The organism is Ningiella ruwaisensis, from assembly GCF_004798935.1.
GTDB classification, from domain to species: Bacteria; Pseudomonadota; Gammaproteobacteria; order Enterobacterales; family Alteromonadaceae; genus Glaciecola; species Glaciecola ruwaisensis.
Genome location: NZ_RAHT01000003.1, coordinates 288,358 through 346,028, shown reverse-complemented (window position 1 = coordinate 346,028; position 57,671 = coordinate 288,358). Strand labels below are relative to the sequence as shown.

At 43.0% G+C, this 57,671-nt stretch carries 50 protein-coding genes and 1 pseudogene (1 of these 51 running past the window's edge); 32 read left to right on the top strand and 19 right to left on the bottom strand.

The window, feature by feature from the left end:
- Positions 1-49: 49 nt before the first annotated feature.
- The 4 genes from D6V41_RS07910 to D6V41_RS07895 form a co-directional block, all read right to left on the bottom strand.
- Positions 50-1,114, bottom strand: a complete 1,065-nt coding sequence (locus D6V41_RS07910) for a CobW family GTP-binding protein (RefSeq protein WP_136250933.1) — start codon at positions 1,112-1,114, stop codon at positions 50-52.
- A gap of 35 nt (positions 1,115-1,149) precedes the next feature.
- Positions 1,150-2,841: an HAD family acid phosphatase gene (locus D6V41_RS18155; protein ID WP_168710985.1), complete on the bottom strand. Its 1,692-nt coding sequence runs from the start codon at positions 2,839-2,841 to the stop codon at positions 1,150-1,152.
- A 127-nt stretch (positions 2,842-2,968) separates the two neighbouring features.
- Positions 2,969-4,354 carry a 5-methyltetrahydrofolate--homocysteine methyltransferase gene (locus tag D6V41_RS07900; protein ID WP_136250932.1) on the bottom strand — a complete coding sequence of 462 codons (1,386 nt, stop codon included), beginning with the start codon at positions 4,352-4,354 and terminating at the stop codon, positions 2,969-2,971.
- Between the two features lie 36 nt (positions 4,355-4,390).
- On the bottom strand, positions 4,391-7,021 hold the full coding sequence (locus tag D6V41_RS07895; protein WP_136250931.1) for a TonB-dependent receptor: 2,631 nt from the start codon (positions 7,019-7,021) through the stop codon (positions 4,391-4,393).
- A gap of 116 nt (positions 7,022-7,137) precedes the next feature.
- On the opposite strand from D6V41_RS07895, the gene D6V41_RS07890 reads away from it, so the two are divergent.
- The 6 genes from D6V41_RS07890 to D6V41_RS07865 all read left to right on the top strand — a co-directional run bounded on the left by D6V41_RS07890 (position 7,138) and on the right by D6V41_RS07865 (position 12,823).
- Complete coding sequence (locus D6V41_RS07890; protein ID WP_136250930.1) at positions 7,138-7,698, top strand: ZrgA family zinc uptake protein; 561 nt, start codon at positions 7,138-7,140, stop codon at positions 7,696-7,698.
- Positions 7,695-8,219, top strand: coding sequence for a Fur family transcriptional regulator (locus tag D6V41_RS07885; protein ID WP_136250929.1), 525 nt, complete (start codon positions 7,695-7,697; stop codon positions 8,217-8,219). The genes D6V41_RS07890 and D6V41_RS07885 overlap by 4 nt, the downstream gene beginning before the upstream one ends.
- Positions 8,194-8,607: a MerC domain-containing protein gene (locus tag D6V41_RS07880; protein ID WP_241664470.1), complete on the top strand. Its 414-nt coding sequence runs from the start codon at positions 8,194-8,196 to the stop codon at positions 8,605-8,607. The genes D6V41_RS07885 and D6V41_RS07880 overlap by 26 nt, the downstream gene beginning before the upstream one ends.
- A 39-nt stretch (positions 8,608-8,646) precedes the next feature.
- Positions 8,647-9,855, top strand: a complete 1,209-nt coding sequence (zigA, locus tag D6V41_RS07875; RefSeq protein ID WP_136250927.1) for a zinc metallochaperone GTPase ZigA — start codon at positions 8,647-8,649, stop codon at positions 9,853-9,855.
- Between the two features lies 1 nt (position 9,856).
- Positions 9,857-10,546 carry a DUF1826 domain-containing protein gene (locus D6V41_RS07870; protein WP_241664469.1) on the top strand — a complete coding sequence of 230 codons (690 nt, stop codon included), beginning with the start codon at positions 9,857-9,859 and terminating at the stop codon, positions 10,544-10,546.
- Positions 10,547-10,615: 69 nt separating this feature from the next.
- Entirely contained in the window at positions 10,616-12,823 is a 2,208-nt protein-coding gene (locus D6V41_RS07865) for a M3 family metallopeptidase (RefSeq protein WP_136250926.1), read from the top strand.
- Positions 12,824-12,912: 89 nt separating this feature from the next.
- Here the strand turns inward: D6V41_RS07865 and D6V41_RS07860 are convergent, their stop codons facing one another.
- From D6V41_RS07860 to D6V41_RS07850, 3 genes are read right to left on the bottom strand one after another with little or no spacing between them, the layout of a single operon-like run.
- Entirely contained in the window at positions 12,913-13,581 is a 669-nt protein-coding gene (locus D6V41_RS07860) for a DUF3299 domain-containing protein (RefSeq protein WP_136250925.1), read from the bottom strand.
- Positions 13,582-13,632: 51 nt separating this feature from the next.
- A complete protein-coding gene (locus D6V41_RS07855; RefSeq protein WP_136250924.1) occupies positions 13,633-14,121 on the bottom strand; it encodes a hypothetical protein in 489 nt (162 codons plus the stop codon).
- A 3-nt stretch (positions 14,122-14,124) separates the two neighbouring features.
- Positions 14,125-14,703 carry a DUF3299 domain-containing protein gene (locus tag D6V41_RS07850; RefSeq protein WP_338324241.1) on the bottom strand — a complete coding sequence of 193 codons (579 nt, stop codon included), beginning with the start codon at positions 14,701-14,703 and terminating at the stop codon, positions 14,125-14,127.
- 131 nt (positions 14,704-14,834) lie between these two features.
- Between D6V41_RS07850 and D6V41_RS07845 the strand changes: the two genes are divergently transcribed.
- The 4 genes from D6V41_RS07845 to D6V41_RS07835 all read left to right on the top strand — a co-directional run bounded on the left by D6V41_RS07845 (position 14,835) and on the right by D6V41_RS07835 (position 18,284).
- Complete coding sequence (locus D6V41_RS07845; protein ID WP_277750967.1) at positions 14,835-15,272, top strand: ATP-binding cassette domain-containing protein; 438 nt, start codon at positions 14,835-14,837, stop codon at positions 15,270-15,272.
- The gene (locus tag D6V41_RS18315) at positions 15,269-15,526 is read left to right on the top strand and encodes an ATP-binding cassette domain-containing protein (RefSeq protein ID WP_241664495.1); all 258 of its coding nucleotides are present in this window, start codon (positions 15,269-15,271) and stop codon (positions 15,524-15,526) included. Before D6V41_RS07845 ends, D6V41_RS18315 begins: the two co-directional genes overlap by 4 nt.
- 2 nt (positions 15,527-15,528) lie before the next feature.
- A complete protein-coding gene (locus D6V41_RS07840) occupies positions 15,529-16,764 on the top strand; it encodes an ABC transporter permease (protein WP_136251178.1) in 1,236 nt (411 codons plus the stop codon).
- A gap of 161 nt (positions 16,765-16,925) precedes the next feature.
- Positions 16,926-18,284 carry a Fic family protein gene (locus tag D6V41_RS07835; RefSeq protein ID WP_136250923.1) on the top strand — a complete coding sequence of 453 codons (1,359 nt, stop codon included), beginning with the start codon at positions 16,926-16,928 and terminating at the stop codon, positions 18,282-18,284.
- Between the two features lie 169 nt (positions 18,285-18,453).
- On the opposite strand, the gene glmS is transcribed toward D6V41_RS07835, so the two are convergent.
- The 5 genes from glmS to D6V41_RS07810 form a co-directional block, all read right to left on the bottom strand.
- Positions 18,454-20,289 carry a glutamine--fructose-6-phosphate transaminase (isomerizing) gene (gene glmS, locus D6V41_RS07830; RefSeq protein WP_136250922.1) on the bottom strand — a complete coding sequence of 612 codons (1,836 nt, stop codon included), beginning with the start codon at positions 20,287-20,289 and terminating at the stop codon, positions 18,454-18,456.
- 8 nt (positions 20,290-20,297) lie between these two features.
- A complete protein-coding gene (gene glmU / locus D6V41_RS07825) occupies positions 20,298-21,701 on the bottom strand; it encodes a bifunctional UDP-N-acetylglucosamine diphosphorylase/glucosamine-1-phosphate N-acetyltransferase GlmU (RefSeq protein ID WP_136250921.1) in 1,404 nt (467 codons plus the stop codon).
- Positions 21,702-21,845: 144 nt separating this feature from the next.
- Positions 21,846-22,742 carry a DMT family transporter gene (locus tag D6V41_RS07820; protein ID WP_241664468.1) on the bottom strand — a complete coding sequence of 299 codons (897 nt, stop codon included), beginning with the start codon at positions 22,740-22,742 and terminating at the stop codon, positions 21,846-21,848.
- Positions 22,743-22,815: 73 nt separating this feature from the next.
- Complete coding sequence (locus tag D6V41_RS07815; RefSeq protein ID WP_136250920.1) at positions 22,816-23,346, bottom strand: methylated-DNA--[protein]-cysteine S-methyltransferase; 531 nt, start codon at positions 23,344-23,346, stop codon at positions 22,816-22,818.
- Between the two features lie 65 nt (positions 23,347-23,411).
- Positions 23,412-24,788 carry a DNA-3-methyladenine glycosylase 2 family protein gene (locus D6V41_RS07810; RefSeq protein ID WP_168710984.1) on the bottom strand — a complete coding sequence of 459 codons (1,377 nt, stop codon included), beginning with the start codon at positions 24,786-24,788 and terminating at the stop codon, positions 23,412-23,414.
- 150 nt (positions 24,789-24,938) lie between these two features.
- Here D6V41_RS07810 and D6V41_RS07805 point away from each other — a divergent pair, with 150 nt between their 5' ends.
- Both D6V41_RS07805 and D6V41_RS07800 read left to right on the top strand, forming a co-directional pair.
- Entirely contained in the window at positions 24,939-26,078 is a 1,140-nt protein-coding gene (locus D6V41_RS07805; RefSeq protein ID WP_136250918.1) for a serine hydrolase domain-containing protein, read from the top strand.
- Positions 26,079-26,266: 188 nt separating this feature from the next.
- Positions 26,267-27,463: a GGDEF domain-containing protein gene (locus D6V41_RS07800; RefSeq protein ID WP_136250917.1), complete on the top strand. Its 1,197-nt coding sequence runs from the start codon at positions 26,267-26,269 to the stop codon at positions 27,461-27,463.
- 25 nt (positions 27,464-27,488) lie between these two features.
- Here the strand turns inward: D6V41_RS07800 and speA are convergent, their stop codons facing one another.
- Positions 27,489-29,432: a biosynthetic arginine decarboxylase gene (gene speA, locus D6V41_RS07795; RefSeq protein ID WP_136250916.1), complete on the bottom strand. Its 1,944-nt coding sequence runs from the start codon at positions 29,430-29,432 to the stop codon at positions 27,489-27,491.
- Between the two features lie 260 nt (positions 29,433-29,692).
- Between speA and D6V41_RS07790 the strand changes: the two genes are divergently transcribed.
- Together D6V41_RS07790 and D6V41_RS07785 are read left to right on the top strand one after the other, a co-directional pair.
- Complete coding sequence (locus D6V41_RS07790) at positions 29,693-30,664, top strand: diguanylate cyclase domain-containing protein (RefSeq protein WP_136250915.1); 972 nt, start codon at positions 29,693-29,695, stop codon at positions 30,662-30,664.
- 201 nt (positions 30,665-30,865) lie between these two features.
- Positions 30,866-33,454, top strand: a complete 2,589-nt coding sequence (locus tag D6V41_RS07785; RefSeq protein WP_136250914.1) for a TonB-dependent receptor plug domain-containing protein — start codon at positions 30,866-30,868, stop codon at positions 33,452-33,454.
- Positions 33,455-33,531: 77 nt separating this feature from the next.
- On the opposite strand, the gene D6V41_RS07780 is transcribed toward D6V41_RS07785, so the two are convergent.
- Positions 33,532-34,398: a hypothetical protein gene (locus D6V41_RS07780; RefSeq protein ID WP_206663246.1), complete on the bottom strand. Its 867-nt coding sequence runs from the start codon at positions 34,396-34,398 to the stop codon at positions 33,532-33,534.
- Between the two features lie 169 nt (positions 34,399-34,567).
- Entirely contained in the window at positions 34,568-35,440 is an 873-nt protein-coding gene (locus D6V41_RS07775) for a MipA/OmpV family protein (protein ID WP_241664466.1), read from the bottom strand.
- Between the two features lie 324 nt (positions 35,441-35,764).
- Between D6V41_RS07775 and D6V41_RS07770 the strand changes: the two genes are divergently transcribed.
- Entirely contained in the window at positions 35,765-37,924 is a 2,160-nt protein-coding gene (locus D6V41_RS07770; RefSeq protein WP_136250912.1) for a right-handed parallel beta-helix repeat-containing protein, read from the top strand.
- 55 nt (positions 37,925-37,979) lie between these two features.
- Here D6V41_RS07770 and D6V41_RS07765 read toward each other — a convergent pair whose 3' ends face one another.
- Entirely contained in the window at positions 37,980-38,552 is a 573-nt protein-coding gene (locus D6V41_RS07765; protein WP_136250911.1) for a GspH/FimT family pseudopilin, read from the bottom strand.
- Between the two features lie 170 nt (positions 38,553-38,722).
- Between D6V41_RS07765 and D6V41_RS07760 the strand changes: the two genes are divergently transcribed.
- From D6V41_RS07760 to D6V41_RS07710, 11 genes are all read left to right on the top strand, one after another.
- A complete protein-coding gene (locus tag D6V41_RS07760; RefSeq protein ID WP_136250910.1) occupies positions 38,723-39,472 on the top strand; it encodes a thermostable hemolysin in 750 nt (249 codons plus the stop codon).
- Complete coding sequence (locus tag D6V41_RS07755; RefSeq protein ID WP_136250909.1) at positions 39,460-40,917, top strand: AMP-binding protein; 1,458 nt, start codon at positions 39,460-39,462, stop codon at positions 40,915-40,917. Before D6V41_RS07760 ends, D6V41_RS07755 begins: the two co-directional genes overlap by 13 nt.
- 12 nt (positions 40,918-40,929) lie before the next feature.
- Positions 40,930-41,601 carry an iron-containing redox enzyme family protein gene (locus tag D6V41_RS07750; protein ID WP_136250908.1) on the top strand — a complete coding sequence of 224 codons (672 nt, stop codon included), beginning with the start codon at positions 40,930-40,932 and terminating at the stop codon, positions 41,599-41,601.
- Positions 41,602-41,612: 11 nt separating this feature from the next.
- The gene (locus D6V41_RS07745) at positions 41,613-42,398 is read left to right on the top strand and encodes an SDR family oxidoreductase (RefSeq protein WP_136250907.1); all 786 of its coding nucleotides are present in this window, start codon (positions 41,613-41,615) and stop codon (positions 42,396-42,398) included.
- An 86-nt stretch (positions 42,399-42,484) separates the two neighbouring features.
- Positions 42,485-43,138, top strand: coding sequence for a tetratricopeptide repeat protein (locus D6V41_RS07740; RefSeq protein WP_241664465.1), 654 nt, complete (start codon positions 42,485-42,487; stop codon positions 43,136-43,138).
- 9 nt (positions 43,139-43,147) lie between these two features.
- Complete coding sequence (locus D6V41_RS07735) at positions 43,148-43,807, top strand: response regulator (RefSeq protein ID WP_136250906.1); 660 nt, start codon at positions 43,148-43,150, stop codon at positions 43,805-43,807.
- The gene (locus D6V41_RS07730) at positions 43,807-45,138 is read left to right on the top strand and encodes a sensor histidine kinase (RefSeq protein WP_136250905.1); all 1,332 of its coding nucleotides are present in this window, start codon (positions 43,807-43,809) and stop codon (positions 45,136-45,138) included. Before D6V41_RS07735 ends, D6V41_RS07730 begins: the two co-directional genes overlap by 1 nt.
- Positions 45,122-45,475: a cupredoxin domain-containing protein gene (locus D6V41_RS07725; protein WP_136250904.1), complete on the top strand. Its 354-nt coding sequence runs from the start codon at positions 45,122-45,124 to the stop codon at positions 45,473-45,475. The genes D6V41_RS07730 and D6V41_RS07725 overlap by 17 nt, the downstream gene beginning before the upstream one ends.
- Positions 45,472-46,260 carry a hypothetical protein gene (locus D6V41_RS07720; protein WP_136250903.1) on the top strand — a complete coding sequence of 263 codons (789 nt, stop codon included), beginning with the start codon at positions 45,472-45,474 and terminating at the stop codon, positions 46,258-46,260. Before D6V41_RS07725 ends, D6V41_RS07720 begins: the two co-directional genes overlap by 4 nt.
- Positions 46,261-46,307: 47 nt before the next feature.
- On the top strand, positions 46,308-46,967 hold the full coding sequence (locus D6V41_RS07715) for a hypothetical protein (RefSeq protein ID WP_241664494.1): 660 nt from the start codon (positions 46,308-46,310) through the stop codon (positions 46,965-46,967).
- Positions 46,968-47,281: 314 nt separating this feature from the next.
- A complete protein-coding gene (locus D6V41_RS07710) occupies positions 47,282-48,121 on the top strand; it encodes a hypothetical protein (protein ID WP_136250901.1) in 840 nt (279 codons plus the stop codon).
- Between the two features lie 175 nt (positions 48,122-48,296).
- Here the strand turns inward: D6V41_RS07710 and groL are convergent, their stop codons facing one another.
- The 3 genes from groL to D6V41_RS07695 form a co-directional block, all read right to left on the bottom strand.
- Positions 48,297-49,934 (bottom strand): chaperonin GroEL, encoded by a 1,638-nt coding sequence (gene groL / locus D6V41_RS07705; protein WP_136250900.1) that lies wholly within the window; start codon positions 49,932-49,934, stop codon positions 48,297-48,299.
- A 60-nt stretch (positions 49,935-49,994) separates the two neighbouring features.
- Positions 49,995-50,288, bottom strand: a complete 294-nt coding sequence (locus tag D6V41_RS07700; RefSeq protein WP_136250899.1) for a co-chaperone GroES — start codon at positions 50,286-50,288, stop codon at positions 49,995-49,997.
- Positions 50,289-50,541: 253 nt separating this feature from the next.
- On the bottom strand, positions 50,542-51,123 hold the full coding sequence (locus tag D6V41_RS07695) for an FxsA family protein (protein WP_136250898.1): 582 nt from the start codon (positions 51,121-51,123) through the stop codon (positions 50,542-50,544).
- 414 nt (positions 51,124-51,537) lie between these two features.
- Here D6V41_RS07695 and D6V41_RS07690 point away from each other — a divergent pair, with 414 nt between their 5' ends.
- The 6 genes and pseudogenes from D6V41_RS07690 to D6V41_RS07665 form a co-directional block, all read left to right on the top strand.
- Positions 51,538-53,322: a protein-disulfide reductase DsbD gene (locus D6V41_RS07690; RefSeq protein ID WP_241664464.1), complete on the top strand. Its 1,785-nt coding sequence runs from the start codon at positions 51,538-51,540 to the stop codon at positions 53,320-53,322.
- A gap of 335 nt (positions 53,323-53,657) precedes the next feature.
- Positions 53,658-54,512: pseudogene (locus tag D6V41_RS18440) on the top strand (methyl-accepting chemotaxis protein); the annotation flags it as partial.
- Positions 54,513-54,867: 355 nt separating this feature from the next.
- Positions 54,868-55,149, top strand: coding sequence for an STAS domain-containing protein (locus D6V41_RS07680; RefSeq protein WP_136250896.1), 282 nt, complete (start codon positions 54,868-54,870; stop codon positions 55,147-55,149).
- 30 nt (positions 55,150-55,179) lie between these two features.
- The gene (locus tag D6V41_RS07675; RefSeq protein WP_136250895.1) at positions 55,180-56,850 is read left to right on the top strand and encodes a fused response regulator/phosphatase; all 1,671 of its coding nucleotides are present in this window, start codon (positions 55,180-55,182) and stop codon (positions 56,848-56,850) included.
- Positions 56,851-56,853: 3 nt separating this feature from the next.
- Positions 56,854-57,219, top strand: a complete 366-nt coding sequence (locus tag D6V41_RS07670) for a response regulator (RefSeq protein WP_136250894.1) — start codon at positions 56,854-56,856, stop codon at positions 57,217-57,219.
- Positions 57,220-57,231: 12 nt separating this feature from the next.
- A protein-coding gene (locus tag D6V41_RS07665; protein ID WP_136250893.1) for a chemotaxis protein CheA crosses the window boundary here: on the top strand, positions 57,232-57,671 show its 5' portion. It continues 1,606 nt past the right edge of the window; the window shows 440 of its 2,046 coding nt (coding positions 1-440); its start codon is at positions 57,232-57,234; its stop codon lies beyond the right edge, outside the window.

The following is a 57,671-nucleotide window of genomic DNA, read 5'->3' as shown; positions in this document are numbered from 1 at the left end:
CGTGGCTCGGCAGGCGCATTGCCTTAGTAGCCGTTTTCAGAGCTCAAATTTATAAGCTATTTTGCGTATTAATAATTGTTTCGATTTTGGATTTTGTTTGAGAGATGTCTGATTTTCTATTTAGAATAATTTCAAGACGAGAGTCCATAGCTTCATCGCATTCAAAGATGCAGGCTTCACTTCCTTGGCAGTTAAAGTTAAAGATCCCCTCATTTGTAATCATCACTGCTTTAACTCTAATTGCATTTATAGCGTTCAAAATGCGCGTTAAACTGCGGTATTCAAAGCAATAGCTAGCCGGCCAAATCCAGCCAATCGTATAAAAACCTTCACTCTCATTTTGTTTGTACACAACCTGGCTACTCGAGATAGGTTCATCTAATAAAGCTTCATCGCCTGAGAGTTGCTGCTTTGTAATTTGACCTTGATTTCGAGTTTGCGCCAGATGATGTGCATTTTTGCCTAAACGATAACGACTGTTTTGTGAGAGCAGTGCGCCAATGTCCGTATCAATGACACCATGGTTTGCAATACTAAGAGCTGTTTTTTCAAGGCCAATTTCGCTTAAATAGTTGCGCAAAACTACTTCGTCTTCAGAATTGTATAGGTCGGCTTTTGTCGCCATGATGTGATCTGCAATTTCAAACTGTTCTTTGAAAGTGGGGTGATTGCGCCATCTAGCGTCTTGTAATTTACGCGCATCGCTTAAACAAAAGGTTGTCTTAAGCGCAATCACATCTTGATAATATTTACTTGTAAATACGTCAATCACTTCTTTAGGGTGGCCCAGCCCTGTTGGCTCTACCAGTAACCTATGAGGTTTTGCCTGTGCAAGCAGTTGGTTTAAAGCTATTTGCATGGGCAGTCCTGAGGCGCAGCACATACAGCCTCCAGGAATTTCACGGATGAATATTGCTTGTTTATCTTCAGCGTCTTTGCTCACGCTAGCGTTTAATAAAGCACCATCTATCCCTATCTCACCAAACTCATTGACTAAAACTGCCCAGCGCTCATGCTTTGGCTTGGTGAGCAAAAGCGCTTTAATAAAGGTCGTTTTACCGGCACCTAATGCGCCAGTAATGATATTGGTTGGGACGGCCTTGATTATTTGCATCCGTAAACACTCACTGGCATTAAATCTTGCTAAACTTACCAAGAACCATACATTGGATTAGGCAGTAAAATTAATCGTTCTGGCCATTGCTTTGAAAGTGAGTACGCATCAGCCTCTTCTTGTGTTGTTTTGCTAAAGTCTTCAATATTGTCGCCTACCTCCATTACAATTTGTGAGGGTAAATCCCATTGGCTCATGCTTGCAGAAGCGGATGCGGGTCGATAACACTCTGCTGTTCCTGTTTGCACCTGCATGCGACGTAAGTCTTTATCGTTGAGGATTTCAACACTATCTATCGCCGCTGTGTCCTGCACTGAACGACCTATCAGACAGGTATTTTTAGGGGTAATAGGTAAATTCCGGGATAGAAGATTTTGCCAGGTATGCGCATCCAATGTTTTGTCACGATTCGTAATAAAGGCAAGTTTGCCGCCCTTGTTAAGTACTGTTTCAATAAAACCTTTAACCCCAGGCACTAACTCTGCTTCTTCTTGCTTTACCCATTGCGCCCAAGTCTCTGGTGAATATTGGCGACCTGTATTATCGAGGTTTACCTGATAAGGGCTATTGTCGAGGATGGTTTCATCTACATCCATAACCACTACCCAGTTTTCAGTGTTCAAATTTTTGCTATTGATTGCCTTAATTGCTTGCTGATAAATCGCCTGCGTTAAAAAGGCATATTCTTTGCTGCTGGTTTGCCATTTAACTGCGTTCGATAGTGCATACTCTTGCACCGTTTCTTGGCCAGTTATGCTGTCAAGGACAAGATCTACAGACACTGCACAATGGTCACTCAACATCGCTTCAACCCGCATATCATCAAAATTATGGGCTAGCATTTTGTGGTGCAAAATCGTATCTTGCATACCACCTAGAAAGATTAGGTCAATAGGTGCAGGATAATATGGATGACAACCGATAAGATCCGCAGTAGTGTTTTTTAAGCTGGAAGCCGAGCCATCGGTATTGGTAAATAGTTGTTGTGTTAAGTGATTATATGGCGCGCTCAAACGATGGTTAAAGTCACCTAAAACCATATAAGCTTGATCTTCGCGCTCTTTTTCTTCTATCCACTTATCTAAAATTGGCGCTTGCTGAGCAAACACCTTGCATGCGTCGGATTCTGCACGGCTATAGTTATCAACAAAGCAGCCGCTTTTCATATGCACGTTGAGTAAAGAAATATCGCCAAAATCAGTATTGATGTTTATTTCCAAACCATAACGTAGCCCAGGCATGTCCAAACCAAATTCAGGCAGGCTTTCAAGCTTATTTATCTTCAATCCTTTGCGCACAGCGTAAGCGACTTTTTGTTGCGTAGATGTTCGACCCGATTCGCGACAAATGTAGGGCTCGCTGTCCTCTCGCTCAGACATAAATACTTGCCATTGCTGCTCAGGAAATAACATGTGCACAGCTGCTTTTGATGCAACCTCCTGCAAGGCATAAATATCTGCATCGACTCGCTCCAAGTAAGAACGCATCGCATCAATCTCGCTTTGCGTTCTGGGCTTACAACCGCTATCAATTGGATACGCAAGATGCTCAATATTCCACGTTGCCACGCGCAGCTTTGCCTGTTCGTCTTGCTCAAGCGCCGATTCAAACGTATTGTCAGACACGTTGTCACTGCGCTGAACCACATCAGTGTTGGCACAAGCCAGCAGACTAAGACTGAAAAGACCGCACAAAAAAGGTTTAGAAAGGTTTAACTTACTCAACATGGTTTCTCTCAAAAATGTTCTACACACTGATATTGTGACATATCTACTAATAAAAAAATGCCTTGGCCTGTCGATTAAAACAATCTGTTTTAAGAGCAGTCGCCAAGGCATTCCGTGTTAAATGTTATTAGGGGTGATCGTGTGCTTCCTCAGCAATTCCTAACCAAGTTACGTTTGCAGGTATAAAATCAAGCTCAAAATCACCTTCCACTTCCATATCCTCAATATGTACCATTAATACGTGTTGAGCAATGGGGTCAGCAACAAAGGCATACCCACCATTTTGGGCAACCGTCATGCTAAAAGAAACGCCTTCAGGCATGCTGCTAAGATCTTCATCGCTTAGTTCTACTCTGCCTTCAAATTCAAACTCATTTACTCCGCTATGCAGGTGCGCTGATAAAATACTCAGATTCCCTAAACTATCCAATATTAAAGCATGTTCACCATCGTAGCTAAATGCATAGGCAATTGGGCTGGCACCTTCCTGCGCTTGCCAATCAATCACTTCCATTGTGCTTGCTTCAGGATCAATACTTAGCACAATAACTTCGCCAGTGGCGCGATTGCTGGCAATTCCAATAAAAGCTTCTGCATCATGATGCCCATAAATACTGCCGATACGTAAACCATCTATCGCATCAATATTAGCAATCTTGCTTGATTCAAATTCACCATCGTGCTCATGTGCAACTAAAACCCCGTCGCCACAGCCAAATAGCACAAAATCATGGTTTTGTGCAGCGCCATGTAAGTCTGGGCAAGCCATGTCAAACGTTTGCTCTAATTCATATTCACCATCGTGAAGATGATAAACACCTACCTGGTCAGGCAAGATTTTATTTCCTGAGGTACTTTCAGCATCATCTCTGCGAATGCTTGACAGTAAATATTCACCCCGTGGCTCGGCCGCTCCATGCATATTTATGGTATACATCAAACTTGCTGGGCTGTCGTTTTCATTCGTTATGTCCATATCAGAAATCACATGCACAGAAGCAGGCGTTCCGGCTGCAGAATCACCGTCATAGAAAATCGCTGACTGTCCGTCATGATTGACAAAGTGCGTGGGTTGAGAGCCGCTAAGCGTATAGTCACTCATTTGTGGTGCTTGCTCATAATCGTGTAAATGACCTACATGGTCTTCTCTCCATAAACCGCCATCGATAAACTCGACCATATCGGCGTTTCGCGCAACAACCACTGCGTAGCGGTAGGATGCCGAAGGATACACTCGGCTGCCATCATTACTTAAGGTAAAGGTATCTAGCAAAGCTCCGTCATCCAAGTCAATCATCGACACGCTGTTGCTTTGCGATGAGCTGACTGCAAGGCGCCCCATACTTTCAATCAAAAAGTCATTACCACCGCCGCCGTCTCCACCGCCATCGCTGGGCGGTTGCTCAATAATTGGCTCTCGTTCAATAATGGTTGTTTCCGCATCACCACAGCCCGTTAACAAGGTCGCGCTGACGGCCAATGTAAGTAAGCTAAGTGTTTTTAAATTATTCATTAATAGGTTCCTTTTATTTTAATTTGGTTAGCGCGATTAGAAATAGCCTCTAACGCCGATGCTTAGATTGCGTCCCGGACGCGGTGCAATGTCTTTTAAAAATGACGTGTGCACTCTCGCTTCAGTGTCGGTCAGGTTATTGCCTTTCAGATAGACCGTGATGTTGTCATTTAAAATAGGCAAGTCGTAAGCAATGCTTGCATCAACAAGGGTGTATCCGTCAGTTTCTGTTTCAAAATCAGCAATCCTGTCTTGGGTCTGATAGCGTGTAATATCTAGATGTGCACTTAAACTCTCGTTCTGATAGCTAAATTGAGTGCCAAATCTGAGTGGTGGTGTGCGCGGCAAGTCACGAGAACCGTTGTCAGAGTCTTTAAGTCTTGCTCTGACATAATCTGCAAATACATTCGCTTTAAAGGTATCCGTTACTTGCCAGGCAACCTGTGCTTCAAATCCGTGCAAAATCACATCATCGGTTCTGAATAAAAATACCGGCAACTCTCCCTCGTGCTCGTGAGCATCGCCTTCATCTTGAGAGTCATGGTCGTGTGAGCCGTGGTCATGACCACCGTGATCGTGGCTTCCGTGATCGTGTCCATCGTCAGCGAATAAACCCGTATTTACCTGGTAGTAGTAATTGTCTACGCTGTTGTAAAAGGCATTAAAAATAAAGCCGACATCGCCTTCGGTTTTACGAAAGGTCAAATCAATGTTATTAGCCGTTTCAAGGTCGATGACTTCTTGAGTCAAACCAATTGCCGGTCCTTCTCCTTCATAGCTGTGGTCGTGGTCATGATCATGGCCCTCATGTCCAGCGTCATCATGAGTAAGCGCAAACAAAGCACCTACTTCATAAGTACGTGTGCCAATATGCGGACCAAATGAAAGCAATTCGGAAGCAGATGGAGCACGCTCAGATCGGGAAACTGACAATCCAAGATTATAACCTGGAGCAAAATCCCAAACTGCACCTGCACTTAAAGTCACTGGGGTAAATTCATGATCGGCAGTAAATACACGCGTAATCTCAACTTCGCTGCCATGGTCATGGTCATGCTCGTGGTCGTGGTCATGTTCGTGATCGTGCTCATCATCATGAGAATGCGCATCAATCATGGGCAGTCTTACATTGCTCGCATCCATGGTAACGCGTTCAATACGTGCGCCTAATTGTACTAACACATCGCCAAAATGACGCTCTTCAATTAAAGCAACACCAAACATCTCTGTGCTGGATGGTGGCGTAAATGCCTCACTTCCTTGCGCTTCTATATCAGTGTTTTTGTAATGAAAGGATAGGCCACCGCGCCACTCATAAAAAGGTTGATGAAGGGCGTCGATGCGTAGTTCATAGGTTTCGTTAGCGAATACCGTTCCTACCATCCCGTGTTCTATTTCCGAATGTTCGTAATCTGTATAGCCTGCGCGTAAATTTATTTCGCTTAAAAATGCGTTGTCGAAGCTAAACTCACCGAGCATTTGCACGCGTGTCTGCTCCAAATCAGCAAAAACATCTTCTGAATGCTCTTCGCTGTGTTCATCTCCATGGTCGTGATCATCACCATGGTCGTGACTGTCTCCATGAGAATGATCACCATGGCCTTCATCACCATGGGAATGCCCGGGAATGCCGTACTCGCGATTAAACTGCTCTACCGAAACGCCGATAAAACCGTTGTCGAGCAAGTAACTACCACCTACCGTAAAGCCATAAGATTCTTCTGCGCTGTTCTCTACAACAAAATCGCCCGAATGCTCGTGTTCATGCTCGTGGTCTTCATCATGTTCATGGTCATGATCAGCGTCTTCTAACTCCGGCATAACCGGTACTTCATAATCGTCTGAATCGCGATAAAAGCCGTCTGCATAAAATGCAAAGTTGTCAAAGCCGGTGGTGACATTGAAAGACCCAAGCTTTTGATTGTCGACTGAACTGGTCTCAAGCAAAAACTCGCCGCGCGTTTCATTATCAGTAGGCACGCGATTGTCTACCACATTCACAACACCACCAATGGCACCGCTGCCGTAAAATAGGGTAGCTGGACCGCGCAGCACTTCAATTTGCGTTGCAGTAGAGGCTTCACTGGCAACAGCGTGATCTGGCCCCACTCGCGATACGTCACTTACGTCCATGCCGTTTTGCGCAATAAGCACGCGCGGGCCGCTCAACCCCCTGATTACGGGCGTGCTAGACACCTTGGCATGAAAGTTAGTGTGCACACCTGCTAACTTTTCAAGAGAATCGCCCAAAGTTGCGCTTTGCTGCCGGCGAAGCGCTTCACCACTTAGTACGCTAATTGGAATTGATGACTCCATCGACGACATATGAATGGGTGTTGAAACAATATCGATGACTTCAATCGGCGAGCGCTTAAGGGTAAAACTTAAGCCACTTAATCCTGATGATGGCACGCTCAAGTCTTCGTGAAGATGTGCAAAACCGGTAGCACTTATGTGCAATTCAGTCGCACCCTCGCTTATCTGTGAAAACTCAAATTGACCATTTTCGTCTGTGCGCGTTTTTAAGCCTAAACCATGAATTTCAACATTCGCTTTTGCCACAGGTTTGCCATCTGTGCCAATCACTACACCTTCTAGCGATTGTGCAATAGCACTTGTGGAGAGTACTGTGCACACCAGTGCAGCAACTTTAGATAGTTTTCTCATTTGCTCCCTCAATTTTGATTTACAATTTAACTTTCTGTCTCTATGATATGTTATAGTATATCATTTCATCAAGTGATGAATTTAAAAACGCAAAATAAAGTGTTGAAGAGGGTGTAATGTTTAAACTCGTTTTACTGATCGCGCTTTCTGTATTTAGTCTTAAGCTTTTAGCAACAAACCAACATGTGCATGGTCAAGGGAAGTTGCTCATTGCTCAGGATGGTCAGGATTGGCAGTTGGAATTTGTAATTCCTATGGCTGATCTCCTTGGTTTTGAACATGTCGCCGAAACAGCACAACAGAAAAACAGCATAGATGCACTTATTAAAAAAATTGAGAATGTAAGTGAAGTTCTTTCTTTGTCTGAGACTTGTTCGCTGATATCGGTGCAACATTCACTTGACGATATGCACCCTTCTCATGAGCATGCCAGCCACGATAGTTACATGCATGAGCACAAGCATGATCACGACCACAAGCATGAAGATGAGCACGCTCACAAAGACGTAAGCATCACCTATGTTTATGCATGTGAAAGCGAAGTTGAATTAATCAATATTAAAGTATTCGAGTGGGCCAAGTCTCTTGAAAAACTGAACGCGCAGTGGATAACGAATCAGGGCCAGGGTTCAACGATGCTGACTGCATCATCAACTACCTTGAGACTAGGGTCATGACACGTTCATTTAACGCAGAAGCGCTAACCTATCTTAAAAACAGGTGTAATACCAATAAAGTGCGGCTTACTCAACAACGCAGGAAAGTGTATGACGTATTACTGAGTGCGGAGCGTGCCTTATCTGCATATGAATTGACAAAATTGTACAACTCGCGTTTTTCAAGAAAGATTATCGCAACCTCCGTTTATCGCATTCTCGACTTTTTGATTGAAATGGAATTGGCTTATCGTCTCGAAACGATCAACAAATTTATCGCATCTGCTCAAAGCGATAAACGAGTTGCCAATTCAGCGAGTTACTACTTTCCCATTTTTGTTATTTGTGTGAATTGCGAAGATGTAAGTGAACTATCTGTTCCTTATAGCCTCATGCATCAGATGAAAAAAATCGCTGACTCACCTCAGTTCAAGGTAATTGATTCAAAAATTGAATTAAAAGGCTTGTGCACTAATTGTGAGCCTACTTTTAATGCTAACCAAAAAGGAGTGCAAGTTGAAAAAACTATTAGATTCGAGTGATAAAACAGCGGTAGCCCTTTCATTTGTCTGTGTTTTACATTGCATTGCGCTTCCCCTTGTTTTGCTAGCCTTACCCTCTATTTCGGGTCTACTTGTCCTTGATGATGAGCGCTTTCATCTATGGTTAGTGTTCATAGTCATTCCTATCAGTATTTTTGCCTTGATTTCCGGCTTTCTTCACCATAAACGCACGAGTGTTTTCTTTGTTAGCGCACTGGGCATGCTGATGCTCATCGCAGCGGCTCTTTTCGGGCACGATTATTTGGGAGAAAAAGGTGAAGTTGGACTGACGCTTTTTGGCTCGATTCTTATTGCAGTTGGTCATCTTCGTAATCTTCGCTTAAGACGCGTCAGAGTATGTCGCAATTTGTCAGAACCCAGTTTGTAATTTGTCATTATTTAGAGCTTATCAAAGGTAAATTTCCGCATGACCACTAGTTGCGCAAAAAAACTTCCTGTTACTGTTTTATCGGGCTTCTTGGGCGCAGGAAAAACAACTGTACTTAGCCATGTATTAAACAATCGTCAAGGTAAAAAAGTTGCAGTTATCGTTAACGACATGAGCGACATTAATATTGATGCGGCTTTGATTAAAAGTGATGTGTCACTTAATCATAGCGAAGAAAAGCTCGTTGAAATGAGTAACGGATGTATCTGCTGTACTTTGCGAGAGGATTTGCTAAATGAAGTAAGAAAGCTCGCAAACACTGGTACATTTGATTATTGTCTCATTGAATCGACGGGAATTTCTGAACCTTTACCGGTTGCTGAAACCTTCACGTTTGCTGATGAAGACGGTGTTTCACTAAGTGACGTCGCTCAATTGGATACCATGGTCACCGTAGTTGATGCGGTAAATTTTGCCAAAGATTATGAACAGGCAAAATATTTGTCTGAAACAGGTGAATCTTTGCGGGAAGACGATGAGCGCACAGTCGCAGACTTACTCATAGATCAAGTCGAGTTTGCAGATGTAATATTAATTAGCAAAACAGACTTGATAAGCAACACGCAGTTAGCGAGTTTACAGGCAATACTGCGATCACTAAATACAAGCGCCAAAATTGTGCCTATTCAGCATGGGCACGTTGATACAAGTCTTATTTTAGGTACAGGACTATTCGACTTTCAAAAGGCGCAGCTTGCCCCAGGATGGTTGAAAGAAATGCGCGGCGAACACGTACCAGAAACACAAGAATATGGTATCGCTAGCTTCTCATACGCGGCAAGGCGCCCTTTCTACCCCGAAAAAATCTATCAGTTTTTTCATAATACTGCTAAGTACGGAAAATTGTTAAGGTCAAAGGGTTACTTTTGGTTGGCCAGTCGGCCTCAGTTTGCGGGACAGTGGAGTCAGGCTGGAGGTATTGCGCATTATGGCTATGCAGGTATGTTCTGGCTGGCCGTCCCCAAATCTGAATGGCCATGCGACCCTGAATACCTTAAATCAATAGAAAAGCAATGGAAAGAGCCTTTCGGTGATATGCACCAGGAGCTCGTTTTCATTGGTCAGAATCTTGATGAACAAGCCATTCGGAATGCATTAGATGAATGCTTGTTAAGCGAACAAGATCTTATGAAAGGGCAAACTCACTGGAAAACCTTTACAGACCCTTTTCCATTATGGGAACAGTAAAATGAATGTGGCAAGGGCAATAGACACTATTCAAAGTTCGGCAGATGTTCGAATTCCGCTAGAGCGAATGGTTAGCTTTGGAAACGATCTAAATGTGCTAACCGAAATTTATAAAGACAATTGTAATATGACGGTATGGCAACGAAAGCTCTGTAAATCGCTCGTTCAATCTATAAAAAAAGATATTATTGAGCATAATTTTTTAGATAGTGTTTTACTGGTAGGCGCAAATAATATTGAGAACGATATTTCACACATTGCCAGGAACAAAAACTATGGAGAAGCGCTTCGCCAACATATTCATGAAGTCATTGATATGTTTTGCGTTCTCTTTGATTTAAAAAAGGCAGGTTTACGACTTGGCGTTCAAAAAAAAGCAATGTGCCCGCGTTTTCATATTGATCGCGTTCCCTGCCGACTAATTACCACATTTTGCGGAAAAGGCACGCAATGGCTCGCCCATGATAAAGTAAATCGGGTAAAACTTGGCGCCGGAAGTGCCGGTTTACCGGATGAAATATCGGGTTTGTATAATAAGCAAAGCGATATTCAACAACTAAGTACCGGTGATGTCGCCTTGTTAAAAGGTGAATTATGGGAAGGAAATGAAGGTGGTGCTTTAGTGCATCGCTCGCCTCCGCTTGAGGCTGAAGAGCGACGATTAGTTATGACTCTCGATATCATCAATTGACGCAAACTAAACTGACACGATTTAATTTAAAAAAACTAAAAATAAATAATCACTAATTAAGGTCTTTCAATGACGAATAAACATGCAAAGCAATTTTTTGGTCTTGTTGCGATAGGTTTTTTATTAACGCTGGCGGGATGTTCACAACCTGAGCAAAGCGAAAATGAGAAAAGTCTGACAGGCCAGACCTCAGTTACAGCCGAAACTGATAAAAGCAATCAGGGTGAAAACCCTTTTTTCATGACGTGGGATACTCCGTTTAACACGCCTCCATTTTCAAAAATAAGTACAGAACATTTTTTACCAGCGTTTGAACGTGCCATCGAAATGCACAAGCGTGAAGTCAACAATATTACGACTATCGATAGTATTGCCTCATTTGACAATACGATTGCGCAAATGGAACGTTCTGGTAGCCATTTGGATAGAGTAAGCCGCGTTTTTTTCAATTTGGCAAACACTGAATCTGACGAACAAATGCAAAGCATTCAGCGCTCAGTTTCTCCAATGCTCGCCCGCCATGGCAATGAAATTTTATTAAATGAGCAACTGTTTGCACGGATTAAAAAAATCTACGACGAACGCTTAGAATCGGGACTTAACTCTGAACAAATCAGATTGACGGAGCGAATATACAATGATTTTGTGCGCGCTGGTGCTAATTTGTCAGCTGAAGATAAATCGAAACTAGCAACGATTAATGAGGAGTTATCTCGCTTAAGTACAGAGTTTGGCCAGAATGTTTTAAATGATACCCGCGAATTTACGCTGATATTAGAAGAAAAAGATTTGGCCGGTTTGCCACAAACTCTGATTGATGCAGCTTCTGCTCAGGCATCTTCCAGAGGACTTGATGATAAATACGTGATCACTTTACAACGTTCCAGTGTCGAACCGTTTCTGCAGTTTTCTGAGCGTCGTGACCTACGAGAACAGGCGTTTAAAGCTTGGGCTAATAGAGGTGACAACGACAATGAGTTTGATAATAAAGCAATAATACAACAGATAGTCGCCTTAAGAGCAGAACGTGCTCAATTACTGGGGTTTGAGCATCATTCCGATTATGTGTTATCCAACGCTATGGCAAGTAGCCCCGAGGCTGCTATGAATTTGCTATTAAAAGTATGGGAGCCAGCAAAGGTGAAAGCTGAACAGGAAAAATCATGGATACAAGCGCTCATGAAAGAAGAAGGTGCTGGTTATGATCTTGCTCCATGGGATTGGCGCTTTTATGCTGAGAAAGTACGCAAGTCCAGATATAATTTAGATGAGGCCGAAATCAGTCAGTATTTTGAATTAAATAACATGATTGACGCGCAGTTTTTCGTAGCAAATAAATTATTTGGCCTGAGTTTTAAAGAACGTTTTGATATTCCAGTTTACAATCCTGTTGTTCGAGTGTGGGAAGTGAATAACGCGGAAGGGCAAACCATCGGTTTGTTCTTTGGAGATTATTACGCGCGCGACACCAAGCGCTCTGGCGCCTGGATGAGCGCATTTAGAGTACAGCAAAAGCTCGATGGCAGTAATATCCCTCTTATTCTTAATAACATGAATTTGAACCAGCCGGCAGAAGGCCAGCCAACATTAATGAGCTTTAGTGACGCAGTGACGCTGTTTCATGAGTTTGGGCATGCGTTGCATGGATTGTTATCTGATGTCACTTATCCTACGCTCTCCGGGACAAACGTTCCTCGGGACTGGGTAGAATTTCCCGCACAAATTTACGAGCATTTTATTGCGCAACCTGAAATGCTGCAGCGTTTTGCTCGTCATTATCAAACTAACGAAGCCATGCCAGAATCACTCATACAACGCATACAGGAAGCAAGCACCTTCAATCAGGGTTTTGCAACAATCGAGTTTACTGCATCAGCGCTCGTTGATATGGCATATCACCAGCTGACCTCGGTCGAGAACCTGGATGTGCGTGCATTTGAAGATAAAGTCTTGAGTGAGTACGGCAAACCTGAAGAAATTATCATGCGTCACAGAAGTACCCATTTCGGACATATTTTTGCGGGCGGATATTCATCTGCCTATTACGCTTACATGTGGTCCGAAATATTAGATGCGGACGGATTTGACGCTTTTCTTGAAGCCGACAACATTTTCGATGAAGAGACTGCGCGACGTTTGCATGAGTTTGTATTCAGCACTGGCGATACAATGAATTATCTTGATGCCTACATCGGCTTTAGAGGACGAGAACCCTCTACTGACGCATTACTTAGAAACAGAGGGCTTAGAAACAGAGGGCTAGAAATAGAGGATTAAGAAACAGAGGGCTGCTGTATTAAAATCAAAATAGCCCGAAAAAACCAAGCCTGCAAAAAATTTGCAGGCTTTTTTATTAATTTATTTCGTTAATGCTGCCTGAAATCATCAGGATTTTCATAATACGGCTCTATAGAAACGACATCCAAAATATAGGCAGATGTGCCCAATGGGTCCTCAAACAAGCCTCTTCGCAACACGCCGCGCAGACGATAAGCCTGGGTTAATTCGAAATCGGTAAACCCCGCGCCTAATTGCGCAAAGATAATTTGATTAGGCGGCGGTGGCGGAAAATGCAGGCAGGCTCCAAAGTAAGGCACAATAAAAATGTTGCTCAAACTTTTATCTTCAGCATAATCAATGGGTACAATAAAACCAGCTATAGATACAGGTTTGTTATCGAAAGTATCAACACTGTTTGTTGATATCATAGCTGAACTGTAATCTTCGTCAGTGCTGGCCTGTAAAGACAAGAGTAGGTTGTCAGCGAACTCTTTTGGCGTGCCTGCTTGATTTTGCTGATACTTTTTCAAAATCGATTTTTCTTCTTGAGGTAAAAGCTGTGACCACTCAAGCTGGATCATTGAAGAGGATTCAAAGCGCTTTACCAAAGCATCGTTTTGCGTTTCATACAAAGTGGGTTTGAACATGAACCATTGCAGAAGTACACCTTTGTTATTGAAAATTGCAAATCCGATACCAATACCAAGGGCTATGCACGCGATCAATAACAGTATGGCCTTGATAGCTGCCTTCATAAAAATGCCTTACTCATTCAGGAATTTATCTTCAAAGCATTCAAATAATTATCAATTTTCAATGGCGAGATCGATGCGATAAACTCTGGAGTAAGGCAGTTTGTCTTTCATTGCATCTATCAATACAAGAACGTGCCTTTTTCCCTCTTCCTTCGCAAGATATTCAAGCGCATATTCTCCGGTAAGACTATCAATCGAAATGCTTTCCTGGGCATTAACTTCTATACCTTCTCCCGCTGTAAATCGAAGATAGGCGTCTTCAAATTCGGGGGGCAAATGATAATTGATTATAATGCTTTGGTCCTGTCCGGCGCGGCCCCGTACCGGTTTGTCATACTCTATGGTGACTTGCGGCGTTTTTCGAGCTGGTAAGTTATTTTGCGCCAATGGATGAGAGGACCTAAAGCCCATACCATGATTAAACGCGCCAAAACCCATTGTGTCGTGGTACTCACACGCACTGACTAAAGCTGAGAAGCCTATCAGGCAAAATGCAGAGAAAAACGTCGTTAATGAGCGGCATCGAAGTAATAATTTCATCACTTAACCCCCGTAAATGTATGCTTTATCTAAACGCATTGTATATGCAGACTGACCAAGTTCATTTTCAGTATTGTCAATCAGGATAGTTCCTTCAAACCAAAATGCATCTTGCAAAGAATTAAGTTCAATACCGGTTTGATGCTCTGCATAAATAATTTGATTGGGAGGAGGTGGTGGCAAATGCAAACAGGCACCAAAGTAAGGGACAATAAAAAACGCGGTAACTCGCTGCGCTTCATTGGATGCCAAGGGTACAATAAAGCCAGGGATACGAATGCGCGCTTGATCAAAGGCTTCTATCACGCGAGTGGAGGTAAGCGCTTCTTCAAAGCGTTTTGCGGCTTCATTGGTCTTGCCTAGTTCGCTTAAAGTTTCCAAATTGTCGTCACTTGCGCCATCTTCTATGCCAGATAAAAACTCAGGCGGATTCATAAGTGCCTCTAAATCATCAGCAGGCATTAATTGGATCCACTCAATTTCAGCATATTCTGTATCGCTTGCAACAGCATGCATAGCTAAAGAACTTATCAGAAAAAAGCACACCGATGCTAACGAGCGAATAAAGAATATTGATTTCACTTCTAATCTACCTTTGCCACTTACTTGTCACTCACTTGTCACTTACTTGTCACAGAAGAATCTCGATGATATAACATTACGGTGAATTTTAATAGAATCCTCTTTACGTCCAAATTTTAGGAGCCCATTCTTTGACAACGACTGTCCTCAGTATTAAAAGCATGGATTACGCATTTTCAAAAAGTAGTAGCCCCATTTTATCGATCCCTGAGTGGCAACTTGAATCTGGTGAACGCGTTTTTCTTCACGGAGACTCCGGCTCGGGCAAAACCACTTTACTGAACCTGCTATGTGGTATTTTACTCCCACAAAAAGGAAGTATTACTGTATTAGATAGTAATTTGACTACTATGAAACAACGCGATCGCGATAGATTCAGGGCGCAGAATATTGGCGTTGTGTTTCAAAGATTTAATCTTATACCTTATTTATCTGTGGCTAAAAATATAGAACTGGCAGCCTATTTTGCTGGAAAATCACAACAGTTGAATAATAGTACGTTAATAGAACGAGCCCAGTCCCTTTGTGGCTCTCTTAAACTCCCTAAGGATACGTTTTCAAGCATTTGAGCACTGGACAACAGCAGCGCGTTGCTATAGCCCGGGCGTTTATCAATCGACCAAAACTTTTACTGGTTGACGAGCCCACGTCCGCTCTTGACGCTTCTGCTAGAGATGCCTTTATGGAAGTTTTGATGCAATTGTGCGATGAAACACAAACCAGCCTTATTTTTGTCAGTCATGACTCTGAACTAAGTCGCTATTTTTCCAAAAAAATCAATTTAACATCACTTAATGTGGCGACAGGAACAAGCGAAAAATGAAGATGCTCACTTCTATTGCCTGGCATAGTTTAGTCAGTCGTAAAAAAACCGTTATTCTCACCTTTCTTTCTTTGTGGATAAGCATAATGGTGTTGCTTAGCGTCGAGCATATTCGTCTGCAGGCCAAAGAAAGTTTCAATCGCACTATTTCCGGAGTCGATTTAATTGTTGGAGCACCTAGTGGGCAACTCAACTTGTTGTTGTATTCCGTGTTCCGGATGGGAAGCCCAACTAACAATATTCAGTTTGACAGCTTAACGATGCTGCAAAATCATGCATTAGTAGAATGGGCTATTCCCATATCACTTGGGGACTCGCATCGCGGTTTTCGCGTCATGGGAACCAACGAATCCTACTTTCAACATTTTAAATATGGCAACAAACAAGCGCTTACGTTTAGTCAGGGTGAGGCGTTTGAGAACATGTTTGACGCAGTGCTCGGTGCTGATGTAGCAGAACAGCTAGGCTACAAGCTAAACGATAAGATTGTGATTGCACACGGGATTGGTCACACAAGTTTTACCAACCATGACCAAGCCCCCTTTGTTATCAAAGGGATACTAAGCCGAACCGGCACGCCAGTTGATAAGACAGTGCATGTGAGCCTAAATGCAATTGAAGCAATACATTTACCACCAAATGCTTTACAAGCTCTTTTAGAGCAACCAGAGTCGTACAATGTTAAACCTGAAAGCATTACCGCAATTATGCTTGGTTTAAAAAATAAATTTGCCACCTTCACCGTTCAACGAGAACTCAACAACTACCAACAAGACCGATTGATGGCAGTGCTTCCGGGCGTTGCTATGGCTGAATTATGGACCCTAATGGGCTCAGTAGAAAATTTGTTGCGTGCCATCGCCGCTTTGGTGCTGATTGCTTCTTTATTTGGTCTGGCAACCATGCTTTTGGCATCGATGAACGAAAGACAAAAAGAAATTGCCGTGTTACGCGTTTTAGGAGCAGGCCCCGCCACCATCTTATCTTTAATTTTGCTTGAATCGTTTATTTTGGTCTTGCTTTCGCTAGTGGCAGCCGTAGGAGGAGTGAGTTTGATCCTATTCGGATTACAAGGATGGTTGGCAGCCGAATTCGGATTATTTTTAACGCCGCATTTATTGTCTATCGATACATTACTGGTAAGTGGATTAATTGTTATTGTTGCTTTAATTGTATCGTTTTACCCCGGCATAGAAGCCTACAAAAGTGCTTTGCACTCGCAGTTGAATGATGGATAGCGGTATTTGATTTGGTAGAGCTTAAATAGGCTTGGTTTGAGCGATTAGGTGATATTAAATATTTAATTTCCTATCAAAAGTTTCGTCTCAATTTTAAATAATATTGAGACATTAATAAATGTGTATGCTATTTTTATCTCAATGTTGCAGGATTTTGAGATATGAATATTAAAAAGCCACCTGAGGTAATTGAAAATGTCTTCTCTAAAATTGCCTCTGAAGCGTTTGAAAATATGGATGCCTACTTAGACTTTTTCAGTCCAACTGATAAAAAAGGAAGGTACCTGCCATACGACGAACTGCGTCACAGAATTGATGATGGACTTAATCATAGCTATGTTTGGTCACTTACAAAAGCTGCCAGGAATAGACAACAATGTAAACTCTTTACTTTGGGTGAGCCATCCCAACGGTGCAGCTTTGTTTTAACCCCTCTTATACAAAAAGCAATCTCTGAAGTAGATAGAAATACAACCAGCGCATCATTGGAATGGATCAGCAGCCAGATTGGCGAAAAATCACAAGTAGATTATTTATTAAATGATTTGATTGAAGATGAGTCCATCAGCAGCAGCCAGCTCGAAGGGGCAGCAACGACTACTCAAGTCGCCAAAGATATGCTTAAGAAAGGTCGCAAGCCCAGATCAGAGGATGAAAAAATGATTTTGGGTAACTACAAACTGATGCTCTTCGCGTGGGAAAATAGAAACCAAGCTCTATCGGTAGAACTAATAAGTGATATGCATCGAATTGGTGTTGAAGGTATTGATGATGATAATTACACGCCAGGTATTTTTAGAAAATCTGATGATGTTCATGTAGTGGATGCTGACGGCAATATAGTGCACACACCACCAAACGCTAAAAACTTAAAATCTCGGTTAAAGAAAACGCTTGAATGGTTCAACAAAAAACAAGAAGACAGTGACGATTCATCCTATTTACATCCACTGATAAAAGCGATAGCCCTTCATTTTGTCATCGGTTATGAACATCCATTTAGAGACGGAAACGGTAGAGTCGCAAGAGCGCTATTTTACTGGTACATGTTTAAAAGAGATTTTGCAGCGTTTCGTTATATAGCTATTAGCGTTTTATTAAAAAAAGCACCTATTAAATATGGAAAAAGCTACCTTTACACCGAAACAGACAGCATGGATTTCACTTATTTTTTTGAATATCAGTGTAGTACGATAATTAGAGCGATAAAGAAGTTTAAAGAATCTTATAAAAACACTGCGTTAGAAATCGAGAAATTTAATCAATGGTTATGGGACGCTGGTTTATTTAAACAGCTTTCTGAAAAACAACGAACTGTTTTTCAAGTTGCAAAAAACGGAATAGCGACTGGTTTTACTATCCGAAATGTAGAAAGCAACCTGGCTTGTTCATACAACACTGCGGCAAGCACACTAAATGGCTTAGTAGACTTAAAATTATTCAAGAAAGTAAAGAATGGCCGTGAATGGCTGTATTTTATGGACAGTAAAGAATCAATTATGGAAAATTGGGGAAAATGACAGAGCGCTGTTGATCTTCCCTTTAATCATTAGCATTAAACACGGGGCTACTTAGCGGAGAAAATATTTTTTAGCAGCGGACTTATAAGTTTCGTACTATTAAATTTGTTGCGCACATTAAACACTGTTTCGATCATTGTTTAACGTGCACACTAGGCTAGGGTAAAAATTACTCAACCGTAACACTCTTCGCCAAATTCCTAGGCTGATCCACATCCGTACCTTTAATAAGCGCTACATAATACGAGAGCAACTGTAAGGGAATGGTGTAAACAATTGGGGCTATGGATTCCAAGCAGTGCGGCACATTCACCACTCGCATTGTTTCGTCTGATTCAAAATGGGCGTCTTTATCGGCAAACACATACATAATGCCACCGCGTGCGCGGACTTCTTCCACATTTGATTTAAGCTTTTCGAGCAATTCGTTGTTTGGCGCAACCACAATTACCGGCATTTCTGCATCAATAAGTGCTAATGGACCGTGCTTTAACTCACCCGATGCGTAAGCTTCAGCATGAATGTAAGATATTTCTTTAAGCTTGAGCGCTCCTTCCATTGCGATAGGATATTGATCGCCTCGCCCTAAAAATAAACTATGGTGCTTGTCTGAGAACTCTTCCGCCAAATGGTCAATTTCATCGGCCAAGGTAAGTGTTTCTTCAAGCTTGGCCGGTAATTCAGTTAAGGCACTTAAAATGTGTTGCTGAATATCCTTAGGCATGTTTTTCTGTTTGCCAATGGCTAGTACCAACATTAAAAAGCCGGCAAGTTGAGTGGTAAAAGCTTTGGTTGACGCTACGCCAATCTCTGCACCAGCTCTGGTCATAAACGATAGTGAAGACTCACGAACTAATGAAGAGCCATCAACGTTACAAATCGCTAAACTCGACATGTAGCCGCTTTCTTTTGCTAATTTGAGCGCTGCAAGGGTATCGGCAGTTTCACCGGATTGGGAAATAGTCACGATCAAGCTATTGGGTTTAACCACTGATTTGCGATAGCGGAATTCGGAAGCAATTTCTACATCGCACGATACGCCTGCGTATGCTTCCAGCCAGTATTTTGCAGTCATTCCTGCATGGTAACTGGTACCGCACGCAATAATTTTGATGTGCTCGGTTTTCGCAAATATAGCGTCAGAGCCTTCGCCAAATACATCATTGCCTATACCGTCAGGACTTACTCTGCCTTGCAAGGTGTTGCGCACAACAGCGGGCTGCTCATAAATTTCTTTAAGCATGTAGTGACGATAACCGCCTTTATCGCCAGCGTCGTGCTCTACGGTAGATTCAACAATTTCACGCTCTACTTCATTGCCGCTTTCATCAATGATGCGCACGCTTGTGCGGGTGATTTCGGCAACATCTCCCTCTTCCAAAAAGATAAAGCGTCGCGTGACGGGCAATAGCGCCATTTGGTCAGAGGCAATAAAGTTTTCACCAATACCCAAACCAATTACGAGCGGAGAGCCTGAGCGAGCAACCACCATAGTTGAGGCATCGTCTTTATCAATGATGACTGTACCGTATGCGCCTTCAAAGCGCTTAACCGATTCAAGCACAGCATCAAGCAGAGTAGGCGTGCTTTTTCGAAGCTCTGCTACGGTGTGAGCAATCGTTTCAGTGTCGGTATCTGAAGTAAAGCGATAGCCTAAAGCGCTTAACTCGTCGCGAAGGGATTTGTGATTTTCAATAATGCCATTGTGCACCACGGCAAAACGGGATTGACTGACATGAGGATGGGCGTTTGATTCTGTTACGCCGCCGTGTGTTGCCCAGCGCGTATGCGCAATGCCGGTAGCGCCTGTTCCCTGGTCGTCTAGCGCCTCAATTGCATCGCTTAGCGCCTTTACCTTACCAACTCGGCGAGTAATGCTGAGCGCGTTGTCGTGAATAAGCGCGACCCCTGAGGAATCGTATCCTCGATACTCCAGGCGGCGTAAACCTTCTAATAATATTTGAACAACATTCCGCTCGGCGACTGCGCCTACAATTCCACACATACTGTATCCTACTTGTTTTTGTTTCTTTCTGGGGTTTTTTCTGGTGTTTTTTTCTGGGGCTTTTGCCAGCCAGCAATATTACGTTGTTTGCCACGCGCAATGGCCAAGTGTTCTGCATCAACACTTTTAGTGATGGTGCTACCTGCACCGATTGTGGCACCCTTTTCAATCGTGACCGGGGCAACTAGCGATGAATTAGAGCCAACGAATACACCATCGTGTATTTGCGTTTTAAACTTATTCACACCGTCATAGTTGCAGGTGATGGTGCCTGCACCAATGTTTACACCTTCACCTACCTCAGCATCACCGATGTAGCTTAAGTGATTTACTTTCGAGCCTTTGCCAATAGTGGCCTTTTTCACTTCGACAAAGTTGCCTATTTTCGCTCCCTCGCTTAAATCGCTGCCGGGACGCAGTCTGGCATAAGGACCAATGTTACATTGACTGGCCAATTTTGCCTGTTCAATATGAGAAAAGGCTTCAATCTTGCACTCGTCGCCAATCACACAGTTTTTTAATACACAGTTAGGGCCAATGGTCACCTTATTACCTAAAATAACGTCACCCTCAAACACTGCATTTACATCAATACTTACGTCTTTACCTACCTTCAAGCTTCCGCGCACGTCAATACGGGCAGGGTCTGCAATATGCACTCCCTCGTGCATAAGCGTTTGCGCCTGGCGAAGTTGATAGGCTCTTTCTAATGACGCCAGTTGCGCTCGATTATTAATGCCTTCAACTTCTCTTGCCCAGTCGGGTTGTGCGGCTTGAATGCTTTTGCCTTCTGCGGCTGCCATGGCAATGAGATCTGTTAGATAGTACTCATTTTGCGCATTGTCGCTTGACAGATTGCCCAGCCAGCGTTTTAGGTCTGCGCCGCCCATTACCATCATCCCGGTATTAATCTCCTTAATTTCGCGCTGCGCTTGAGTGGCGTCTTTGTGCTCAACAATGGCTTTGATGTTATAGCCTTCGTTTGCATCTCTTACAATACGGCCCATTCCGTTTGGGTCATCTAAATCGACGGTTAGTAGAGCCAGGTCGCACTCTTGTTTAACGGTGGCAAGCTTTTTGAGGGTTTCAGCTGATATTAAGGGTGCGTCGCCAACAAGTATCATTACATCGTCTTCGTCGTTGATATGCTCCTGCGCCTGCATTACTGCATGGCCGGTTCCCAATTGTTCAGCTTGCAAACACCAGTTAAGTTCATGGTGTGATAAGGCCTGTTTCAGCAAATCCGCGCCATGGCCATAAACTAAATTGATACTTTGAGCATCAATCGCTTTCACCGTATCAATAATATGTTCAACAATCGGTTTGTTGGCAAGCGGATGCAATACTTTGGGTAAGTCAGATTTCATTCTGGTGCCTTTCCCTGCTGCCAGAATGATCACGGATAAGGCCATTTATCATCCTCTAAATGTTATGCCACACAAGGGTGGATACTGATATAAATTAGGGGCCAAAGTGTAGCGAAGGCGCACCGATTTGTCAGTATTTTTTCCACAAGTTGAGACAAAAGCCATCACGGTGTAACCACAAAATCTCAACTATTTAGCTTTTGTGTAAAGCATCCTTCTAAAAAGTGCAAATGCATTGGTGGCTAGCATAACGCCAACAATAATACAGACCCCGCCAATTAGTGCGCTAGGGGAGAGCACCTCATCTAAAATTACAATGCCCCAAAAAATACCGAACAAAGGCACTAAATACCCCACTGTAATCGCTCGCGAGGCACCAATTTTGGCAATCAGGTCAAAATACATAACATAAGCCACTCCTGTGCACATAAACGCTAAAATTAGCGCAGACGCCCACGCACTGGCGCTTGGCATGGTGCTTGGTAAATTAAATAGTGCAATGGGTAGCAAAATGATCGCGGTAAAAATTTGGCTCCCGGCGGCAACAGCAAAGGGCTTGGCTTGAGATAAATGCCGTTTCAGATAGCTGGCAGTCAAGGCGTAACATAAAGTCGCACCAAGCGCAGCAAATACGGCAAGTAAGGATTCAAATCCATGATTATTGACGCTCTGACCAACAGAAATGAGCACCACCCCTGCAAATCCTATAGCGATACCAAATACGCCCCACCAGCCTATGGATTCTTTTAAATACAAATAGGCAACCAGCACACCGAACATGGGAGCAGTGGCATTTAAAATTGCGGCAAGGCCAGCATCAAGATGTAAAAGTGCATAATTGAACAGGCAAAAAGGAATAGCCGTATTGACCAGCCCTACAAGCAATAGTTTTGGCCAATAACGCAGCAAATCAGCACCTTGATTTTTAGCATAAACCAGAGGCAAAAGGCACAACGTTGCACCGAGTGCTCTCAATTCCACCAAAGCAAACACCCCAAAGGCTGGCACGGCTTCTTTCATCAACATAAAAGACGCGCCCCAAATCGCGCCTAGTAGTAGCAATTCGGCAAATTCCGATGCTTTCAATCTCGTTCCTTTAAGTTATTTATAATTCTGTAGTCAGTATGATTTGACCGTAGTGAATACTTACTCTGTAAAACTATAGCGTCTCTAATTTAAGTAAATAGGCTTTGCGGGCTAAGCCACCGGCGTAGCCAGTGAGCATGCCACTTGCGCCGATTATTCTATGGCATGGCACTATAATAGCAATGGGATTTTTTCCGTTCGCTGCTCCAACTGCACGGCAAGCTTTAGGTTTGTTAATTGCTTTAGCAACATCTAAATAACTCGCGGTTGTGCCGTATTCCACCTTAAGCAAGTGTTTCCACACATTTTGCTGAAATTCTGTACCTAATGGGGAAAGTGGCAGGTCAAAATGCTTGCGCTTTTTATCAAAATATTCTTTCAACTGTTGCTTCGCGCAGATGCTAAGCGCATTTTCTTTAGTTGCGCCATTATCAATACTGCTATTGTCAGCTTCCTCATCAATAAAACGAACCGTTGTGACAGCGCTTTCAGTTGCGACAATTTCAAGCGGGCCAAGCGGTGTTTTTAATCTACTTGTAAAAATTGTAGCGATAAAATCATCATGAATTGATGAGCTATCCTTAAACGATAAATTGGCATGCATGGTGCGATGCTCCTTATAAATATCCTCATAATAGCCCTTAACAAAGGCGCATTTTTCAACACTGCTTACAAGGCTTTTGGCAGATTCCACAGGCTAAGTGTGAGATAGCTGCGCCATGGCGCAGCCGCTTTGTGGTCTAAATTTCTACCCGCGCTTTCAAACGCGGCAATACGCTGTTTTATAATTAAATCGCTATCTAAAAAGACATCGGTTTCGCGATTGGCGCGTAGTCGCACATAATTGACTGTCCACGGACCAATTCCTTTGATATCGAGCCACTTTTCAAAATTTGCATTCGGGTCTTCACTCATCATCTGCGCAAAGTTCTTCAAAGCCTCTTTTCTTGCATTCGGCATCTTCAAAAAGGCCAGGTCGCTCTTGAGCACCTGCTCTGGTCTAACAAACGCGCCGCTATCATTTGTAAGTGCATCCTGAAACTGGTTGAGCTTATTAATGGCTGCGGCCACAGACACTTGCTGCCCTAAAATGGCTCGCACGCCTGCTTCAAACTTGTCGTTGATACCCGGAATACGAATACCTGAATTAATCTCAGCCGCCTGTAATCCAGCAGATAGTAATGCATCTGATATCACATAAGAATTTGCAGATAAATCCAGCATAGTATTTGCGTGGTCAATAATAGCCTGTGTATGCAATAAATGTTTGCAATCAAAGCTTATTTCAAAGCCTTTTTCATCGGCGCAGTACTCCATCTCAACGGCTATGGGTGTATTTTCTATCCAAAACACTTTTTTAATGCTTGACTGAAGAACGCGTTCATTTTGATGCACCGCACGTTTTGCAAAAAAGTCTCGAATTAATGGCCAGTCATATTCACCAATGTACGAAAGAAAGAGCCGAGTCTCAGGCGTGGTAACAGGATGCTCATTTTTACCAGCCTGTCTGATTTGTGAACAACTTAAACCCATCTCTTTTTTAATATGCGTTTGTAACTGGCGAGCACTGCTAAAACCAGCACCCTGTGCAACTTGTTCAACACTCATGTTTGAGCCCTGTAAAAGACGTTTAGCTAATAAAATTTGATGTAAGAGTCTAAAGCGTTTAGGCGCAATTTGAAGGTTCTCTTGCATTAACTTATGCAGGTATCGAGAACTAATTCCCATGCGCGCAGCGATGGTCGAGACATCCTGCTGTAAACATGTGGTCAACAAATGCACTGCGCGCTGTACGCTCGTGCTAACCCCTTTCCAGGCAAACGAATGCGGTGCTGCGTCGGGCCTACAACGTAAGCAAGGTCGATAGCCCCTCTGCATGGCGTCGATGGCGCTAGGCGAATATTCAACGTTTTTTTCAAGAGGAGCTTTAACTTTGCACACCGGGCGACAAAATATTCCGGTGCTTTTTACCAAAATAAAGAATTTTCCATCAAATCTAGGGTCTCTACTAAGTCTCGCTTTTTGACATTCTTGAATCGTTAACATCGTCATCACTTTAATGTTATGATTTTGTTCATTAGAGGAAGTCTACGCTAATCAATTTGAAAAACACGTTGTTTTCGGAACTCACTCTTTACATTCAATTCATGCAATAAAGCATTACCGTATTTCTTAAATGAGCATTGACGTAACTGAATGAACAATATTTTAAAAAGGTTTTTAAGGACGAAAAGACTCCGTGTCGCCTTGTTCTTAGTATCATATAGCATATGTTGCTCCTTAGCTCTCGCAGATACAAGTTGGACGCACGACTTTGCTAATGAAGTACGGCAGGAGGCGAAGAAACGCAATATCCCCGGTTTTGTATTTGTTGTGGTCGAAAAGGGTAAACCGGCGAAATTCTATACCTACGGAAAAACCGAAAGCCGCGGTGAAGCCATTACTAACGAAACCGTATTTCGCCTTGCGTCAGTTTCAAAAACGTTTACCGCCGCGCTAATTGCTGCAGAAAATCCGCTGGCAACCACACTGGCTTGGCAAACCCCCTTAAGTGAAATCACGCCTGAGTATAATTTTGATAAATATCCCGAAAAACCGCTGCTTTTGCGTCATGTAATTGGGCAATCCACCGGCTTTATGCCAAATGCTTACGACAATTTGATTGAAGCCAATTATCAGCGAAAGCGCGTATTGGATGAGTTTCAGGAACTGGAGCCGTTGTGTCAGCCCGGGTATTGCTATACCTATCAAAATGCTTTATTCGGGGTGATTGAAGAACATTATGAAAATCGCGATTCTTCATATGCAAAGCAAATTCAAGCCAAACTTTTTGAGCCATTGGGTATTAATGCGAGCGTGGGTCGAAAGGCGCTTGAGTCCTCTCAAAGCTGGGCAAAGCCGCATGCCGCAATAGCCAGAAACAAATGGGCAAAAGTGCGAGTAAAAGACGATTACTACCGATTTTCACCCGCAGCAGGTATAAACGCCAGCGCAAAGGATATGGAAATTTGGATCCGGGCCATGTTGCTTGAATATCCAGATGTGATCCGAGAAGAAATGGTGATGGAGATGACGCTTCCCCGGGTACAAACCAAAAACGAATTACGGCGTCGCTTTTGGCGAGATCATCTCCGTTCTGCCCATTACGGTCTTGGATGGCGAATTTACGATTTTAAAGGAAAACGTGTTAATTATCATGGCGGCTGGGTACAAGGCTATAGAGCTGATGTATCATTTTCGCCGGAGCTTGGAATAGGCTTTGCGTTTTTGATGAATGCAGAAAGTAATTTAATCAATGAAGTTACTGCAAATTTTTGGGATCAGGCCATCCAGTAAGCATGCCTTTTACCAAGAGCTGCACATAGGTCGAATAATTAAACAAATTTGTTTTTATGCCGATGCATTAGCTATGCTTACTGATGTCGCAGCTGAGTAAATAGGTCTGTTTAAAGGCCGATAAAGATACAAGGCAGGGTTTACCCGTATTTTATAATTGAAACACTTAAACCGAGACAATTTTCATTTTGAGTTCACTAGCTAAGCCTTCTTGTCAAAGCATTACTGAACGCGCGCGTGCAGACATTTACGACATGCTGTTCGCCCAGTCTGTGCATGTGCTTGTTGCAAATGTACTCACTGTCTTAATTTACGCCATATGGCTCTATGGCGAAGCCGACGAGACGCTACTTCTTAGCTGGTTTGCAGGCTCGCTTTTTATTGCCTTCATTCGCTTTGCTGTATCAATTTGTTATAAAAAATTTAAACGCAAAGTAAACAATCCCCGAATGTGGCTCAGGCTATGGACGGTTTGCACAGTACTTGCGTCTTTAGCGTACGTTTATGCATGCTTGGTAGTCACGCCTCTGGAAAATCCTGAATACCTTGTTGGCACCCTTGCTTTAGTTGCGATCATAACAGGCGCCACATCAGTCAGTTATGCATCAAACATGTATGCAGTGTACTGCATGGTTTTACCGCTGAACTTAGTAACTTCAGCCTATTTCCTTATCTATGGCAATACAGACGCTAAATTAATCGCGGTAGCAATGCTGGCATTTTGCGCCATCATTGCAATGTTAATAAGAAACGTAAATCGAGCTTTTATTAAGTCTATTGAGCTCAATTATATTAATCAGCAAGAAATCGAAAAGCGTAAGCAGGTAGAGCAGCAGTTATATGAAATATCCAGGCGGGATTCACTAACCGGTTTATTTAATCGCCGTTATTTTGATGAGATGCTGGAAGTTGAACTAGGCAGAGCTTATCGAAACCATACATCGCTATCTCTCATTTTGTTGGATGTGGATCATTTTAAAGAATATAACGACCATTATGGACACGTGGCGGGTGATAACTGTCTGATTGATGTTGCTCACATGATTGAGCGGCAGGCAAATCGAAAAGGGGATTTAGTGGCGCGCTACGGTGGTGAAGAATTTGCTATTATTTTACCTGGCATTGATGCGAAAGGTGCCCACGCTTTTGCAACTAGATTACAAACATTTATCCAAAATCAGCGGCTCGAGCACGCAACTACAAAACTCACCAGTTTGCGTAGCCTTACGGTGAGTATTGGCGTAACAAGCGTTATCCCGCTGATGAAAATCACACCAAGCAAATTAATTGACCAAGCAGATAAAGCGCTTTACGACGCAAAAAAAGACGGGCGAAATCGTGTAAAATCGTTTTCGCCCTTTGGTACCGGTCAGGATTTGGTATAACTGATTTTTAGCGTGCGCTGCAGTTTTACTTTTTGTCGGTATTCAGGTAGGTGTAGCCTGCCAAACAATGCTCGTAAAAGTCTGTCCATTTTACGCCTTCGCGCGGCTTGATATTGCCTATCGACACTTCTTTATCTATTTGACGTTTGATATCGATAGCCATCGAGCTTGGATGGTACTGCATTACTGACAATACATGCTCCACGCTCGAACCTTTCACAAATTCTTCGATATAAAAGTCTTGTGGGTCATCATCATAACTAAATATATGTACTTCATTTAAACGACCAAACAGGTTGTGCATATCTCCCATTACGTCCTGATATGCCCCTGTTAAGAAAAGCCCAAGATAAAAAGGCTCATCTGAAGAATAGGCTGGCATCGGAAGTACATGATCAATCGCATGTTCAATAACAAACTTATCGATTTTACCGTCGCTGTCGCAGGTTATATCAACCAAAGAGCCGTCATTCACCGGAGGGGTGTGCAAACCGGTAATTGGCACCACAGGCAGTATCTGGTCAATCGCCCAGCTATCCACTGCTGATTGAAAAATGGAAAAATTACACAGGTACTGAGATGAAAGTGAAAAATCTAAAGACTGCACTTCTTCGGGCACAAACTCTGCACCACGATAAAACTGCTTCACTTTGCGCATGATGCTCCAATATAAAGTTTCAATTTTGCCGAGTTCTTCTAAAGAGATCACTCGCAGCTTAAAGGCATCTGAGGCTTGCTCTTTATATTGCGTCGCATCGTTGTACACTTCTTGGTAATTGATCTCATCGTCTAAATGATCAGCCAGATCGCGCATATTTTTCAGTAAGAAATGATCCGTGTCGGCCGCGCTGGTGTCAATGTGAGCGCCATCGGGTTTGATTTCCCCCACCACTTCTGTAATGACGCAGCTGTGGTGAGCGGTTATCGCTCGCCCGCTCTCAGTTACAATATTAGGATGCTCAACGCCCTCAAGGTCGCACATTTCGCGCATACCGTAGATCACATCGGCAACATATTCGCGCACGCTGTAATTTCTGGATGAATCAGCGGTAGATTTGCTTCCATCATAGTCAATGCCCAAACCCCCTCCTACATCTACATATTCCAGGGCAAAGCCCATCTTCACAAGTTCGGCATAAATACGCGCGCCTTCATTAACCGCATCCTTGATCGCGCGAATTTCTGGTAACTGTGAACCAATATGAAAATGAAGCAGTTTAAGGCACTCGCCCATACCCTCCTTTTCAAGCAAGCGGGCTGCTTTTATAATTTCAGAGATATTTAAGCCAAATTTTGCTCGCTCACCGCTTGAGCCCTGCCAACGCCCCTGTCCCTTGGATTGCATTTTAGCGCGCAAGCCCACGATGGGAGATATATCCAGTTGCTTGGCGACCTTAATAAGCAAGGTCAGTTCGCTGAATTTTTCAATAACAACCACAACTTTGCGACCGAGCTTGCGACCAAGCAAAGCCAGCTTGATAAATTCTTCATCTTTGTAGCCATTTAAAATCGTCAAGGCATTGGGATTGTTGTTGTAGGCAAGCACCGCTAAAAGCTCAGGCTTTGAACCTGCTTCTAAACCATAATCGTAAGGCTGGCCTGCATCAACTATCTCCTCAACCACTTCTCGCATTTGATTGACTTTAATAGGGTATACACCGCGATATTTTCCGCGATAACCGGCTTCGCTAATGACTTCTCTAAACGTTTCGTTTAAATTTACTACCTGTGAGCGCAGCACGTCATGAAAGCGAACCACCACAGGAAATTGAATATTTTCTTCACGTATTTCGTCTATAACCGCTTTCATGTCGATGCGAACATCGTTTAGACGGGGATCGGGGATCACATGGATATTTCCATTTTTACCGATTTCAAAATAGCCGCCGCCCCAACTTGACACACCATAGGTGCGCTCTGCGTCTTCGATTGACCAGGCTGTTTGGGCTTGATTTTCCTGCTGATTCATGTGCTACCTCTACTCAAGTTGCTGAGGCGTGAAAAGATAAGTGGCGTATTATAGCGTTATGTTGTTAACTTACTAGTTGGAATGTGGTCATAATCAAAATAGTGACAAATTTAATCCGTATGAAAAACAAGTTAGTATCCATTTAGTATCGAATATAAATTGTGCACTTATCGTGGCTGGTGTAACGTAGGTCGTAAGTATCGATAAAGTGTTTTGATACCAGGTGAGTTTGAATGGTCGCACCGAAGAAGGAATTTGACATGGAATTAGTGGCAGACAAAATTGAACAACAACATTATCGCGTACTTGTTGTTGATGATAATGAGCTTGATTTAAAGCTTTATGCCAACGGCTTATCTAAGCATTTTACCATGAGTTTCGCTTCTTCAACTGATAAAGCCTGGGAATTGCTGAATCGCGCTCCTCTACCTGACGCGATCATCCTGGATGTAATGATGTCTAACGAAGACGGCATCGATTTTTGTATCCGACTTAAAGAACAGCGCTATTTAAGCGACATTCCCGTTATTTTTCTATCCTCGCTCTCTGGCCCCTCAGTTCGCTCTCAGGCATTTGACAGTGGCGGTGCTGACTTTATGGCAAAACCTCCGGTGATGGCGGAATTAGTCGCAAGGCTGAATCGACACATTGAGCAATACCACAAAACCAAACGTTTAGAATCACTCATCTATATTGATCCCTTAACTCATTTGCCAAATGAAGCCAAGTTTAAAGAAGTGCTTAATCAGGAGTGGTCGCGCTGCGCGAGATATTGGCACCACCTTTCACTGATTTACATACATGTTGAAAATTTAAATGAGGTGAAAAAAAACTACGGAAATGATGAGTATTTTGCGGTGTCTGCAAGCCTTGCGGATGACTTATGCAGCGTTGGTGCGCGCCCGGGTGACTTGTTTGCATCGGTTGGCGAAGACACCTTTGCCCTGTTGTTGTCTGACTGCAGTATTCCTGGAGCGGCGCTAAAAGCCAGACAAATTCAGCAAAAATTCGCTCATCCTCATTTTATGGCAAGACATCCACATGCAGCAGAGCATCTGACCTGCACAGTCGCATTTTCAGTCGCGGCGCCTGCGGGTGGTTCAAGTGCGAATGAACTTCAACAAGTGACTGAATCGCTTTTACTAAATTCTTTAAACGTAAAAGCCGGTGAAATTTACAGTACATCGACTATACTTGGTATTGATGGCATATTAAATAATATAAAATTATAATCTTTATCAAGGCCTTAGTCGTTTCAATTTGCACGCATTCGACAATAATACTTAATTTAAATAAGACGAATTTCATTTATACTCGCGCAAAAAATTACAAGGCAAGTAGTCGCATACCACCTAAAGTGATGCCATTCACTTGTCCATTTATTTAATAAATCTACTTATTAAAAATAAGCACTTACAAAAAAGGGAAGCCACATGTTGAAAAATCAATCAAGATCATTGCCTTTTAGAAAAAGCAAAATTGCCACTTTCGTGGCATTAGGTGCCTTATCTTTTGCCATACCGCAGGCACTTGCCCAGCAAAGTGATGACGAACTAGCAGCTAGCGCAAGTTTGGAAGACAGCGTTGAAAATATTTCCGTCATTGGTTCACGCCGAGCCGGTCGGACGGTGGAAAATAGCGCAGTACCTATTGATATTATCGATGCTGATGCTATTGCTGCAACGGGTCTGACCGAAACAAACATGATTTTAAATACCTTGTTGCCCAGCTTCAACTTTCCGCAGCCGTCCATTACGGATGGAACTGACCATATCCGTCCAGCCTCTTTGCGCGGACTGGCACCAGATCACACCCTCGTTTTGGTTAACGGAAAAAGACGCCATACAAGCGCACTTTTAAACCTTAATGGTTCAGCGGGGAGAGGTTCCTCTGCAGTAGATTTAAATGCGATACCGGCAAATGCAATTAAACGTATCGAAGTACTGCGCGATGGCGCGGCAGCTCAGTATGGCTCCGATGCAATTGCGGGCGTTATTAATATTGTGCTTAAAGATCAGAGCGAAGGGGGTGAATTCTCTGTCATCTATGGCGCGAACGTGTCAACCATGGAAGGCGTACCGAATTTAGAAGGCGTTGCTATTGGGCCTGATGGAAATTTAGCGTTTACAGAAGGTGACGAGCGAGAGGTGAGAGACGGACACACCACCACATTACGCGGCAATATTGGCTTTGAGTGGGGCGACGACGGATTTGTGCATCTTGCTGCCGAATACCGTGACAGAGCAGAAGCCAATCGCTCTGATTACGACCAGCGAGAAAACTATGCTCGTTTACCCGACGGCAGCCTGGACCCGCGTGAGCTTAGCTTTAATCGCTACAACCATAACTTTGGCAATGGTGCGGTTGAAGATATGGCCCTGTTCATTAACGCCGGAAAAAGCTTGTCTAATAATTTGGAGTTTTATGCATTTGGTGCCACCAGCAAGCGTAACTCAAAAGCAGGCGGCTTTTATCGTCGCGCGCAAGATAGCCGAAACGTCACACAAATTTATCAAAGCGGATTTTTGCCTAACATAAAAACAGATATTAGCGACTTTTCACTAGTGGGTGGGGTTAAAGGCGAATCAGAAAACTGGTTGTACGATGTGTCGCTAAATCACGGATACAATGAACTTGATTACAGTGTTGTAAATTCGCTAAACACATCGCTTGGCCCAACAAGTCCCACCGATTTTGATGCAGGTGGCTTAACCTATGATCAAACCTTATTTAATGTTGATGCGTCAAGACTTGTCGCGTTCGACAGTTTGTACAGCGATTTGAACGTTGCGCTTGGTCTTGAATACCGTCGCGAAGGTTACGAAATTCGCGCAGGTGAACCGGCTTCCTATGAGCAAGGCACTTTTGGACCAGGCGGTACTCGCACAGATCCGGTAAATGGTCCTTTTGGTGCCAGCGGTTCGCAGGTCTTCCCCGGCTTTACACCTGAGTCGGCAGGTGATAACTCGCGCGATAGCTACAGCGTTTATATCGACCTTGAGGCCGATGTGCTTGAAAACTGGAACGTATCGCTTGCTGCCAGATTTGAAGACTATTCTGATTTTGGCAGTACAACCAATTGGAAAATGGCGCATCGCGTGCAGCTCACTGAGTCTTTTGCTTTAAGAGCCTCTGTTTCAACAGGGTTTAGAGCGCCATCACTGCAGCAGCAATACTTTACCTCTGTAGCAACAGTGTTTGTTGACGCTGTGCCAACTGAAACAGGAACCTTTGCGCCATCTAGCGATGTAGCGCTTGCACTCGGCAGTCCCGGGCTGGATGCGGAAGATTCCACTAACTACAGCGCTGGTTTTACCTACTCACCTACTGCAGACTTCAATTTGACGGTAGACTTTTATCAAATCGAAATCGATGATCGTATTGTGTTGTCGAATAACTTGTCGGGCCCCAACATCGAAGCATTACTCGAAGGCACAGGGGCAAGCCGAGCGCGCTTTTTCTTAAATGCTATCAATACTGAAACCAAAGGTGTGGATATTGTCAGTAGTTATACCTTAAATACAGATAGCGCAGGAAGCTGGTTATTTAATGCGGGTATCAATATTAACGACAATGAAGTGACAGATGTACTTGCGCCACCCGATGTCCTTCAAGGTGCGGGATTTGATCAAGATAATCTTTTTTCAGGTGTTGAATTACGTCGCTTTGAAGTAGGCGCACCTGAAAATAAAGTGAATCTGAGCGCTTCTTGGACCTATGAAGATTTTGAAACAACATTGCGCACAACGCGATATGGTGAAGTGCAGGATGTTTCTGACATACCCGCCAGAAATGAAGTACTTGAAGAGAAATGGGTAACAGACATTGACGCAACCTACCACTTTACAGAGAGCCTGGCCTTTACTGTAGGTGCAAATAACGTCTTTGATGTTTATCCTGATCCAACGCGCGAGAACGTCGAAGATGTAACTACTTTCTCTCGTCTATTCGCATATAGTGGATTTTCACCTTTCGGCTTTACCGGACGCTTTGTTTACGGACGAGTAAGCTTATCGTTCTAGGCAAAATCATATAGCTTGTTTGGATTAAAGCGACGAGTTTATCGTCGCTTTTTTTGTTTGGGATTTTTTGCGTGAAGCTATTTATTTAAAAGCTGCGAAACAGGTATCAAGTCGACCTGGGCAGTAAACAATGGCGTTTGCTGATTTGCATAAGCCAAACATTCAAAACGTTGTTCACCTGTTGCTTTAATAAGCGGCTCGCGCACCAAAATATGCAAAGGGTCGTTACTGCGCAACGATTTTAACTGCACCTTGTCTACACTCAGATGCTGGGAGGTATAAATCAGCGGATTTTGCACAAGATCATAATCGGCCGCCTGTGCTCGCTCTAACAAGGCTGATGATAATAGCGCAAGGGGGTACATTTGCGGAAAGCTGACCTTATTGGCAAATTCATCGATAAATACCGTTTGATCAGCAAACGCACTCAACAAGAAGTTTTTTGCGTTTCCAACAATCATCCACTTGCGTTTTAAAAAGTATTCACCGCCTAAAATAAAGTGCCGGTCTGGTGCTGTTTTGATATCCGATAATAATATTTCGGGGAGTTCCAGGTTAAGCGTGGGAAACTCGCCGTCTCTTTTAAAACCTATAATTGCTGCTTTGCCATTTGCTTTTAAACATACCCGAGAGGAATATTGCTTGCCATGCTCAGAGTCAGTGAGCCGACCCTTTTTAATGGCTACATCAAGACTGTCCCCAACCTTTACAGCATTGGCAAAGTTAAATTCAAAGGTACTAAAACGCAGCATATCTACTGTAATGTGTGGAGAGTTTTGAGGAATGTGAGTCTCAATAAAACAGCCTAATTGGAAACCTAAGGCGATAGGCCCTTTAAAGGGATTTTGCTTGACCCAACTCCAGCGAAACTGGTCATGGAATAAATTAAAATCGTCAGTTGAATTGCGAGCCATATCAATATGCACTTGCGATAATGTATACACCTTGCCTCCATTTAACGATTTTCAGAATTTATAACTTAGCTTTATAACTTTGCTTTGTTACTTAAACTTGATTGCTTAACAAGGTTATCGTGCATAAAGGCGCTAAGCTTGAGCAAATTCGCTTATATCGCATTTCGTGTATTGTTTTTTACTCCTTTAATTGTTTACATTACCAACTCGCTCTTGACTCACTTTCATATAAGCGCCAGACAAATCCCAGGCCAATGCTATAGGTGATGTCTTTTTCAAATAAGGGGGAATCTTCGTTGGCAGCGCCTGCATGATAACGCACACTGCCGCCAATAAAGCCTCGGCTATTCTCGGTGAGAGGGAATGAAAAACCCAAAGAAGCCTCAGCACCTAAAAAGCCGCCCGAGGCATCAAATGCTGGTCTGTCTGGCGTGACAAATTCTTCATCAACCTGATAAAAATAATCGTGAAGTTTTTCAGTGGCAAATACTAATCCTAGCGATGCATTAAGTGCAGTATCTTCAAATAAGCGTCCGCGTTGCTGATAAGATAATTCAGGCTCAAATACAAAACCACGATCATCAATGCGTTCAAAATCGGTAGAAAATACGGCTCTTGCCTGAACCCGCAGATTCAAGCGCCCGTTGCCACCGTCTGCAAATTCAAAATCTTTTACTTTGTAAATCAATTGAGGGCCAATTTCGAATAAAAAATCTAGCTCAGGCATACCCTCCCGTGCAGTCTTATCATCGCTATCGGCCGCAAATGCACCACCAAGCGAGAAGTCTATCTCAAAATCACTTTCATCCACTACCACCGCGCGCGCGCCGCCGCCCCCGCCAATTCTAAAAACATCACCTCGATAAATGACATACGGCAAAGCCAAAGCGACAAAGTTTCGCTCGCTGGAGGCCGGATAATTAGGCACCTCTATGGCTCCCCCACCTACACCAAACTCCCAAAGCGGCTGGGCCTCATCCGCTGCTTCAAAGCCGGTTAGATCACGCTCAGGGGGTGCGCTATCTGCCGCTCTGGCATCAGAAGCTGCCCCACATATTAATATTAAAGACAAAGTAAAAGTTACTGAAAAAACCAGAGGATTTAAGCACCACTTAAGCACACGCACGACACCTGTATTTACTATTGTTACAGCTAATACGCTTGTGTGTAAGAACGGCTCAAAAAATCGTCACCCAGTATTGATGCCAGGTTGCCTTGTTATAAATTAACCCAGTTTTGCTTTTCAATTTTATCCTTCGAATTCAGTCCCTTTACAGCTAATGAGTATTTGTTTTTATACCTACTTGTCTGAACTGTTGATTACACCTCAAGAGTGAGTTTGTTGTAATGGCTTTCAAATCAAACCTTCTGGAAAAGTTCGAGCCAATTGATACGTATGTCTTATTATTCCAAATTTATCATTATCTGTTTCAGTCTTACTGTTTTTATTTGTTCAACTGTTTATTCGAGCCCCGTCCATTCAGTCACGACAGCGCTTGTTTCTCAAGGTACAACCATTGATGCAGACCGCTATACAATTACGCCGCTTATTCATTCAGCGAGTCTGACATTTTTTGAGTACAACGAAAGCGATGTTCTACGAATAGAATACAAGGCATCAACCGAGACACATTGGCGGCCAGCACACGAGTTTATCTGGGATTCAGTGAATTTTGCATTTACCACCAGCATGGTTCATTTGCAGGCATCAACGGATTACGATGTGCGACTGACTGTGGATTCAGCTGATTCAACTGAGGTCCATTATTTACATTTTTTGACGCGAGTTGATTATCCGGCGCTTGCTCCCACCGTTCTATATTTGGAAGATTTTTACACGGGAGGTTCAATCGATCTTGAGCAGTTTGTAAGTTCTGGCACGCCAGAAGCTTACACCGTTATTGACGGTCGTAACGTGGTAATTGAGGGCGACGAAGATTCAACATTTGCTGTTTCCATTGGTGCTTTGGAATATGTCCTCCTTAAAAACATTACCATCGAACACGCGGCCCGATTTGGCATTTTCGCTTCAAACGCCAGCAATATTTGGATTGATAATTGTCGTATTAGTGGCTTTGGTCGAAGCCCAACAGTCTATAGAGACGGACTGGGATATGAAGATGAAACAAGTACAAACCCAATTAATTACGATGCCGGGATCTACCTGCAGCGCTCAGGCGTGGTAACCGTAGAGAATTGCGAAATATTTTCTCCAAATATGGGAGCTAACAACTGGAGTTATGGGCACCCTAATGGTTCCTCAGCCCTATTAGTAAACGCAAAGCACAACAATCCGTCACTGCAAGGACAATATATTATTCGCAACAACCGCTTTTACGGCAGTGAGGACAAACGTTTCAACGATGTCATTGAGAGTCGGTCAAATGTCAGCAGAACCGGCGGGTTTATTAGAGATTCTGCCATTTACGGAAACTATTTGGCGTATGCAAACGATGATATTCTAGAGCTCGATGGGGGGCAGCACAATGTCCTGGTTTACGACAATGAAATAACACAAGGTTATTGCGGCATCAGCCTTGCACCCAATATGCATGGTCCTAGCTTCATTTTCAACAATACGATCCATGATTTAGGTGATGATAGAGATTCAAAATGGGCCGCGTTTAAAATGGGTGGCCTGTTTGCTGCGCCAGAAGGACAGAGCTTTTTGTATCATAATTTAGTCTACACAGGCGGCAACGGCATTGCGCCAGGGCGCATAAGAGGAGATTCAACATTCTGGGTCAACTCACAAAACAATATTTATGCAATTTCAGGGTTTAATGGAAGCAACAGGGGCTATCCGTCTTATGACAGAGAAGCCTACACTGGCAATCACTACAGTAATGATGCCGTGATTAATCTTACTACTGGAAATATAGAGCTGTACTTGGACGATATGTATGAAAAGCTTCATCCACTTAGTGGTAATTTAGAGGCCATAAACAGGCTTATTGAGCAGGATAATGTCATTTTAGATATAGAAGGTAACGATGTCATTCCTAACTTCAGTCGATTACAGTCCGATGACTCGAATATTGAATTGTCGGTGATTCAAGGAGCTGAACAACTTATTTCTTATGGCAGCCAGGATGAAGATAACGATCACTTTGTAAGCGATTCATCGCTGTTTTTACGAGGCAATACCTGGTTAGAATTTCCGCTGCCTTCTGAGGTTTCATCAAATGATTCTCTCAGCCTTAGCTATGAAATTAGTGTGCTAGGCGAAATGCCAGAAATTGTAGGTTTTGCGTTTGAGAACGATACCGACCCAAGCAGAAGCAGAACAATACAGCTTGCCGGAACCCAAAACTACGGTGACAGAAGCTTATATTCAAATAGCACAAGCTTAAGAGGAACAATCGATGTATCAAACTTTATCGACAACGCATTCACTTCGCTTGTCCTAATTTTAGACAACGATAGAAACCTTGAGTCGACTCTAAAAATAGAAAAGTTAAGCTTAGCGTTTGAGGCCGACTCAATATCACCAAACCCTGATGATTCTCATAAGAAAGTCCTGATTGGAAGTAATTTAGCCACTTCACACCTTTAAGGCATGTGCCCGTTGCGAGGCGGGCGCATAAGATTCACGCAGAATGGTCACAGCGTCAAGAAGAACAGATAATTGGTCGTCCTGCGCTTCTTTCATGGATACCGTCCTTGTTTTCGTCTCTACTCAAGCGAACTCGGCCTTGTAAACTAATAAATAAGCCTCTGTTAAACTGCGTGCGGTCATCTTTACTGCAAATTAGAAGACTGGCCGGGCTTCCCAATATACCTTCTTCATAAAAACGAATCACACGCCTCGGACCTTCTATTTTAAAGCCCTTGTTGACAGGCTCGATAACGCGAAAAAGCGTTTCATCCTCATCGCGTTTATCATTGAAATTATCATCTGCAAATACAATTTTTGTTTGATTCCAATCAGATACATCACAGGTTTTTAAATCTTCGGCGGGACAAACGGTCGCCCATGCGTGAGTGTCAATTGCCTGAAATCGCGCATAACGCAGCGCTGCATTTAAATCGTTAAGTTCAGCCACCATTTGACTGCGCTTTAAAATATCACCGGCTCCCGGTATCACAAACATAAATACAATGCTGGCAATCGCAAGGGTAATAAGTAGCTCTAGTATGGTCAGCCCTTGGTAATTAATTGCTCGCTTATTAATCGCAGGCACAGTTTACGTCCTCTTCTGTCGTCCTTGAAAGAAAAGTTTATGTCTTTTGCACCGCATAGATAACTGGCTTATAGATGCGTTTTAAATCATTTCATTTATTTTTATTGTCTTAAGCTTTTCCTAAGGTTCATCCTCTAAAGTGACTGGCATGATGTCCATGGGAGCGAAAAATGCAGTCTTCGTTTGAAATCAAACATAATGGAATGCCCTCACAATTGCAGCAGAACAATATTGTGCTGACAGACAGCAAGTGTGCAAAGGCAACTAAATATGCTTTCGAGATTTCAGCCTATCAAAAGAAAACGAGCGATCGCGCTAACGTAGAGCGCTTCATCAAAAATGGATTTTTAAGGGTATATGGTGCGAATATTAAAATCTCAATGCCTATACTTATCGCGATAAGACGCGGAGAATATAAAGCCGCACTTGGTATTCGAAGTGCAAACGACCGGCTTTTCATTGAACAATATCTGAAGCGACCAATCGAAGCAGAGCTTGCAGGCATCAATCGCTTAGTTCAACGATCTCAGATTGCCGAAGTTGGACACCTGTTTAGTAATACGAATAGGTTTGCATTGCCTCTTTTGCTTACAAGCGGCGTCTCGCTCTTTATGAACGAATACCGTTATTTAACATTTTGTGCAACTCAGCGGGTTCAAGATATTATCAAGGGCGCAGGTATACCCTTGCATGAACTGGCAGAAGCGAAAGCAGAAAAGCTGGCTGGCAACATTAATAACTGGGGCAGTTATTACTTAACACAACCTCGGGTAGTGGCTATTTCAACGAAAGAAATTATCCACGCTATTAATCGAACAAAAGCCTACCACGACATGTTCAATGCACTTATCCCCCGAATAAAACGCGTTGCCAAACAAATTGAAACATACTATGGCACATCAGAGGGATGCAGAAATTGAACCCATTGATGCTGGCAATTAATTCGCAACCACCTGAGTCAATTGCTGTTTGTGATGATAGCTCTACGCTGACCTATGAAGCGCTCATCAAGCAAGTAGAAGCCCTTGCTCAAAGCTTGACCGGGCAATCAGTGCAAAGCGTTGTGATATACGCTGAGAACTCTATCGATTGGCTCTTGCTGGATTTAGCATGCCAGAAAGCTGACATTCTGTTTACGCCCATTCCTTTATTTTTTAGTGACGAACAATTTGCGCAAGTACTTTCAGCCGTTCACGCTGATGTAATTTTCAGCTCAGTTTATCTGGGGCTTGGCAAAGCCATTCCATTTTGCACGCTACAACTTAAAGCAGAGCGACTTGATGCTGCTACCCGCCCAAATGTACCCAAAGATACCAGTAAAATCACTTTTACGTCTGGCTCAACCGGCCAACCAAAAGGCGTCTGTTTGAGCCTCTCTAACCAATACACCGTTGCAAAATCTCTGGTAGAAGTTATCGCGATAAGCAAGCCAAAACATCTTTGCCTGCTACCATTGCCCACTTTGCTCGAAAACATTGCTGGAATTTACGCACCCTTGCTTGCCGGTGGAACAGTCATATTAGCCAGTGACAAAGAACGAGGATTTTCAGGCAGTCGGGTTAATAACATAGAAAAACTGCTTGAATGCATTACTTTCCATCAGCCAAATAGCCTCATTTTGGTTCCTGAATTGCTACAACTTTTGATCAATGCATGTGCAAAAGGATTTAAAGCACCCTCTTCCCTTAAATTTATTGCGGTAGGTGGTGCAAAAGTATCGAATGCGCAAATTCAGCGAGCCAGAGCGTTTGGCTTACCCGTATGTCAGGGCTACGGACTTTCAGAATGTGCCTCTGTAGTTAGTTTAAGTCATTTGAACGATGACAGTGGAAGCTGCGGTAAATGCTTACCTCATCTGAAGTTGCGTCAAGAAAAAGGAGAATTAATTGTCACTGGTAACGCTTTTTTAGGTTACTTGAACGCGCCTCAGTCGTGGGGACAAAGCAGTGTCTATACTGGTGATCTTGTAGCACTTCGAGACAACAATTTATTTATTCAAGGGCGTATCAAGAATATCTTGGTCAACTCATACGGACGCAATATCTCTCCAGAGTGGATTGAGTCTGAGTTGCTCGCAACCGGCCTGTTTTTTCAGGCTGTAGTGATTGGCGATGCCAAACCTTTTCTAAGCGCGCTACTCGTTCCTTTAGACAAAGCGATAAAACAAAACCTTCTTGATTCTGCAATTGCGCAAGTCAATCACAGCTTACCCGATTACGCACAAATTCAGGCCATAATTTATTTAAAGTCACCTATGACTGTTGCTAAAGGCCTTTATACCGAAAACATGCGACCAAAGCGGGATGCTATTTACACCTATTACCAATCTCAAATTGAGCAGGTCTACCGCCAGACTTGCGTCTAGGAGTTATTTCATATGAGCCTTTATCAAAGATTAATAAACGAAACACAAGAGCAACGAGATTATCTGCTTTCATCCCCTATCATTCAACGGTGTTTTAAAGGAGATATTCAAGTTAGTGATTACGCTGCTTTTTTAACGCAGGCATATCATCATGTAAAACATACGGTTCCATTGCTCATGGCCGTCGGCGCAAAACTGCCTGATAACAAAGAATGGTTGCGTGAAGCGGTTGCAGAATACATTGAGGAAGAACTAGGCCATCAAGAATGGGTATTAAACGACATTGCTCAATGCGGCTTTAATAAAGAAGAGGCCCGAAAAAGTGAAGCTAATTTTGCGACTGAACTAATGGTGTCATATGCCTATGACGCGATTTCTCGCATCAGTCCCCTTACATTTTTCGGCATGGTTCATGTGCTAGAGGGCACCAGTATAGCAATGGCTGATAATGCCGCGCAAAGTATTCAAAAGGCGCTGAATTTGCCTGATAAAGCGTTTAGTTATTTGCGTTCTCATGGAAGTTTAGATCTTGAACACGTTAAATTTTTTGAAGGTTTAATGAATAAAATTGACGACAACGAAGAGCAAGAGCTTGTTCTCAATTCGGCGAAAAAATTCTTTATCCTTTACGGCAATATGTTTAGAAGCTTAAGTGCATCTGACGCAAACGCAATAGCGGCCTAAGGAAGAAGAAAATGAAAACATGTTTGATTACTGGTGCATCGGGTGGAATTGGCGCGGAGATTGCCAAGGCTCTTTCTTTAAATGGTTACAAGGTACTATTGCAAGGTCGAAATAAGGAAAAGTTAAGGGGTTTACAATGCAAACTGCATGGACCAAGTGACGTTATACCTGGTGACTTGACTCGTCAAAAAGACCGCGACGCAATTGTCGATGTAATAAGTGCTCACAGTGAACTCGATTTGCTCGTTAATGCGGCTGGCATTTCGCAGTTTTCAGCTTACGAGCAAACAGATGAGGCTTCTCTTACGCAGCTTATCACCACAAATTTGTTATCACCGATGTTGTTCATTCAAGCGTTTTTGAACGCTCACCGAGCAAATGCAAGCAGAGCAGACAATAAGACATTTAGCATTGTAAATATTGGCTCTGCATTTGGCTACATTGGTTATCCGGGATTTGCCGGCTATTGCGCCAGTAAGTTTGGCCTTAGAGGATTAACCGAGAGTTTATCTCGCGAATACGCTGACTCTCAATATCGCTTTGTTTACTTTGCACCACGGGCAACTCACACCAGCATTAATTCAGACAAAGTTCAGCAAATGAATCGGGCCTTAAAAAACACCGTAGATACACCCGAATTTGTGGCCAATGAGTTTATCCAATTTTTACAAAGTCATAAACGGGAGGCAACCGTTGGTTGGCCAGAAAAGCTGTTTGTAAAAGTAAATGCCGTCTTGCCTAAACTTGTTGATAAAGCAATGAAATCGAAATTACCGTTGATAAAGCAATTTCTGTGAATGCTTGTTAACAAATACTGGTCTTGGCGTCTGTATTTCACACGTCACGAGGCAAATACCATTTTTGCTAAAAAAGAGGAACACTTATGAAGAATTATTGTTTAACACTGTTTTTTGGTCTGTTAATGAGTCAATCAGTGCTCGCGCAAACATCAGTAAGCTTTGATAAAGAGCTTTTGAACATTCAGCACGAATGGGCGCGAGTTAATTATACATTGGCAGATGATGCACAAGAAAAGGGGTTTGAAGCGCTTGTAAACCAGGTTAAAGCGTTTCAGAGCGCTTACCCCGAGAGGGCTGAGCCTTTTGTCTGGTATGGCATTATTGAGTCGAGCTATGCGGGAGCGAAAGGTGGTTTAGGTGCACTTTCACATGCCAAGCAAGCTAAAAAATGGTTTGAAAAAGCTTTGGAAATAGACGAAAGTGCATTAGATGGATCGGCATATACCAGTTTGGGCGTGCTCTATCATAAAGTTCCAGGCTGGCCTATTGCATTTGGTGATGATGACGAGGCAAAGGCTTTGCTGGAAAAGGCACTTGCCATGAATCCCACCGGCATTGACCCAAATTATTTTTACGCTGAATTTTTATTTGATGAAGGTCAATATGAAAAAGCGAAAGCGCATTTACTCCTTGCGCTTCAAGCGCCAGCGCGTCCTGAACGTCCGTTAGCAGATGAATCTCGTCGTGCTGAAGTACAAACGCTGTTAGCCAAAACTGAAAGCAAATCGAAAAAGTAAAAGAGGCAAATGCGAATTTTATTGGTTGAGGATGATATTCCGCTCGCTGAGGGACTAAAGCAGTCCCTAAAGCGTGAAAAGTATGTGGTGGACTGGGTTAAAACAGGCAAGCTAGCCATTACTGCCGCGCATCCTGAAGATACGGATATGGTAATACTCGATTTAGGTTTACCTGATATGGATGGCCTCGATGTTCTTCAGCAGCTTAAAAACACGCTTTGTGAGTTACCTGTTTTGATCCTTACAGCAAGAGACGGGATTGATAGTAAAGTCAAAGGCTTGGATCTAGGGGCTGAAGACTACCTTGCCAAACCTTTTAATATAGAAGAACTGCTTGCACGCATTCGCGTGATCGAACGACGGCTGGGCACAGGCTTATCATCAAAAATTACGATTGGCTCGCTCAGCTTGGATACCAAGGCACAGCTCGTTTTTATTAATAACGAAGAATTGAAACTCTCAAGCAAAGAGTACATGATCGCCAGAACACTTATTGAGAATGCTGGCCGAATTCAGTCAAAAAATCAGTTGGAAAGCAAGCTTTATGAATGGGGTGAAGAAGTCAGTAGTAACACCATAGAAGTGCATATTCACAATTTAAGAAAAAAACTCCCCGACGGTTTTATTCAAACCATCCGCGGAGTCGGATACATAGTGAGAAAACCTTAGTGTCGATAAAAAAGCAATTGACGAGTCTTATTATTTCGACCGTCATACTAGCGACCTTTTTTGCCGCACTTCAGGGTTATCGAAATAGCCTGAATCAACTGGATACTGTGTTTGATCAAGAACTGCTATCCGTCGCAAATTTTCTATCGAGCATGACAGGAAAGGAATCAACTTTTCCATCAAGTATCGACAGCAATATTGTATTTCAGCTTATTCAGGACGAGCAGGTTATAAGTGCCAGTCAAAATGCACCAAAAGATCCAATCAGGGTGAATAAAAATACTTTTGGCGAAGCCACTTTTTTCGGACAACGGTGGCGAACCTATGCCACCGAATCGGACTATGCATTGGTAATTGTAGCTCAGCCCTTAAACCTGCGGAGTAATTCAGCAGAAGAAATATTGTTAGTCACCCTCCAGCCAATCATTCTGGCTATTCCACTGATTGCGATACTGATTTACTACATCATTCAAAAAAGTTTAGGTGCCCTAACATTTTTATCGACACAGTTAAGACAAAAAAGCGCGGATGATTTGTCTGAAATAGACGTGCCTTCACCTCCTGAGGAGTTAAAACCTGTAATACATCGACTCAACAGCTTATTCAGTCGACTTGATCAAGCGTTTGAAAGAGAAAAACAGATAAGTGCAAACGCTGCTCACGAACTTAGAACACCAATGAGTGTGTTAAGTTTAACCGCTCACAACATCGAACAAGAGTTTAATGCCGGTAATTTAACTGGCGAATTAATCGATGAGCTTAAAGCGAATATTGAGCGACAAGCTCATGTTATAGAACAAATGATTGCCTTGTACCGATTTGCACCTGAGCAATTTCAACAAAAACTAAAGCCCGTAGACCTGGCACTGCTTTTACAGGAAATTATTGCACAAAATTTTCATCAAATTGACGCAAACTCACAAACAATTTCGCTTGAAGGGCAAGATGCTACAGTGATGGGAGAGTATTTTGCTCTGTTTACTTTGTTTGAAAACATCATTAAAAATTCCATTAAATATAGTGGTATCGGAAGCCGGATTTTGGTCTCTCTGGCCTCTGATGAGGCCGATAATGAAAAATATGTAGATATTTGTATCGAAGATTCTGGTCAAGGCTTAAAAGATGAAGTTCTTAATAAGATATTTGAACGCTTTTATCGAATAGACAGTGAACAATCTCGCGTAAAAGGCTCTGGTTTGGGCTTATCTATTGCAAAACATATTGTATCGTTGCACAAAGGAGAAATACGCTGTTCTAAATCAGCGTTAGGAGGCTTGAAAACTTGTATTCGTTTTTCGGCACATGGTGATATAGATGAAGTTTCGCGGTAAACAATTAGGTGCTTTTATTTGCTTGAGCGCCTTTATGTTTGCCAGGCCCGCTCTAGCTGAAACACCAATCTATCGCTTGGTGCTTGAAAATCATGTCTTTTCACCAAGCAAGCTGCGTATTCCTCCTAATACAAAAGTGAAAATTATTATTGAGAACAAAGACGAAACTGCTGAGGAGTTTGATAGTTTTGACTTGAATCGTGAACGAGTGATTTTTGCTCAACGTGAAGCTAGCATTTTTATAGGCCCCTTGCCGATTGGCCGCTACGAATTTTTTGGTGAATATCACCCTAACTCTGCCAGAGGATATGTGATAGTAGAGGAAGAAAGCCTATGATCTCCAACACTGTCGTTATCTTTTTACGAGATTTACTTCCTATTTTTATCTTGTTTGCATACATCAGCAATATGCCCATAAACACAAATCTGTTTTCGCATTTCTGGAAGAAATTGATAAGTGTAGGCACTGTAGTTGCTACGCTTTTGATTTACGTCACTACCGAGTACATAAGTGAGATTTTTGAAGGGCGTGGAATTGAATTATCAAGCGCTGCCGCGCTGATATTCGTTTGGCTGAGTTTAGTTTTGATTACAGTGTTTACGCAGTTCCTTACGTCTGGCTTGCGCGCGTTATTACTGGGCATTTCCCTCGTGCTATTTACCGCGATCCAAAGCGCGGAGTTCCTGATTTATTTTGGCGTTTTTGCGCAGTATTCAGATAATCTGCCAAGCATTCTCATTGCCTGTATTTTGGGCTTGGGGATATGCATAAGCTTTACCGTTTTACTCAGATTTATCCTCTCTGAGTTGTTATTGTCTGGCAGGTCCGTGTTCTTTTATGGCTTGTGGTTTGCTTTTTTGGCCGGTCAGGTCAGTCAGGTAATTGGTTTGTTATCGCAAGTGGACATAATTGATGACGCGCCCGCGCTTTTCAGTCTGCAAGCTTTGATTAGCAACGCGTCAGAGTATGGCCATGCGCTTCACGCTTTAATAGGCTACGAATCATCCCCTAACGTCCGCTTAATTGGGCTTTACCTTATCACTTTTCTATTGCCGCTTTTATTAAAAATACTTGTAGATAGGCAAGATCAATCCGCGTATCGCGAGGGTAACCAAAAATGAACCGAATATGCCTTCTTATCAGCTTATTTCTCGCTTTTACCTTCGGCATGATCACCAAGGTATCCGCCGATGGAATGGTAGTGGACAAAGTTTATCATCCATACGTTACAGCCAACGAAAGAGAGTTTGAATGGCGTTTTATGTCAAGTCAAACAGATGAGTTTAATTTACTGACTCAACGATTTGGTTACGGGCATGCATTTTGGGAAACAGTTGCGCTTGAATTTTATGCCATAGGAACGCGTAATGAGCAAAACGATTTTGAATTATCGGGTTACGAAATTGAAACTCGCTGGATGATGACGCAGCAAGGTCAATACTGGGCCGACTGGGGTTGGGTGCTAGAGCTCGAAAAACAAGACGCAAAAGATAACTATGAAGCTTCTCTTGGCCTTTTGTTTGAAAAAGAACTTGGCAGAACCAGTCTTACTTTAAATCTCTTTGCTATTCGAGAGTGGGGCGAGAGTATTGAAAGTGAGTGGGAAAGTGAGTTTCGATTACAATACCGATACCGATACTTGCCTGAAATACAGCCTTCAATTGAAATTTATGCTGGCGAAGATTTTATAGGGATTGGTCCTGGCTTTATGGGCGTTTATCGCATAGAAGGTCAAAAGCAAATTAAGTGGGATGCCGGTTTTATTACTGAAATAGCGCATTCGGGTAAAAACCATACATTTCGTTTTGCTATTGAGTACGAGTTCTAATTGAGTGACCGTTGTATTTATACTTAAATCAGTTTATTGGCTTGACCAACTGCGATAGGTCAGGCGCGTAGAGCCCGCGACCGAGAATACCTTCTATGTAATCAAAAGCCATACCCCTTTCAAGTTGAATATTATTTTTGCATTGATTTTAAAACTGCTGCAACTATCAAAAATTTCCTGCGTAAGTTGAGGTAAGCATTCGCTGCATCATTTTGAGGTCTTGTGCTTTTAGGTGCAAAAACCAATGAACTGCGAATTGCCCACAATCTACTCAACAGCAAAAATGAACTAATGTTATTCAACAAGGAAAAAGTATGACTTCTTACAAAAGTATTTCATCCATAGTGTTACTTAGCGCAACATTATTAGGTGTAAGCAACGCGAACGCTTCGATAATTGCAAGCCCTGCCACGATTATCCATGAAGTAAACGTAAATTTTGATACCGCTGATGAACTGCGTCCAACAGTAGATGATTTTCGTGATATCTTAGGACCACTCAATGCAAATGCGCCGGTAAATGGTGATCCTAATGGTCGTAGGCAGATTGATTGGGATGCCGCTCCCGACTCAATTTCGGATCCTAATCCCTTTCCCGGAGACTTTTTCAACGGTGACTCGGCGCCACGGGCACGCGGAATCGAATTTCGTGAAACCGGAGATACTACAGGCTTTGAGCTAAGTGCCACTGAAGCGTCGGGCATAGATCCATTGTTTGGCCTACCCACAGATTTTCAGGCTTTTTCGGCAGAGCGCATTTTTCGTCAAGTTGGCGGTGACACTTTTGATGTGCTGTTTTTTGACCCCGCTGACCAAAGCACACCTGCTCTGAGTTCTGGTTTGGGCGTTGTCTTTTTGGATGTTGAAGTTCCCGACATCGCTTCAATGATATTCTACGACCAATACGATAATGTATTAGCTGAACGAGATGTTGCGACTGGTAATGATATCGGGTTTTCTTTTTTAGGTTTAATATTTGATGCACCAACCATTGCTCGTGTTTCCTTTACGCTTGGAGGCGGGAATGTCGCCATGGATGACTTTATCTTTGGCGAGCCTATTGCGATAAATGAAGTTCCCGTTCCGGCTACCGCACTGTTGTTTATGTTAGGGGTGGCAGGGGTGACTGCCCGTAGAGTTTTTAAAACCCATTAAGCATCTATTTTTGTCTCAGATACTTATTATTTTAGCAATGTGTCAGACTTTTTGTGTATATCTGAGAGTGATTTATGTCGCATCGCTACGAGAAGTCCAAAGAAAAACCCCTTGAAACAGAGTCTCAAGGGGTCTTGTTTGGGAGGTTCCCGCTTTCGCGGGAATGACGGTCAGCTTACATCATGCCGCCCATTCCGCCCATGCCGCCCATATCAGGCATTGCTGGTGCGTCTTCCTTTGGCAATTCGCCTACCATCGCTTCGGTAGTGATCATTAAGCTTGCAATAGAAGCGGCGAATTGTAATGCAGAGCGCGTTACTTTAGTTGGGTCCAAAATACCCATTTCAATCATATCGCCGTAAGTGTCGTTGCCAGCATTGTAACCAAAGTTACCTTCGCCGTTTTTAACTGCATTGGTAACTACGGAAGCTTCAGCACCTGCGTTGCTAGCGATTTGACGAAGCGGTGCTTCCATTGCGCGTAGCGCTAGTTTAATACCAAGCGTTTGGTCTTCATTATCACCAGTTAAGTCCGCAAGGGCAGCAGCAGCGCGTACTAATGCAACACCACCACCTGGGACTACACCTTCTTCAACCGCGGCGCGCGTTGCATGAAGTGCATCTTCAACGCGTGCTTTTTTCTCTTTCATTTCAACTTCAGTGGCAGCACCAACTTTGATTACGGCTACACCACCAGCTAGTTTAGCCAAGCGCTCCTGAAGCTTTTCTTTGTCGTAATCAGAGCTTGATTCTTCAATCTGAGCACGGATTTGATTACAACGCCCTTCAATTGCGTCCTGCTCACCAGCACCGTCTACAACGGTTGTGTTGTCTTTATTGATAACAACGCGCTTCGCTGTACCTAAGTCTTCAAGCTGCACTTTTTCAAGCTCTAAACCAATTTCTTCAGAAATTACGGTACCGCCAGTGAGTGTTGCGATATCTTGTAGCATTGCTTTACGACGGTCGCCAAAACCAGGGGCTTTAACCGCAGCCACTTTAACAATGCCACGCATGTTATTTACCACTAGCGTGGCAAGTGCTTCACCTTCAACATCTTCTGCAATTATCAAAAGAGGCTTAGATGATTTCGCAACAGCTTCTAATGTAGGAAGCAATTCACGAATGTTTGAGATTTTCTTGTCAACAAGCAAGATGTAGGGGCTTTCTAGTTCAACTGTGCCGCCTTCTTGATTGTTGATGAAGTAAGGAGAAAGGTAACCGCGGTCAAACTGCATACCCTCAACCACGTCTAACTCGTTTTGAAGTGCCTGGCCTTCTTCAACGGTAATTACGCCTTCTTTACCCACTTTTTCCATTGCTTTTGCAATGATGTCGCCTACTACTTCGTCAGAGTTTGCAGAGATAGTCCCTACCTGAGCGATAGATTTGCTGTCTGCACAATCGGTAGAAAGCTTTTTAAGCTCTTCAACGGCTGCGATAACCGCTTTATCAATACCACGCTTAAGGTCCATTGGGTTCATGCCCGCTGCAACCGATTTCAAACCTTCGGTAACAATCGCTTGTGCAAGAACCGTTGCGGTAGTAGTACCGTCACCGGCTTCGTCGTTTGCTTTAGACGCAACTTCTTTAACCATTTGTGCGCCCATATTCTCGAATTTATCTTCTAATTCGATTTCTTTTGCTACCGATACACCGTCTTTAGTGATAGTAGGTGCGCCGAATGATTTGTCTAGTACAACGTTGCGGCCTTTTGGACCAAGGGTTACTTTTACTGCGTTAGCAAGAACATTAACGCCTTTGAGCATTTTTGTGCGAGCGTCGTCGCCAAAACGAACTTCTTTAGCTGCCATGTGTTTAATCCTCTAAATACTTTGATTTTCGAATCTGATGTTTACGTAAGCGGTAGGCGCTTAGTCTTCTACCACTGCCAAGATGTCGCTTTCGCTAAGGATAAGCACTTCTTCGCCGTCCAGTTTTTCTGTTTTTACGCCGTAACCATCGTTAAAAATTACAGAGTCGCCTACTTTTACGTCTAGCGCTTTAACATCACCGTTGTCTAACACGCGACCGTTACCTACAGCGATAACTTTACCGCGCGTTGATTTTTCTGCTGCTGAGCCAGTTAGCACGATGCCACCAGCGGATTTGCTTTCTACTTCTTCGCGCTTGATGATGACGCGGTCGTGTAAAGGACGAATTGCCATTTTCAAATCTCCTGAAAATTCCAATAAAGATTAGTATTTATATAAACACTCAATCTGAGTGGGGTTGACACATCTTTATGATGTGAATGCTTAACTGCTAAGCTAAGTGGGGATAGCTATAGGGATCTCAAGTCAAAAAATAAAAAAATTTTTGCTTTTTTTTATTTCGTACTGATTTTTCACTCACAATGTTCCTGTCGTGCCTTAGGTTTGTGCTTGCTTGGGTTTGTGCTTATAAGTCTTCAAACCAGCCTTAATTTAAACGATCATTTCTATTATCGGCATCAGCATTGTCAGAGGGCGTTTTATCCTGATATTCACCGTCTATCGTTTCGCCCCGACTGGCGGAGCTGGACGATGAACCACTTGGAGAGCCGTTTTGATGCTTACGCTCATCATCAGAATATCGGGTGCGCTGCTCGAAGTAAGTGAAGGTAAATCCTCCATCCTTGGCGCTATTTTTGGCACTGTTTTTGACTTGATACGCCACGAACTGTTTAACTAAGGCTGCTGCAATCGGTGCTCTGGTGAAGGGCAAGGTAAAAAGTAAACCGATGATATCGGTGATAAAGCCAGGTGTGACTAAAAGCACGCCTGCAATTAACAAAAGCAGCCCTTCAGATATTTCTTTGCCGGGTAATTCACCCTTGGCCGTTTTGAGCTGAACATTTTGCAGTGTTTGCAAGCCCTCGCGCTTAACAAAAAACGCACCAATAAAAGCGGTGGCGATCACAATAAAAAAGGTATTCCAACCACCAATGGTATCGGAGACGTTGATGATCAACATGATCTCAGAAATAGGCAAAACAACAAATAGAATAAAAAGAAAAAGCAAAATAATTGCGCCTCTGGCTATTGTTCACAAAAATCAGCACTTACTGTGCTAACTCAAGCTCTAGTGTATACTTTTTATAAGTTGGGATGAAATCACATTATTCAAACCAAATTGATATCAAGTTAGTATTTACTTCGTGATTAATGCGCTTTTCCTTTTTATATGCAACCTGATATGCAAACTTATACGCAAACTTTAAAAAGCCGAGCTTGCATTGAAATTATTATGCCTTGCACACGGTCAATGCCTAGAGTCAATGTACATAAGCGAAACATTTTTAATTCTTAATGGTGGTAAAAAACGTTGTTTAAAGTTGTAAGAAAACCCATGCAGTGTAAGCCTCACATTTATGCTTTTTTAATAAATGTAGTCGATATCAAACGTCATACCAAGAGCGTTTACAGGATGCTTTCGATGCTAAGCGTAAGCTTTGCTTTTAGCCTGTTATTTGCCACAGGAACCTATGCACAACAAACCCCAGAATCTATATTTTCAAACTCCCCCACCTTTTTAAAAGTTGAAGAAGCATTTGGCTTTGACTATGAGCAGCGCGATGGCGAGTTAGTCATTAAATGGGATATTGCAGATGGCTACTACTTATATAAAAAGCAGTTTCAAACCGCAACAAAAGACGTTTCGCTCGGCGAGCCTGTGTACCCCGCTCATGAAACCATAGAAGATGAATTTTTTGGTCTATCGGATGTGTTTTTTGAAGATATGCAAATTACGTATCCGATTATTCAAGCGGCGCAAGATGGTCAAGTCAAACTGCGTTTTCAGGGATGCGCGGAAGCCGGACTTTGCTACCCGCCAACAACCAAAGTGATATATCTTGATGAATACTCACCAACTCAAGGTGATGCAATCGCTCAAACAGAAGGCGGCGAAGCAGTTTCAAGCCAATTTACCCTGGCCGAACAGCTCTTATCTGACCAAAGTCTTGCCATCTCTCTAGGTGTACTTTTGCTTTTAGGTATCGGTTTGGCCTTTACACCTTGTGTTTATCCAATGTATCCAATTTTATCCAGCATTGTAATTGGCAAGGGTAAGCAAGAAATTAAGCTCTCAAAAGCGTTTACCCTGTCTTTTGTTTACGTGCAGGGAATGGCAATCACCTACAGCATTTTGGGCCTCATTGTTGCCTCTGCCGGCGCGCAATTTCAAGCTGCGTTACAAAACCCGATATTGCTTGGCATTTTCATTATCCTGTTTGTAGCACTAGCGCTTGCCATGTTTGGATTGTATGAAATTCAGCTTCCATCAAAATGGCAGGAAAAGCTAAACAGTCTGTCAAACGAGCAAAAATCAGGCAACCTGGTGGGCGTGTTTATAATGGGCGTAATTTCGGGCCTTGTGGCTTCACCCTGCACAACGGCCCCCCTTACTGCCGTGTTACTGGTGGTTGCGCAAAGTGATTCCCTCTTATTTGGGTTTTCAGCGCTTTATGCCTTGAGTCTGGGAATGGGCATTCCGCTTATACTGTTTGGCATGACTGGCGGTAAGTTATTGCCAAAAGCGGGCAGTTGGATGAATGTGATAAAAGTCTTTTTCGGCTTTATGATGCTCACCGTTGCCATTTTGTTTATTGAACGTATTTTTGTAGCGCCATGGACAGAGTTTTTATGGGCAGCGCTTGGTCTTAGCCTCTTTGCCTACCTGTATACGGTCAATCAGAACACGCAAACCACTTTTGTCAAAGGGATACGTAACCTGGTTATTTTATCGGGCTTTGTGTTTTCCTTTATGTATGGCATGTATGCGATGCAGCTCAACGGCCTAACTGGCGGCTTAGGCTTTACCAGCGCAGTAGATCAAAACACGCAGAAAGCCCATCCTGAATGGGTGGTGGTTCGTGATCTGGATGATTTAGATATGAAAATTGCCCAAGCAAATACTGAAGGCAAGAGCGTGATGGTAGATTTATACGCAGATTGGTGCGTAGCCTGCAAAGAATTTGAGAAATATACCTTTCCTGATCCAGCGGTAATTGAAGCACTGAACAACACCGTATGGATGCAGATAGACTTAACTGAGAACACGCCAGTCAATTTGGCCTTTCAGGAAGAGTTCAATATTCTGGGGCTTCCCACCATTTTGTTTTTTGATGAACAAGGCAGAGAACTTACGCGCTCTCGCGTCACCGGGTTTATGAAAGCTGAGGCGTTTGCTGCGCATGTCGATAAGGCACTAAGGCAATAAACTCTCTGCGCTGCCTGCATTAACTGCGCTGTCTGCATTAAATGCTTAATAAAATTTTCCAAGCAAAAAACCGTACTTTACGATTCAGCTTAAGCATCCCGCGTTAAAGCGGGATGCTCCGCATCAGCTATCTTCTCCCTAACACAATTAAAACACTAAACTTTTTAATTTTTCGCACGATAACAACTATACCGAACCTGTTTCTTTCAATAATTGCAAAACGACAATTAAGACAAGCAAATTGCGTCAAAATTATTACGCAAGCGCGTCAAGTCTTTGTTGTTGCGCCATTGATTGGAAAGAGGTAATTTGCCTGCCCGATAAAAGAGTGTGTAATGCGTATAATTAGCCCCAAGGTATGGATTAGTATAATTTCAGCGGTATTGCTTGCCGCTGGTTTTCTCTATTTCAACTACAACTTATTGGCCTTTCTTATTTTAAGTTTAGGTCTTGTTGGTCTCGCGGTTTATGTCAACAAAGCAAACCTGACTCATGAACAAAACGAAAAACATCCGTCGTTGCAAGAAACACAAAAAGCACAAATATTTAGCGAGTTTGCGATACTACGTGATGAGTTTATACCAACCCTTCAAGAAAGTGAGTCTAACATTGCGGCCATTAAAAGCACGCAGGACGATGCGGTAGAAACCTTAAGCAGCAGTTTTTCGCGCCTTCAGGTATTGGTCAATGAGCAAGCAGAAACAATCCAGCGTCTAATTCGGGCGGAAAGCTCAGGAGAGCTTCTTTACAGCGAAAAAATGCGCGTTTTTGCTGATAGTACCGCCTCTACCTTGGACAAATTTATCCAGTCAACGGTGGACATGTCAGCTTCGTCGATGGCTTTATTGGATCAAGTAACAGAAATTTACGAGTCGGTTCCACAGGTGTTAAAAGCCGTAAAAGATATCGACAGTATTGCAGATCAAACAAATTTACTGGCGCTAAACGCTGCCATTGAAGCCGCTAGAGCCGGCGAACACGGTCGAGGCTTTGCAGTGGTGGCTGATGAAGTTCGTTCCCTGTCAAACCGCTCTTCCCAATTTTCAGATGCTATTCAAGCTCAATTAAAAGCAATGTCTCAGCAGATTGAAGGGCTCACAGGAGAAGTCGGGCGATTAGCCAGTTACGATGTAAGTTATGTGATTGATGCCAAAAAAGATATTAACGAAGCACTTCAAAGCATCATTAAAAAAGCAGAGTCAGATTCGAAGGTTACCATGGGTTTGGAGCGCGTCGCTCACGATCTGGAAGATTCTCTCTCGCAAGCCATCAGGGGCTTACAGTTTGGCGATATAAATGGCCAAAATCTTGCATTTACTCTTGAAACCTTGCGCTTTGTCCGTCAGCAAGTCGAACATTTGACACCTGAAAATATTGAAGAGATAAGCGCTCAAGTCCATGGCTATCTTGAACGCTTGAGAGGACGAAAGCGTGATAAACACAACCCGGTTTCTGCTACCAATATGCAAGCAGGCGACGTGGATTTATTTTAATTAAACCCGAATCCTTTCGGTTTTTAGCAAGCAGTAATTAGGAATAATGACAATGAGTGAGCGTTCACTACAAGTACCAGAGCGGTTTGATTTTGGTTATCACAAAGAGTTTACCGAACAATATCAAGGCATTTTGCAAAGCGATGGAGTCACTGATATCGCTTTGGATTTTAGCCGGGTTAGTTATTTGGACAGTTCGGCCTTAGGCATGATGGTGCTTTTCCAGAAAAAGGCGAAAAGTAAAAATATCAATGTCCGTATTCGTGGCGCAAAAGAAAGCGCTCGTGAAATTTTAACTATCGCGAATTTTGATCGTTTGTTCGAGATTTCGTAAGCCTCTCACTCAGAGGCTAAAGGCAATGCTATGCGCGTTCTGATTATTGAAGATGACAGTTTATTCGCTGAAATCCTGCAAACTTTTTTAGAAGACAACAATTGCACAACACTTGTTGCCGATAGCATTGCTTCTGCCAAGCTCCATTTGCAAAGCTCCATTTTTCAGTTTGCGTTATTGGACAATCATTTACCTGACGGCAGTGGTATCCATTTTATTGATTTTTTGAAAAATGAACTGCCTCATGACAAACCGCTTCCCGTTATGATGATAACCGCGGATGAAAATCAAAACCTCATGCTTGAAGCTTTTGAAAAAGGCGCCGATGATTTTCTAGTCAAACCACTCTCACTTGATTTGCTCTGGCAAAAAATGCAGCGCGTCAATAGCCTCTATCAAAAAGAAGCGCAGCTTGCTGAACAAGCTCAGCATTTATCCAGTTTATTGAATAAACAAGAGCATGAAGAGCAGCTCGCTCGCTACGTATATGAGCACGTGGCATCAACATTAAATACTGAAACAGAATGCGTTGACACCTACATTCAATCGTCCAGCTCATTTAATGGCGATGTATTTATTTGCGATACCGCACCAAACGGCAACCGCTTTGTCATTCTTGCCGATGCCACGGGGCATGGCCTTGCCGCTGCAATTAGTATCTTGCCCTTGGTTGCCACAATTAAAGCCATGATCCGTAAAGGTTTATCGCTTGCCCACATTGTGCACGAAGCGAACAAAAAGCTATGTATTGAGCTACCTGACGACAAGTTTGTCACGCTCATTGGGGTAGAAATTAACTTCAGCAAACAAAAGCTTGACCTTTTTAACGGCGGCATGCCAGACATTATCGCCATTAAACACGACAAAACCCTGGAACGCTTTGCCTCTTCCTCCATGGCGCTGGGTATTTTGGAACCGGAAGATTTTGATCCCGGAATTGTTAGCATGCAGACGCATTCTGTCAGTAATCTTTTCTTTTTCAGTGATGGGCTTATCGAGCAACAAAATCCCTTTAAAGAAGAATTTGGGATGGCAAGAGTGCTCGATGTATTAGAAAAGAACACGGGTAAAGAAGGCTTGCTCAGTCAAGTCGTGAATCATTTTACGGTTTTTAATGAAATGGAAGAGCTTCAGGATGATTTATCGATTTGCGATTTGCAAATTGCTGCGCTAATGGATGCGCATCTTTATCAAAAGAAACAAACGACTTTAAGCAACACTGGCAAACTTTGTGCAAGTATTCAATTGGAAGGCGGCTTGATTGGGACATCAGACATTGTTGGATGCTTTGATAGTTTGATGCGTTGCGCCGATGTGGTAGGCGATATGAGACAGCGCGCCTTTACCGTTTTTGCTGAACTTATTAGTAATGCGCTTGACCACGGCATTCTTGGTCTTGATTCAAAATTGAAAAATGACTACGCCGGCTTTGCCGAGTATTTAATGCTTAAAGAAGAGCGCTTGGCGTCAATCGACGAAAACGAAAGGCTCGAGATGCACTTTGAATTTAATCCCAAAACAAGTGAAATCGCTTTTTCAATAAAGGATTCGGGGAAAGGCTATGAAGTGAAAGGAACAGGCGAAATGGATGATGATTCCTTATCTGGACGCGGCCTTTCACTTATCGATCAATTATGTAAAAGCGTGGAGGTTACGCCTCCAGGTAATCAAACATCCGTCGTAATTAAAAGAGAGTTTTAAAACATGAGTAAACACATTTTGGTAGTAGACGACTCACCATCGATTCGTCAAATGGTGCAGGTAACCCTGAAATCAGCCAGTTACCAAGTGACCACTGCAGAAGACGGACAAGCGGCGCTCGATTTATGTAAGCGCATGCAGTACGACTTTGTGCTCACTGACCAAAACATGCCTCGAATGGATGGCTTAACCTTAATTAAGTCGCTACGCGCCTTAAGTTCCTACCGCTCAACCCCCATTGTTGTGCTTACCACTGAAGCGAGTGATAGCATGAAAGCGCAAGGCCGCGCGGCAGGCGCGACCGGGTGGATGGTGAAGCCTTTTGATCCGCAAAAACTGCTTGCAGTCGCTGCAAAAGTTTTGCCATAAGGAATCTTGTCTATGTCTGTCGACATGAGTCAATTCTTCGGCGTATTTTTTGAAGAAAGCCAGGAACACCTTGATGAGATGGAGCATCTTCTTATGGAGTTGTCTCTTGAGGCGCCTGATATTGAAGATCTCAACAGTATTTTCAGGGCAGCCCACTCTATCAAAGGTGGAAGCGGTGTATTTGGTTTTGATGCGCTAACAGGTCTTACTCATGTGATGGAAAACATCCTCGATTTGGCCCGCAAAGATGAACTTGTTATCACCAAAACGATTGTTGACCAACTTCTTGTCACCGTAGATACCTTAAAAAATATCCTTCACTGCTATCAAAACGAAGAAGAAATTAATTGGGCCGAAATTGAAACGGGTACTATTGCCCTTGAACAGCTTTTAAAAAGCGATGACGTTATTTCGGCCGACAGTTCCCAAACAGAAAATGGGCAAAAAGATGC

Bases quoted from the DNA above. Each gene is read 5' to 3' on its own strand.
- speA (WP_136250916.1), bottom strand. From the start codon at position 29,432: ATGAATCAGCAGGAAAATCAAGCCCAAACAGCCTGGTCAATCGAAGAC.
- D6V41_RS07810 (WP_168710984.1), bottom strand. From the start codon at position 24,788: ATGTTAACGATTCAAGAATGTCAAAAAGCGAGACTTAGTAGAGACCCT.
- groL (WP_136250900.1), bottom strand. From the start codon at position 49,934: ATGGCAGCTAAAGAAGTTCGTTTTGGCGACGACGCTCGCACAAAAATG.
- D6V41_RS07725 (WP_136250904.1), top strand. From the start codon at position 45,122: ATGAAGTTTCGCGGTAAACAATTAGGTGCTTTTATTTGCTTGAGCGCC.
- D6V41_RS07885 (WP_136250929.1), top strand. From the start codon at position 7,695: ATGACACGTTCATTTAACGCAGAAGCGCTAACCTATCTTAAAAACAGG.
- D6V41_RS07890 (WP_136250930.1), top strand. From the start codon at position 7,138: ATGTTTAAACTCGTTTTACTGATCGCGCTTTCTGTATTTAGTCTTAAG.
- glmU (WP_136250921.1), bottom strand. From the start codon at position 21,701: ATGGCCTTATCCGTGATCATTCTGGCAGCAGGGAAAGGCACCAGAATG.
- D6V41_RS07865 (WP_136250926.1), top strand. From the start codon at position 10,616: ATGACGAATAAACATGCAAAGCAATTTTTTGGTCTTGTTGCGATAGGT.
- D6V41_RS07895 (WP_136250931.1), bottom strand. From the start codon at position 7,021: ATGAGAAAACTATCTAAAGTTGCTGCACTGGTGTGCACAGTACTCTCC.
- D6V41_RS07900 (WP_136250932.1), bottom strand. From the start codon at position 4,354: ATGAATAATTTAAAAACACTTAGCTTACTTACATTGGCCGTCAGCGCG.
- D6V41_RS07690 (WP_241664464.1), top strand. From the start codon at position 51,538: ATGCTAAGCGTAAGCTTTGCTTTTAGCCTGTTATTTGCCACAGGAACC.
- D6V41_RS07815 (WP_136250920.1), bottom strand. From the start codon at position 23,346: ATGCATGCCAATTTATCGTTTAAGGATAGCTCATCAATTCATGATGAT.
- D6V41_RS07710 (WP_136250901.1), top strand. From the start codon at position 47,282: ATGACTTCTTACAAAAGTATTTCATCCATAGTGTTACTTAGCGCAACA.
- D6V41_RS07680 (WP_136250896.1), top strand. From the start codon at position 54,868: ATGAGTGAGCGTTCACTACAAGTACCAGAGCGGTTTGATTTTGGTTAT.
- D6V41_RS07755 (WP_136250909.1), top strand. From the start codon at position 39,460: ATGCAGAAATTGAACCCATTGATGCTGGCAATTAATTCGCAACCACCT.
- D6V41_RS07790 (WP_136250915.1), top strand. From the start codon at position 29,693: ATGGAATTAGTGGCAGACAAAATTGAACAACAACATTATCGCGTACTT.
- D6V41_RS07835 (WP_136250923.1), top strand. From the start codon at position 16,926: ATGAATATTAAAAAGCCACCTGAGGTAATTGAAAATGTCTTCTCTAAA.
- D6V41_RS07715 (WP_241664494.1), top strand. From the start codon at position 46,308: ATGATCACCAAGGTATCCGCCGATGGAATGGTAGTGGACAAAGTTTAT.
- D6V41_RS07855 (WP_136250924.1), bottom strand. From the start codon at position 14,121: ATGAAATTATTACTTCGATGCCGCTCATTAACGACGTTTTTCTCTGCA.
- D6V41_RS07785 (WP_136250914.1), top strand. From the start codon at position 30,866: ATGTTGAAAAATCAATCAAGATCATTGCCTTTTAGAAAAAGCAAAATT.
- D6V41_RS07720 (WP_136250903.1), top strand. From the start codon at position 45,472: ATGATCTCCAACACTGTCGTTATCTTTTTACGAGATTTACTTCCTATT.
- D6V41_RS07675 (WP_136250895.1), top strand. From the start codon at position 55,180: ATGCGCGTTCTGATTATTGAAGATGACAGTTTATTCGCTGAAATCCTG.
- D6V41_RS07750 (WP_136250908.1), top strand. From the start codon at position 40,930: ATGAGCCTTTATCAAAGATTAATAAACGAAACACAAGAGCAACGAGAT.
- D6V41_RS07805 (WP_136250918.1), top strand. From the start codon at position 24,939: ATGAACAATATTTTAAAAAGGTTTTTAAGGACGAAAAGACTCCGTGTC.
- D6V41_RS07735 (WP_136250906.1), top strand. From the start codon at position 43,148: ATGCGAATTTTATTGGTTGAGGATGATATTCCGCTCGCTGAGGGACTA.
- glmS (WP_136250922.1), bottom strand. From the start codon at position 20,289: ATGTGTGGAATTGTAGGCGCAGTCGCCGAGCGGAATGTTGTTCAAATA.
- D6V41_RS07760 (WP_136250910.1), top strand. From the start codon at position 38,723: ATGCAGTCTTCGTTTGAAATCAAACATAATGGAATGCCCTCACAATTG.
- D6V41_RS07700 (WP_136250899.1), bottom strand. From the start codon at position 50,288: ATGGCAATTCGTCCTTTACACGACCGCGTCATCATCAAGCGCGAAGAA.
- D6V41_RS07745 (WP_136250907.1), top strand. From the start codon at position 41,613: ATGAAAACATGTTTGATTACTGGTGCATCGGGTGGAATTGGCGCGGAG.
- D6V41_RS07860 (WP_136250925.1), bottom strand. From the start codon at position 13,581: ATGAAGGCAGCTATCAAGGCCATACTGTTATTGATCGCGTGCATAGCC.
- D6V41_RS07740 (WP_241664465.1), top strand. From the start codon at position 42,485: ATGAAGAATTATTGTTTAACACTGTTTTTTGGTCTGTTAATGAGTCAA.
- D6V41_RS18155 (WP_168710985.1), bottom strand. From the start codon at position 2,841: ATGTTGAGTAAGTTAAACCTTTCTAAACCTTTTTTGTGCGGTCTTTTC.
- D6V41_RS07670 (WP_136250894.1), top strand. From the start codon at position 56,854: ATGAGTAAACACATTTTGGTAGTAGACGACTCACCATCGATTCGTCAA.
- D6V41_RS07840 (WP_136251178.1), top strand. From the start codon at position 15,529: ATGCTCACTTCTATTGCCTGGCATAGTTTAGTCAGTCGTAAAAAAACC.
- D6V41_RS07910 (WP_136250933.1), bottom strand. From the start codon at position 1,114: ATGCAAATAATCAAGGCCGTCCCAACCAATATCATTACTGGCGCATTA.
- zigA (WP_136250927.1), top strand. From the start codon at position 8,647: ATGACCACTAGTTGCGCAAAAAAACTTCCTGTTACTGTTTTATCGGGC.
- D6V41_RS07770 (WP_136250912.1), top strand. From the start codon at position 35,765: ATGTCTTATTATTCCAAATTTATCATTATCTGTTTCAGTCTTACTGTT.
- D6V41_RS07870 (WP_241664469.1), top strand. From the start codon at position 9,857: ATGAATGTGGCAAGGGCAATAGACACTATTCAAAGTTCGGCAGATGTT.